Source organism: Cellulomonas sp. PhB150 (genome assembly GCF_003755175.1).
Taxonomy (GTDB): Bacteria; Actinomycetota; Actinomycetes; order Actinomycetales; family Cellulomonadaceae; genus Cellulomonas.
In genome coordinates, this window is the sequence record NZ_RKHX01000002.1 from 285,783 (window position 1) to 341,593 (window position 55,811).

The 55,811-nt window shown below is 73.5% G+C and carries 55 protein-coding genes and 4 tRNA genes (2 of these 59 cut by a window edge); 36 read left to right on the forward strand and 23 right to left on the reverse strand.

All coding sequences use genetic code 11. The features are described 5' to 3' along the window. A protein-coding gene (locus EDF34_RS08700; protein WP_370450040.1) for a DEAD/DEAH box helicase crosses the window boundary here: on the forward strand, nt 1-1,601 show its 3' portion. Its footprint begins 256 nt before the window's first position; the window shows 1,601 of its 1,857 coding nt (coding positions 257-1,857); its start codon lies off the left edge, out of view; its stop codon occupies nt 1,599-1,601. Between the two features lie 11 nt (nt 1,602-1,612). On the opposite strand, the gene EDF34_RS08705 is transcribed toward EDF34_RS08700, so the two are convergent. After that, nucleotides 1,613-2,407, reverse strand: a complete 795-nt coding sequence (locus EDF34_RS08705; protein ID WP_123371280.1) for an SDR family NAD(P)-dependent oxidoreductase — start codon at nt 2,405-2,407, stop codon at nt 1,613-1,615. A 268-nt stretch (nt 2,408-2,675) separates the two neighbouring features. Between EDF34_RS08705 and EDF34_RS17685 the strand changes: the two genes are divergently transcribed. Continuing rightward, nucleotides 2,676-2,831 carry a DUF4175 domain-containing protein gene (locus EDF34_RS17685; protein WP_138067478.1) on the forward strand — a complete coding sequence of 52 codons (156 nt, stop codon included), beginning with the start codon at nt 2,676-2,678 and terminating at the stop codon, nt 2,829-2,831. 17 nt (nt 2,832-2,848) lie between these two features. On the opposite strand, the gene EDF34_RS08710 is transcribed toward EDF34_RS17685, so the two are convergent. Further along, on the reverse strand, nt 2,849-4,225 hold the full coding sequence (locus EDF34_RS08710) for a nicotinate phosphoribosyltransferase (RefSeq protein WP_123370976.1): 1,377 nt from the start codon (nt 4,223-4,225) through the stop codon (nt 2,849-2,851). 34 nt (nt 4,226-4,259) lie between these two features. On the opposite strand from EDF34_RS08710, the gene clpS reads away from it, so the two are divergent. Genes clpS through EDF34_RS08745 form a run of 7 tightly spaced genes read left to right on the forward strand, consistent with a single transcriptional unit; the run spans nt 4,260 to nt 9,881 of the window. Further along, nucleotides 4,260-4,553, forward strand: a complete 294-nt coding sequence (gene clpS / locus EDF34_RS08715; RefSeq protein ID WP_123370977.1) for an ATP-dependent Clp protease adapter ClpS — start codon at nt 4,260-4,262, stop codon at nt 4,551-4,553. Continuing rightward, the gene (locus EDF34_RS08720; RefSeq protein WP_123370978.1) at nt 4,550-5,170 is read left to right on the forward strand and encodes a DUF2017 domain-containing protein; all 621 of its coding nucleotides are present in this window, start codon (nt 4,550-4,552) and stop codon (nt 5,168-5,170) included. The genes clpS and EDF34_RS08720 overlap by 4 nt, the downstream gene beginning before the upstream one ends. A gap of 10 nt (nt 5,171-5,180) precedes the next feature. After that, complete coding sequence (murI, locus tag EDF34_RS08725) at nt 5,181-5,996, forward strand: glutamate racemase (protein WP_123370979.1); 816 nt, start codon at nt 5,181-5,183, stop codon at nt 5,994-5,996. Beyond that, entirely contained in the window at nt 5,993-6,778 is a 786-nt protein-coding gene (locus EDF34_RS08730) for an MBL fold metallo-hydrolase (RefSeq protein WP_123370980.1), read from the forward strand. The genes murI and EDF34_RS08730 overlap by 4 nt, the downstream gene beginning before the upstream one ends. Nucleotides 6,779-6,809: 31 nt before the next feature. Next, on the forward strand, nt 6,810-7,595 hold the full coding sequence (gene rph, locus EDF34_RS08735; protein ID WP_123370981.1) for a ribonuclease PH: 786 nt from the start codon (nt 6,810-6,812) through the stop codon (nt 7,593-7,595). Then, nucleotides 7,592-8,206: an RdgB/HAM1 family non-canonical purine NTP pyrophosphatase gene (gene rdgB / locus EDF34_RS08740; protein WP_123370982.1), complete on the forward strand. Its 615-nt coding sequence runs from the start codon at nt 7,592-7,594 to the stop codon at nt 8,204-8,206. Before rph ends, rdgB begins: the two co-directional genes overlap by 4 nt. After that, entirely contained in the window at nt 8,199-9,881 is a 1,683-nt protein-coding gene (locus EDF34_RS08745) for an ABC-F family ATP-binding cassette domain-containing protein (RefSeq protein WP_123370983.1), read from the forward strand. The genes rdgB and EDF34_RS08745 overlap by 8 nt, the downstream gene beginning before the upstream one ends. Here the strand turns inward: EDF34_RS08745 and EDF34_RS08750 are convergent. Further along, nucleotides 9,876-10,424, reverse strand: coding sequence for an NUDIX hydrolase family protein (locus EDF34_RS08750; RefSeq protein WP_123370984.1), 549 nt, complete (start codon nt 10,422-10,424; stop codon nt 9,876-9,878). The two genes, EDF34_RS08745 and EDF34_RS08750, sit on opposite strands and share 6 nt — an antisense overlap. A 153-nt stretch (nt 10,425-10,577) precedes the next feature. Here EDF34_RS08750 and trxA point away from each other — a divergent pair, with 153 nt between their 5' ends. The 3 genes from trxA (at nt 10,578) to EDF34_RS08765 (ending at nt 11,809) form a co-directional block, all read left to right on the forward strand. Further along, nucleotides 10,578-10,943: a thioredoxin gene (trxA, locus tag EDF34_RS08755; RefSeq protein ID WP_123370985.1), complete on the forward strand. Its 366-nt coding sequence runs from the start codon at nt 10,578-10,580 to the stop codon at nt 10,941-10,943. Nucleotides 10,944-11,033: 90 nt separating this feature from the next. Further along, the gene (locus tag EDF34_RS08760) at nt 11,034-11,543 is read left to right on the forward strand and encodes a helix-turn-helix domain-containing protein (RefSeq protein ID WP_123370986.1); all 510 of its coding nucleotides are present in this window, start codon (nt 11,034-11,036) and stop codon (nt 11,541-11,543) included. Nucleotides 11,544-11,575: 32 nt separating this feature from the next. Beyond that, a complete protein-coding gene (locus EDF34_RS08765; RefSeq protein WP_158615069.1) occupies nt 11,576-11,809 on the forward strand; it encodes a DUF86 domain-containing protein in 234 nt (77 codons plus the stop codon). A gap of 5 nt (nt 11,810-11,814) precedes the next feature. Here the strand turns inward: EDF34_RS08765 and EDF34_RS08770 are convergent. Further along, nucleotides 11,815-11,900 (reverse strand) — tRNA-Leu (locus tag EDF34_RS08770). Between the two features lie 34 nt (nt 11,901-11,934). Then, nucleotides 11,935-12,402, reverse strand: a complete 468-nt coding sequence (gene bcp / locus EDF34_RS08775) for a thioredoxin-dependent thiol peroxidase (protein ID WP_123370988.1) — start codon at nt 12,400-12,402, stop codon at nt 11,935-11,937. 102 nt (nt 12,403-12,504) lie between these two features. Here bcp and EDF34_RS08780 point away from each other — a divergent pair, with 102 nt between their 5' ends. The 6 genes from EDF34_RS08780 to EDF34_RS08805 all read left to right on the forward strand — a co-directional run bounded on the left by EDF34_RS08780 (nt 12,505) and on the right by EDF34_RS08805 (nt 19,111). Further along, the gene (locus EDF34_RS08780) at nt 12,505-12,801 is read left to right on the forward strand and encodes a co-chaperone GroES (protein WP_123370989.1); all 297 of its coding nucleotides are present in this window, start codon (nt 12,505-12,507) and stop codon (nt 12,799-12,801) included. An 80-nt stretch (nt 12,802-12,881) separates the two neighbouring features. Beyond that, nucleotides 12,882-12,957, forward strand: a tRNA-Lys gene (locus EDF34_RS08785). A gap of 86 nt (nt 12,958-13,043) precedes the next feature. Further along, nucleotides 13,044-14,564: a PQQ-binding-like beta-propeller repeat protein gene (locus EDF34_RS08790; protein WP_123370990.1), complete on the forward strand. Its 1,521-nt coding sequence runs from the start codon at nt 13,044-13,046 to the stop codon at nt 14,562-14,564. A gap of 33 nt (nt 14,565-14,597) precedes the next feature. Continuing rightward, nucleotides 14,598-16,070 carry a PQQ-binding-like beta-propeller repeat protein gene (locus EDF34_RS08795; RefSeq protein ID WP_148076604.1) on the forward strand — a complete coding sequence of 491 codons (1,473 nt, stop codon included), beginning with the start codon at nt 14,598-14,600 and terminating at the stop codon, nt 16,068-16,070. A 40-nt stretch (nt 16,071-16,110) separates the two neighbouring features. Continuing rightward, nucleotides 16,111-17,562 (forward strand): PQQ-binding-like beta-propeller repeat protein, encoded by a 1,452-nt coding sequence (locus EDF34_RS08800; protein ID WP_123370992.1) that lies wholly within the window; start codon nt 16,111-16,113, stop codon nt 17,560-17,562. A gap of 115 nt (nt 17,563-17,677) precedes the next feature. Then, nucleotides 17,678-19,111: an NAD(P)/FAD-dependent oxidoreductase gene (locus EDF34_RS08805; protein WP_123370993.1), complete on the forward strand. Its 1,434-nt coding sequence runs from the start codon at nt 17,678-17,680 to the stop codon at nt 19,109-19,111. Between the two features lie 225 nt (nt 19,112-19,336). Here EDF34_RS08805 and EDF34_RS08810 read toward each other — a convergent pair whose 3' ends face one another. From EDF34_RS08810 to EDF34_RS08820, 3 genes are all read right to left on the reverse strand, one after another. Beyond that, complete coding sequence (locus tag EDF34_RS08810; protein WP_123370994.1) at nt 19,337-20,347, reverse strand: glycine betaine ABC transporter substrate-binding protein; 1,011 nt, start codon at nt 20,345-20,347, stop codon at nt 19,337-19,339. 61 nt (nt 20,348-20,408) lie between these two features. Next, nucleotides 20,409-21,167, reverse strand: a complete 759-nt coding sequence (locus tag EDF34_RS08815; protein WP_123370995.1) for an ABC transporter permease — start codon at nt 21,165-21,167, stop codon at nt 20,409-20,411. A 10-nt stretch (nt 21,168-21,177) separates the two neighbouring features. After that, nucleotides 21,178-21,867, reverse strand: coding sequence for an ABC transporter permease (locus EDF34_RS08820; protein WP_123370996.1), 690 nt, complete (start codon nt 21,865-21,867; stop codon nt 21,178-21,180). A gap of 97 nt (nt 21,868-21,964) precedes the next feature. Here EDF34_RS08820 and EDF34_RS08825 point away from each other — a divergent pair, with 97 nt between their 5' ends. Then, complete coding sequence (locus tag EDF34_RS08825) at nt 21,965-23,011, forward strand: ABC transporter ATP-binding protein (RefSeq protein ID WP_123370997.1); 1,047 nt, start codon at nt 21,965-21,967, stop codon at nt 23,009-23,011. 48 nt (nt 23,012-23,059) lie between these two features. Continuing rightward, the gene (locus EDF34_RS08830; protein ID WP_123370998.1) at nt 23,060-23,980 is read left to right on the forward strand and encodes a RimK family alpha-L-glutamate ligase; all 921 of its coding nucleotides are present in this window, start codon (nt 23,060-23,062) and stop codon (nt 23,978-23,980) included. A 51-nt stretch (nt 23,981-24,031) separates the two neighbouring features. On the opposite strand, the gene EDF34_RS08835 is transcribed toward EDF34_RS08830, so the two are convergent. Together EDF34_RS08835 and orn are read right to left on the reverse strand one after the other, a co-directional pair. Then, nucleotides 24,032-24,107, reverse strand: a tRNA-His gene (locus EDF34_RS08835). A 61-nt stretch (nt 24,108-24,168) separates the two neighbouring features. Continuing rightward, on the reverse strand, nt 24,169-24,834 hold the full coding sequence (orn, locus tag EDF34_RS08840) for an oligoribonuclease (RefSeq protein WP_123370999.1): 666 nt from the start codon (nt 24,832-24,834) through the stop codon (nt 24,169-24,171). A 74-nt stretch (nt 24,835-24,908) separates the two neighbouring features. Here orn and EDF34_RS08845 point away from each other — a divergent pair, with 74 nt between their 5' ends. Next, the gene (locus tag EDF34_RS08845) at nt 24,909-25,631 is read left to right on the forward strand and encodes a phosphatase PAP2 family protein (protein WP_123371000.1); all 723 of its coding nucleotides are present in this window, start codon (nt 24,909-24,911) and stop codon (nt 25,629-25,631) included. On the opposite strand, the gene EDF34_RS08850 is transcribed toward EDF34_RS08845, so the two are convergent. Further along, nucleotides 25,593-25,835: a hypothetical protein gene (locus EDF34_RS08850; RefSeq protein WP_123371001.1), complete on the reverse strand. Its 243-nt coding sequence runs from the start codon at nt 25,833-25,835 to the stop codon at nt 25,593-25,595. The genes EDF34_RS08845 and EDF34_RS08850 overlap by 39 nt on opposite strands. A 490-nt stretch (nt 25,836-26,325) precedes the next feature. Between EDF34_RS08850 and EDF34_RS08860 the strand changes: the two genes are divergently transcribed. After that, a complete protein-coding gene (locus EDF34_RS08860) occupies nt 26,326-26,739 on the forward strand; it encodes a hypothetical protein (protein ID WP_123371003.1) in 414 nt (137 codons plus the stop codon). A gap of 19 nt (nt 26,740-26,758) precedes the next feature. On the opposite strand, the gene EDF34_RS08865 is transcribed toward EDF34_RS08860, so the two are convergent. Continuing rightward, nucleotides 26,759-27,712, reverse strand: a complete 954-nt coding sequence (locus EDF34_RS08865; RefSeq protein WP_123371004.1) for a LysR family transcriptional regulator — start codon at nt 27,710-27,712, stop codon at nt 26,759-26,761. Nucleotides 27,713-27,858: 146 nt separating this feature from the next. Here EDF34_RS08865 and EDF34_RS08870 point away from each other — a divergent pair, with 146 nt between their 5' ends. Continuing rightward, the gene (locus EDF34_RS08870) at nt 27,859-28,656 is read left to right on the forward strand and encodes an alpha/beta hydrolase (protein ID WP_123371005.1); all 798 of its coding nucleotides are present in this window, start codon (nt 27,859-27,861) and stop codon (nt 28,654-28,656) included. Between the two features lie 10 nt (nt 28,657-28,666). Next, nucleotides 28,667-29,452, forward strand: a complete 786-nt coding sequence (locus EDF34_RS08875; protein WP_123371006.1) for an SDR family NAD(P)-dependent oxidoreductase — start codon at nt 28,667-28,669, stop codon at nt 29,450-29,452. A gap of 3 nt (nt 29,453-29,455) precedes the next feature. On the opposite strand, the gene hrpB is transcribed toward EDF34_RS08875, so the two are convergent. Then, a complete protein-coding gene (gene hrpB / locus EDF34_RS08880) occupies nt 29,456-31,915 on the reverse strand; it encodes an ATP-dependent helicase HrpB (RefSeq protein ID WP_199737751.1) in 2,460 nt (819 codons plus the stop codon). Nucleotides 31,916-31,951: 36 nt separating this feature from the next. On the opposite strand from hrpB, the gene EDF34_RS08885 reads away from it, so the two are divergent. Next, complete coding sequence (locus tag EDF34_RS08885; RefSeq protein ID WP_199737753.1) at nt 31,952-32,596, forward strand: nitroreductase family protein; 645 nt, start codon at nt 31,952-31,954, stop codon at nt 32,594-32,596. Nucleotides 32,597-32,612: 16 nt separating this feature from the next. Here EDF34_RS08885 and EDF34_RS08890 read toward each other — a convergent pair whose 3' ends face one another. Together EDF34_RS08890 and EDF34_RS08895 are read right to left on the reverse strand one after the other, a co-directional pair. Continuing rightward, nucleotides 32,613-33,047 carry a hypothetical protein gene (locus EDF34_RS08890; protein ID WP_148076605.1) on the reverse strand — a complete coding sequence of 145 codons (435 nt, stop codon included), beginning with the start codon at nt 33,045-33,047 and terminating at the stop codon, nt 32,613-32,615. 95 nt (nt 33,048-33,142) lie between these two features. Next, nucleotides 33,143-33,796, reverse strand: coding sequence for a hypothetical protein (locus EDF34_RS08895; protein WP_123371009.1), 654 nt, complete (start codon nt 33,794-33,796; stop codon nt 33,143-33,145). Between the two features lie 740 nt (nt 33,797-34,536). Between EDF34_RS08895 and EDF34_RS08905 the strand changes: the two genes are divergently transcribed. Beyond that, nucleotides 34,537-34,740, forward strand: a complete 204-nt coding sequence (locus EDF34_RS08905; RefSeq protein ID WP_123371011.1) for a hypothetical protein — start codon at nt 34,537-34,539, stop codon at nt 34,738-34,740. Nucleotides 34,741-34,893: 153 nt separating this feature from the next. Here EDF34_RS08905 and EDF34_RS08910 read toward each other — a convergent pair. Further along, nucleotides 34,894-34,966: transfer RNA gene (locus EDF34_RS08910), tRNA-Arg, on the reverse strand. Nucleotides 34,967-35,088: 122 nt separating this feature from the next. Here EDF34_RS08910 and EDF34_RS08915 point away from each other — a divergent pair. From EDF34_RS08915 to EDF34_RS08950, 8 genes are all read left to right on the forward strand, one after another. Beyond that, nucleotides 35,089-36,825: a GTPase domain-containing protein gene (locus EDF34_RS08915; RefSeq protein WP_123371012.1), complete on the forward strand. Its 1,737-nt coding sequence runs from the start codon at nt 35,089-35,091 to the stop codon at nt 36,823-36,825. Continuing rightward, nucleotides 36,822-38,273, forward strand: a complete 1,452-nt coding sequence (locus EDF34_RS08920; protein ID WP_123371013.1) for a GTPase — start codon at nt 36,822-36,824, stop codon at nt 38,271-38,273. Before EDF34_RS08915 ends, EDF34_RS08920 begins: the two co-directional genes overlap by 4 nt. 139 nt (nt 38,274-38,412) lie before the next feature. After that, the gene (locus EDF34_RS08925; RefSeq protein WP_123371014.1) at nt 38,413-39,009 is read left to right on the forward strand and encodes a single-stranded DNA-binding protein; all 597 of its coding nucleotides are present in this window, start codon (nt 38,413-38,415) and stop codon (nt 39,007-39,009) included. A 120-nt stretch (nt 39,010-39,129) separates the two neighbouring features. Then, nucleotides 39,130-40,812 carry an energy-dependent translational throttle protein EttA gene (gene ettA, locus EDF34_RS08930; RefSeq protein ID WP_123371015.1) on the forward strand — a complete coding sequence of 561 codons (1,683 nt, stop codon included), beginning with the start codon at nt 39,130-39,132 and terminating at the stop codon, nt 40,810-40,812. Nucleotides 40,813-40,957: 145 nt separating this feature from the next. Next, a complete protein-coding gene (locus tag EDF34_RS08935; RefSeq protein WP_123371016.1) occupies nt 40,958-42,841 on the forward strand; it encodes a GTPase domain-containing protein in 1,884 nt (627 codons plus the stop codon). Further along, nucleotides 42,838-44,406 carry a GTPase gene (locus tag EDF34_RS08940; protein ID WP_123371017.1) on the forward strand — a complete coding sequence of 523 codons (1,569 nt, stop codon included), beginning with the start codon at nt 42,838-42,840 and terminating at the stop codon, nt 44,404-44,406. The genes EDF34_RS08935 and EDF34_RS08940 overlap by 4 nt, the downstream gene beginning before the upstream one ends. A 25-nt stretch (nt 44,407-44,431) precedes the next feature. Continuing rightward, nucleotides 44,432-44,926, forward strand: a complete 495-nt coding sequence (locus tag EDF34_RS08945) for a thioesterase family protein (protein WP_123371018.1) — start codon at nt 44,432-44,434, stop codon at nt 44,924-44,926. A gap of 123 nt (nt 44,927-45,049) precedes the next feature. After that, nucleotides 45,050-46,408, forward strand: a complete 1,359-nt coding sequence (locus EDF34_RS08950) for a carboxypeptidase regulatory-like domain-containing protein (RefSeq protein ID WP_158615070.1) — start codon at nt 45,050-45,052, stop codon at nt 46,406-46,408. Between the two features lie 6 nt (nt 46,409-46,414). On the opposite strand, the gene EDF34_RS08955 is transcribed toward EDF34_RS08950, so the two are convergent. The 5 genes from EDF34_RS08955 to ptsP all read right to left on the reverse strand — a co-directional run bounded on the left by EDF34_RS08955 (nt 46,415) and on the right by ptsP (nt 52,286). After that, a complete protein-coding gene (locus EDF34_RS08955; protein WP_123371020.1) occupies nt 46,415-48,025 on the reverse strand; it encodes an SDR family oxidoreductase in 1,611 nt (536 codons plus the stop codon). Between the two features lie 52 nt (nt 48,026-48,077). Then, nucleotides 48,078-49,082 carry a DNA topoisomerase IB gene (locus EDF34_RS08960; RefSeq protein WP_123371021.1) on the reverse strand — a complete coding sequence of 335 codons (1,005 nt, stop codon included), beginning with the start codon at nt 49,080-49,082 and terminating at the stop codon, nt 48,078-48,080. A gap of 43 nt (nt 49,083-49,125) precedes the next feature. Continuing rightward, on the reverse strand, nt 49,126-50,004 hold the full coding sequence (locus tag EDF34_RS08965; RefSeq protein ID WP_123371284.1) for an acyl-CoA thioesterase II: 879 nt from the start codon (nt 50,002-50,004) through the stop codon (nt 49,126-49,128). Nucleotides 50,005-50,188: 184 nt separating this feature from the next. Further along, nucleotides 50,189-50,572, reverse strand: coding sequence for a globin (locus EDF34_RS08970; RefSeq protein WP_123371285.1), 384 nt, complete (start codon nt 50,570-50,572; stop codon nt 50,189-50,191). Between the two features lie 22 nt (nt 50,573-50,594). Continuing rightward, nucleotides 50,595-52,286: a phosphoenolpyruvate--protein phosphotransferase gene (gene ptsP, locus EDF34_RS08975; RefSeq protein ID WP_123371022.1), complete on the reverse strand. Its 1,692-nt coding sequence runs from the start codon at nt 52,284-52,286 to the stop codon at nt 50,595-50,597. 185 nt (nt 52,287-52,471) lie between these two features. Between ptsP and EDF34_RS08980 the strand changes: the two genes are divergently transcribed. Next, nucleotides 52,472-52,702, forward strand: a complete 231-nt coding sequence (locus EDF34_RS08980; protein WP_123371023.1) for a glucose PTS transporter subunit EIIB — start codon at nt 52,472-52,474, stop codon at nt 52,700-52,702. A gap of 7 nt (nt 52,703-52,709) precedes the next feature. Then, the gene (locus EDF34_RS08985; RefSeq protein WP_123371024.1) at nt 52,710-53,171 is read left to right on the forward strand and encodes a PTS glucose transporter subunit IIA; all 462 of its coding nucleotides are present in this window, start codon (nt 52,710-52,712) and stop codon (nt 53,169-53,171) included. Here the strand turns inward: EDF34_RS08985 and EDF34_RS08990 are convergent. Together EDF34_RS08990 and EDF34_RS08995 are read right to left on the reverse strand one after the other, a co-directional pair. Next, nucleotides 53,168-54,181, reverse strand: a complete 1,014-nt coding sequence (locus tag EDF34_RS08990; protein WP_233575283.1) for a mechanosensitive ion channel family protein — start codon at nt 54,179-54,181, stop codon at nt 53,168-53,170. The genes EDF34_RS08985 and EDF34_RS08990 overlap by 4 nt on opposite strands. Continuing rightward, nucleotides 54,178-55,811 carry the 3' portion of a prolyl oligopeptidase family protein gene (locus tag EDF34_RS08995; protein WP_123371025.1) on the reverse strand. The gene runs 484 nt beyond the window's last position, so 1,634 of the gene's 2,118 nt are visible here — the last part of the coding sequence; its start codon lies off the right edge, out of view; the stop codon is at nt 54,178-54,180. Before EDF34_RS08995 ends, EDF34_RS08990 begins: the two co-directional genes overlap by 4 nt.

Sequence of the window (55,811 nt, forward strand, 5' to 3'; positions counted from 1 at the left end):
GGATCGCCACCGAGCTGCTGCAGGCCCGGATCGTCCGGCGCGTGACGGTCGTCGCGCCCACCGAGCACCTCAAGCGGCAGTGGGCGGACGCCGCCGCGCGCGTCGGGATCAAGCTCGACCCCAACTTCAGCAACGCGCAGGGTCGCCACGGCCACGGGTTCGACGGCGTCGCGGTCACCTACGCGCAGGTGGCCAGCAAGCCCGCGCTGCACGCCGCGCGCACGTCGGCCGCGCCGACGCTGGTCATCCTCGACGAGGTCCACCACGGCGGTGACGCGCTGTCCTGGGGCGACGCCGTGCGGGAGTCGTTCGAGGGGGCCACGCGCCGGCTCGCGCTGACGGGGACGCCGTTCCGCTCCGACACCGCGGCGATCCCGTTCGTGCGCTACGACAAGGACGGCCACGGCATCCGGCGCAGCGTCGCCGACTTCACCTACGGCTACGGCGACGCGCTGCGCGACCACGTCGTGCGACCGGTGATCTTCCTGTCCTACAGCGGCTCGATGCGCTGGCGGACCAAGGCGGGCGACGAGATCAGCGCGCGGTTGGGGGAGCCGCTCACCAAGGACATGACCGCGCAGGCATGGCGCACCGCGCTGGACCCGAACGGCGAATGGATCCCGAGCGTGCTCGCGGCCGCGGACCGGCGGCTCACCGAGGTCCGCCGCGTGGTGCCGGATGCCGGCGCGATGATCATCGCCACCGACCAGACCGACGCGCGGGCCTACGCGGGCCACCTGGCGCGCCTGACGGGGGAGTCGCCGACGGTCGTGCTCTCCGACGACGACGGCGCGAGCGACCGCATCGACGCGTTCTCCGCCGGTGACTCGCGCTGGATGGTCGCGGTGCGGATGGTGTCCGAGGGCGTCGACGTGCCGCGCCTGGCGGTCGGCGTCTACGCGACGAGCACCGCGACGCCCCTGTTCTTCGCCCAGGCGGTCGGCCGCTTCGTGCGGGCCCGCCGCCGCGGTGAGACCGCGTCGGTGTTCCTGCCGTCCGTCCCGCAGCTGCTCGGCCTCGCGAACACCCTCGAGCTCGAGCGCGACCACGCGCTGGACCGGCCCAAGACGGCCGAGGAGCAGGGCGCCGACTACAACCCCGAGGACGCGCTGCTGGCGGCGGCCAACTCCGAGCGCAATGGTGGGGACGCCCTCGGGCCTGACGGCAAGATGGGCGCGTTCGAGGCGCTCGAGGCGCAGGCGTCGTTCGACCGCGTGCTGTTCGACGGCGGCGAGTTCGGCACGGGCGCCGAGGTGGGGTCCGACGAGGAGCTCGACTTCCTCGGACTGCCCGGGCTGCTCGACGCCGACCAGGTCTCCGAGCTGCTTCGGCAGCGGCAGGCCGACCAGGTCAGCGGCAAGCGGCGGGCCGCGGCAGCAGCCGCGCCCGTCGAGGAGATGGACCACCGCAAGCAGGCCGAGCTGCGCAAGGAGCTGGCCCAGCTCGTCGGCGCGTGGGCGCGACGCAGCGGGCAGCCGCACGGGTCGGTGCACTCCGAGCTGCGCCGCCGCTGCGGAGGTCCCGAGGTCGCGCTCGCCGATCCCGACCAGCTCACGGCGCGCGTCGCGATGGTGCGCCGGTGGTTCGTCGGGCAGAAGTAGGGGTCAGCCGCTCACGGCAGGATCGAGTCCACGTAGCCCCCGTCGACCCGCACAGCGGCCCCCGTGGTCGCCGACGCGAGCGGCGAGGCTAGGTACGCGACGAGGTGAGCGATCTCCTCGGGCTCGATGAGCCGACCCAGCAGCGACTGCGGCCGGTGCAGCCGCATGAACTCGCGCTGGGCGTCATCCCACGGCAGGTCGCGGTCGACGAGCTGGTAGACGAAGTCCTCCACGCCGCCCGTGTGCGTGGGCCCGGCGATGACCGAGTTCACCGTGACGCCCGTGCCCGCGGCCTCCTTGGCGAAGCCGCGCGACACCGCGAGCAGCGCGGTCTTCGAGGTGCCGTAGTGGATCATCTCGCGCGGGATCACGACCGCGGAGTCCGAGGCGATGTCGATGACCCGCCCCCATCCCCGTGCGGTCATCCCCGGCAGGAAGGTGCGGATGAGGCGCACGGCACTGAGCACGTTCACGTCGAAGTAGCGGCGCCACTCGTCGTCGCTGATGTCCAGCGCGGGGACGGCCTCGAAGATGCCGAGGTTGTTGACCAGCACGTCGACGTCGGGCAGAGCGGCCACGAGCGCCGCGACACCGTCCGCGGTCGTGACGTCCGCGGGGGCGTCGACGACGTCCGCCGCGGGCACCTCGGCGCGGACCGCGGCGACGGCGCGCGCGACCGACTCGGCGCTGCGGCCGTTGATCGCGACCCTGGCGCCGGCGCTCGCCAGCGTCGTGGCGATGGCCAGCCCGATGCCCTGCGTGGACCCCGTGACGAGGGCCGTGCGGCCGGCCAGATCGATCTGCAACGCGCTCATCCGTCCTCCTGAATCGATTCGCTTTACGCCTCGACGGCACCGGACGACAAGGGTCGTCTCAGGATGTGGAATGCAGCCGAAAATGCGTCTGTGCAGGTCAGCGTGCTGGACAGGTGCCCACATAGCAGCAGCGCACGGACGTGCAACTTTTTCACCCCGGGTGCGGGAGCGTTCCCAGGCTGCCAGCCTTGAGGTGTTGCAAGGGCCCCGGGTACCCCCGGGATGCCCGTTCGGTGACCACGAACGAAAGGGTCAACCCATGCCCCTCTGGCTCATTCTCATCATTGTCGGTGCCATCCTCGTCGTTCTCGGGATCGGCGGTGTCGGGTCGTTCCTCCTCTGGATCGGCGTGGCAGTCCTCGTCGTCAGCCTGATCCTCGCGCTCGTCGGCCGTGGCCGGAGCAGCAGGATCTAGCCAGGCTCGCCGGGCACCTACGCCCCGAGCCCCAGCTTGACCGTCGGCACCGCGGCCTCGTCGGCCGACAGCCGCCGCGCACCGCGCGGCAGCTCGTCCCGCGAGGCGCGGTGCCGACGTGCTGCGGCCTCCACGCCGCCGGCACCGACCCACGCAGGGTCCACCACGCCGTCCGTCACGAGCGGCACGTGCAGCGGCCGCAGCCGCCCACCGGAAGTTCCCCCCGACGCGTCGGGGAGGCCGCCAGCGTCGTCGACCTCCTCGGCGTCTGGCCACGCGCGCACGAGCGCGTCCGGCCCCTCGACCAGCACCTCCGCGACGGCCCGCCCGTCGGCGTCGAGCCGGCGTGCGGCGGCCTTGCGCCCGCCCACGCTGGTCTTGTCCCGTGACGCCTTCGCCACCGGCGCCAGCTCGCCGTCCGCGCCCTCGCGCGCGACGAGCTTGTAGACCATGCCGCAGGTCGGTGCGCCCGAGCCGGTGACGAGCGACGTCCCGACGCCGTAGACGTCGACCGGCGCGACGGCCAGCGCGGCGATCGCGTACTCGTCGAGGTCCGAGGTGACGACGATCTTCGTCTCCCGAGCGCCCGCCGCGTCGAGCTGCTGGCGGACCTCCGCGGCGAGGCCGCCGAGGTCGCCCGAGTCGAGCCGCACGGCCCCGAGGCCGGTGCCCGCCGCGGAGAGCGCGAGCTCGACCCCGCGCCGCACGTCGTAGGTGTCGACGAGCAGCGTCGTGCCGGCGCCGAGCGAGGCCACCTGTGCGGCGAAGGCCGACTCCTCGTCGTCGTGCAGCAGCGTGAAGGCGTGCGCGGCCGTGCCGATCGTCGCCAGCCCGTACCGCCGCCCGGCCTCGAGGTTGGACGTGCCCGCGAAGCCCCCGACGACGGCGGCGCGGGCCGCCGCGACCGCGGCCTGCTCGTGCGCCCGGCGCGAGCCCATCTCCAGGCACGGCCGGTCCACGGCGGCGCTGGTCATCCGCGAGGCGGCCGACGCGATCGCCGAGTCGTAGTTGAGGATCGACAGGACCAGCGTCTCGAGCAGCACGGCCTCGGCGAACGTGCCCTCGACGACGAGCACCGGGGAGGACGGGAAGAACGCCTCGCCCTCGGCGTACCCGACGACCGACCCGGTGAACCGGTAGTCGGCCAGGTAGGCGAGCGTGCGGTCGTCGACCACGCCCTCGTCGGCCAGCCAGTCGAGCTCGGCGGTGCCGAACCGGAACGTGTCGAGCGCCTCCAGGATCCGCCCCGTGCCCGCGACGACGCCGTAGCGCCGGCCGGGGGGCAGGCGCCGCGTGAAGACCTCGAACACGCAGCGACGGGCCGCGGTGCCGTCGGCGAGGGCGGCCTGCAGCATCGTGAGCTCGTACCGGTCGGTGAGCAGCGCGGTCGACATACGCCTCAACCTAGAGGCTGCCTAGAGTGGGCGCGTGCCCGTGATCACAGCGCCCGAGGAGACCGCCGAGGCGGCGACCGACGCGGCTGTCGCCGACCCCTGGGTCACCATCGTCTGGAACGACCCCGTCAACCTCATGACCTACGTGACGTACGTGTTCGAGACGTACTTCGGCCACCCGCGCGCCAAGGCCGAGAAGCTCATGAAGCAGGTGCACACCGAGGGGCGGGCGGTGGTCTCGACGGGCTCGCTGGAGACGATGGAGGTCGACGTGCAGGCCATGCACGGGTTCGGCCTGTGGGCCACGCTGCAGCGCAGCGGCCAGTGAAGGCGTTCCGTCGCGCCCGCGGGGCGTACGTCGCGCGGCTGACCGACGACGAGCGGTACGTGCTGGCCGCCGCGGCGTCGGACGTCGCGTCGATGCTCGACGACGAGGAGGCGCCCGAGACCGACGACCTGCTCACCGGGCTCGCGCACGACCTGGCCCGGCCGACGCCCCGGCCCGACGACCCCGCGGTGCGCCGGCTGCTGCCGGACGCGAGCCGCGACGACGAGGCGCTCGCCGCGGAGTTCCGCCGCCTCACGCAGGCAGACCTGCGCGCCAGCAAGTCCGCGGGCCTGCGCAGGCTCGCCGCGGTGCTGACCGAACGGCCGGGCAAGCGATCGTCCGAGGTGGTCGTCGAGCGCTCCGAGGCGCGTGCGGTGGCGTCGGCGATCACGGACATCCGCCTCGTCGTCGCCGAGCGGCTCGAGATCCGCACCGACGAGCAGGCCGAGGCGATCTACGACATGAACGCCGTCCCCGAGGGCGCCCGGCAGCTCGTCGCCATCTACGGTGCGCTGTCCTGGATGCAGGAGTCGTTGGTCACGCTCATGCTCGACGACGCCCGTGCGGCGTCCGACGTCACACCTCCTGACCCGTCGTCGGGCGAGCCGTCCCGCTAGGCTCGGCCGGGTGAACGACGCCCCCATCGGGATCTTCGACTCAGGCGTCGGGGGTCTGACGGTCGCGAGGTCCATCCTCGACCAGCTGCCCCACGAGTCCACCGTCTACATCGGGGACACCCTCAACACCCCGTACGGCAGCAAGCCGCTCGCGGCGGTCCGCGCGCACGCGCTCGAGGTCATGGACGACCTGGTCGACGCGGGCGTCAAGCTCCTGGTCATCGCGTGCAACACCGCCTCGTCGGCCATGCTGCGCGACGCGCGCGAGCGGTACACGCTGCGCCGCGGCATCCCCGTCGTCGAGGTCATCCTGCCGGCGGCCCGACGCGCCGTGGCGGCCACCCGGTCCGGGCGGATCGGCGTCATCGCCACGAAGTCGACCGTCGAGTCCCGCTCGTACGACGACGCCTTCGCCGTGGCGCCCGGCATCAGCCTGGTCACGCAGGCGTGCCCGCGGTTCGTCGAGCTCGTCGAGGCCGGCATCACCTCCGGGCCCGACGTGCTGGCGCTCGCGCACGAGTACCTGGACCCGGTGCGGGAGGCGGGGGTCGACACGCTCGTGCTCGGCTGCACGCACTACCCGCTGCTCACCGGCGCGATCTCCTACGTGATGGGCGAGGACGTCACGCTCGTCTCCAGCGCCGAGGAGACCGCCAAGGACGTCTACCGCACGCTCGTCGCGCACGACCTCGAGCGCGACCCCGCGGCCGGCCCCGCCGAGCACCGCTTCCTCGCGACCGGCGACCCCGCCGCGTTCCAGACGCTCGCGCGCCGCTTCCTGGGCCCGGAGGTCGGGCTCGTCGAGCCGCGGGAGGCCCTGCGATGAGGCTCGTCGTGCTCGGCTGCGCCGGCTCCTACCCGAGCCCCACGTCCGCTGCCTCGGGCTACCTCGTGCAGGCCGACGACGCCGCCGGTCGCACCTGGTCGGTGCTGCTCGACCTCGGCAACGGCGCGCTCGGCCCCCTGCAGAAGTACGGCGACCCGACCGCGCTCGACGCGATCGCGCTCAGCCACCTGCACTCCGACCACGTGGCCGACATGGTGGTCCTCAACGTCCTGCGCCGCTACCGGCCCGGTGGCCCGCTCGAGCCGGTCGACGTGTGGGGCCCGACCGGCACCGCGGAGCGGCTGACCCAGATCGCCGGCTCCGACCCCGCCACCGACGTCGGCGGCCAGTTCCGGTTCCACGAGTGGGACCCGGCCGCTCCCGTCGTCGTGGGCCCGCTGACCCTGACTCCCGTCGCCGTCGAGCACCCCGTTCCCGCGTTCGGGATCCGGGTGCAGGGGCCGTCCGACGAGGACCCGGACCGGACCGTGACCCTTGCCTACACGGGGGACACCGACGCCTGTGACGGGCTCGACGAGCTCGCGCGCGCCGACCTGCTGCTGTCCGAGGCCGCCTTCATCGAGGGGCGTGACGACGCGGTGCGGGGCGTGCACCTGACGGGCCGCCGCGCGGGGGAGGCCGCCACCGCCGGGGGCTCCGGGCGTCTGGTGCTCACCCACCTGCCCGCCTGGACGCCCGCCGAGATCGCGGTCGCCGAGGCGCGGGAGACGTACGCCGGGCCGATCGACGTCGCCGAGCCCGGTGCGACCTACGTGCTCTGAGGCTGTCGGCGCGCTTCGTTAGGCTCTGCGCATGACTTCCCCCTCCACCACCTCCGTTCGCGCCGACGGCCGCGCCGCCGACGAGCTCCGCCCGATCACCATCACCCGCCGCTTCCTCAGCGCGGGCGAGGGCAGCGTGCTCGTCGAGTTCGGCAACACGAAGGTGCTGTGCGTCGCCTCGTTCACCGAGGGCGTGCCGCGCTGGCGCAAGGGCTCGGGCGAGGGCTGGGTCACCGCCGAGTACTCGATGCTCCCGCGCGCCACGGACAGCCGCTCGGACCGCGAGTCGGTCCGCGGCAAGGTCGGCGGTCGCACGCACGAGATCTCCCGCCTCATCGGCCGTTCGCTGCGCGCCATCATCGACGTGTCCGCGCTCGGTGAGAACACGATCGTGCTCGACTGCGACGTGCTGCAGGCCGACGGAGGCACCCGCACCGCCGCGATCACCGGCGCGTACGTCGCGCTCGCCGACGCCGTCGAGTGGGCGCAGGGCAAGCGCCTCATCAAGCCAGGCCGCACGGTGCTGACCGACTCGGTCGCCGCCGTCAGCGTCGGCATCATCGACGGCGTCCCGATGCTCGACCTGCCCTACGTCGAGGACGTCCGCGCGGAGACCGACATGAACGTCGTCGTCACCGGCTCGGGCACGTTCGTCGAGGTCCAGGGCACGGCAGAGCACGCACCCTTCGACCGCGCCGAGCTCGACGCCCTGCTCGACCTGGCCGTGGGCGGCACCGCCACGCTGTCCGCGCTGCAGCAGGCCGCCCTCGCCGCGGCGCCTGGCGACGGGTCCGCCACCCGCGCGGTGACCGCGTGAGCCCTCGTCTGGTGCTCGCCACGCACAACGCGCACAAGGTCGGTGAGCTGCGCGCGATCCTCGCGCCGGTGCTTCCCGAGCTCGCGGGCGACGACGTGGTGGGCGCGCGGGACGTCGGCGCGCCCGAGCCCGTCGAGGACGGCGTGACGTTCGAGGCGAACGCGCTGATCAAGGCGCGCGCGCTGGCGGCGTTCACCGGGCTGCCCGCGGTCGCGGACGACTCCGGCCTCGCGGTCGACGTGCTGGGCGGGGCGCCGGGGATCTTCTCTGCGCGCTGGGCCGGCCGGCACGGCGACGACGCGGCGAACCTCGCGCTGCTGCTGGCGCAGGTCGCGGACATCGCCCCCGAGCACCGGGGCGCCCGGTTCGTGTGCGCGGCCGCCCTGGTGACGCCCGACGGCTTCGAGCACGTCGAGTCGGGTGCTCTCGTCGGCACGCTGACGTACGAGCCCCGGGGTGCGGGCGGCTTCGGCTACGACCCCGCGCTCGTCCCGCTGGGCGAGTCCCGCACGTGCGCGGAGCTCAGCCCCGACGAGAAGAACGCGATCAGTCACCGCGGGCAGGCCTTCCGGGCGCTCGCGCCCGTGATCGCCCGCGTGCTGCGTGGCTGAGCCGGTCTGCGTCGTCGCACGGGGGGTCACCTTCGGGTACCCCGGGCGGCCCGTGCTCGACGGCCTCGACCTCGTGGTGTCCGCGGGCGAGCGCCTGGGCCTGGTGGGCGAGAACGGCGCGGGCAAGACGACGCTGCTGCGCGTCCTGGCGGGCTCGCTGCAGCCGACGGCTGGGTCCGTGGCGCGGGTCGGCTCGCTGGCCGTCGTCGACCAGGAGCTCGACGTGCCGCCCGGGACCACGATCGGCACCCTGGTCGAGCAGACGTCCGCGGCGACCCGGGCCGTCGCCGACGAGCTCGAGGAAGCCATCGCCGGCTTCGACCACGAGACCGGCGACCTCGGTGCGTACGCCGACGCGATGACCCGCTACGAGCAGCTCGCCGCGTGGGACGTCGACCGGCGCATCGACGAGGCGCTGACCCGGTTCGGTGCACCGCGGGACGTGACCCGCGAGCTCGCGACCCTCAGCGTGGGGGAGCGGTACCGCGCGCGGCTGGCCTGCCGGATCGCCGAGCGCTCGGACGTGCTCCTGCTCGACGAGCCCACCAACCACCTCGACGCCGCGGGCATCGACTACCTGACGGGTCGGCTCCAGCAGTGGGCCGGCGCGGTCGTCATCGTCACGCACGACCGCCGGCTCCTCGACGACGTCATGACCGCGATCCTCGACCTCGACCCCGCGATGGACGGCCGGCCCGCGCTCTACGGGGCGACGCGGTACGCCGACTACCGGTTCGCCAAGGACCGCATGCTGCTGCGCTGGCGCGCCCGCTACCGCGCCGAGCGCAAGCGCGCCCTGGTCCTGGCCGCCCAGCTGGACCGGTCCTACGAGGGCCTGTCCGACGAGTGGCGACCGCCGAAGGGGTCGAACAAGAACCGCCGGGCGACGCACGCGCGCGGGCACGTGAAGGCCGCCGACCGGCTGGTCGAGAAGCTCAAGGCCGAGGCCGTCGAGGTCCCCGTGCCCCCGCTGAGCCTGGCGTTCCCGGACCTCCCGTCGCTGCCGAGGCGCGCGTCCACCGGCGCCGACCCCGATCGGCCGCTCGATCCGTCGGCGGACCGCGCCGCGGCCCACGCGGGCCCTCTGCTCGAGATCCGCGCCCCGCGCGTCGAGGGACGGCTGGACCTGCCCGGACGCCGGATCGACATCGGCGCGTGCGGCCGCCTGCTCGTCGTCGGGCCGAACGGGTCCGGCAAGTCGACCCTGCTCGCCGCGCTGGCCGGCAGCGTGGACCTGGACCGGGGGACCCGGGTGCTCGCGCCCGGCGTCCGGCTCGGGGTGCTGGCGCAGGAGGGGCCGGCCGAGCACGCCGCCGAGCCCACGACCACGGCGTTCGACGCCTACGCCCGGCACGCGCTGCGGCTGCTGGAGTCGGGCACCCTGGACCCGGACCAGCTGGTCCCCGTCGCGGCGCTCGGCCTGCTGACCGAGGACGACCTCGACCGCCCGCTGCGCGAGCTCTCGGTCGGCCAGCGCCGCCGGTTCGATCTCGCGTGCGCGCTGCTCGCCGCTCCGCACCTGCTGATCCTCGACGAGCCGACCAACCATCTGTCCGTCGGGCTGGTCGACGAGCTGACGGAGGCGCTGCGGCTCACGTCGGCCGCCGTGGTCGTGGCGACCCACGACCGCCGCATGCGCGCCGACCTCGCCGACTGGCCGGTGCTCGAGCTATAGCCGCCCGACGTGCGCCATCGCCTGGCGCAGCAGCACGCCCTGCCCTCCGTTCATCTCCACCTGGACCTGCTCGGCGCACGCCTCCTCCGGCGTGAGCCAGGCGAGGTCGATCGCGTCGTGCTGGGGCAGGCAGTCGCCCAGCACCGGGACGACGTAGGCGAGCGACACGGCGTGCTGGCGGGGGTCGTGATACGCCGTGACGCCGGGGGTCGGGAAGTACTCGGCGACCGTGAACGGCTGCGGCGAGGCGGGGATCTGCGGCAGGGCGACCGGGCCAAGGTCCTTCTCGATGTGCCGCACGAGGGCGTCCCGCACGCGCTCGTGGTACATCACGCGGCCCGAGATCAGCGCACGGGACATCACGCCCTCGCGGGTCACGCGCAGCAGCAGGCCGACGGCGATCACGTCGCCGGAGTCGTCGACGCGCACGGGGATGGCATCGACGTAGACGATGGGCATCGAGCGCCGCACCTGGGCGATGTCGTCGCTGCTCAGCCACCCGTCGGGTCGCTCGGGCACGGGGAACTCGGCGGAAGCGGTCACCGCTCGTTTCTACCCCGAGCGCGCGCGAGGCGCCTCCAGGCGCGCAGAGGGTGGGCGAAAGATCGCGTTCACCGTGCGAGACGGTGCCGGCCTGGGAATAGTCGAGGGTGTCCAGGCGCTGAGGTGGCCGGACAACCGACACCGGGAGGAACCATGCCCACCACCACGCTGACCGCCGAGACCATCGGCCAGACGCTGCAGGACAACGAGATCGTGCTGATCGACTTCTGGGCCGAGTGGTGTGGCCCGTGCAAGCGCTTCGGTCCCGTCTTCGAGGCCTCGGCCGACGAGAACTCCGACATCGTGCACGCGAAGGTCGACACCGAGGCCGAGCAGGCGCTCGCCCAGGAGCTGCAGATCTTCTCGATCCCCACGCTGATGGCCTTCCGCGACGGGATCCTGGTCTTCAACCAGGCCGGCGCGCTGCCCGCCCCCGCGCTCGCGCAGGTGGTGGAGGCCGTCAAGGGTCTCGACATGGACGACGTGCGCGCGCAGATCGCCGCCGGCGCCAAGGAGTAGTTGCTCGCGAAGGCGGCGTCCCCCCGAGTGGGGACGCCGCCTTCGTCGTACCAGCGCCCGTGCGCATACCGGTACAGGTATCATCGGGCCATGACCACCTCGACGTTGATCCGGGCCACCAGGGAGCGTGCCGGGCTGAGTCAGGCGCGGCTCGCGGCACTCGCCGGGACGTCGCAGCCCGCCGTCTCACGGTACGAGGCCGGCACCGCTTCGCCGTCGATGGCGACGCTGGAGCGACTCATGGCTGCCATGGGTGCACGGCTCGAGGTCCAGGTGGTCGATGCTGCGCGCACGCTGGATGCCCGGACGGAGCGCATGGTCAAGCTTCGGACCAGCCGCGCACAGATCTTGGCCGCGGCCCGCGCTCACGGCGCGAGCAACGTCCGCGTGTTCGGGTCCGTCGCACGAGGCGAGGACACGGCTGAGTCAGACGTCGACCTGCTCGTCGACATGGATGTGCGGTCTCGAGGGCTCTTCCCTCTGGATGACCTACGCCTCGAGCTCGAGGGGATCCTTGGCGAGCCGGTCGATCTCGTCGCCGAGCAGATCCTCGCCCCGCACGTCGCGGCGAATGCACTGCGTGAGGCAGTCGCGCTATGACGAGGAGCGACGCCGACCGGGCGCGCGACGTCGTGGAAGCGATCGACGCCATCACCTACCGGATCATCACGATCGGAGAGGCAGCCAAGGCGCTGTCCAGCGAGGCTCGGGCCGGTAGCGACGTGTCGTGGAGTGACATCGCTCGGATGCGCGACCTGCTCACCCACCACTACCACCGTCGCGACGTCGCCGTCGTGCGTGCGACCGTCGATGGGCACCTCGACGCTCTGCGTCGAGCGTGCGTCGTGATCGAGGCCGATCGCTGAAACCATGGTGCGGGAGACGGGATTTGAACCCGCACGCCCTCTCGGGCACCAGGACCTAAACCTGGCGTGGCTGCCGTTTCACCACTCCCGCGTGCGGCCGAGTCTCCCAGAGACCAGGCCGACCGTCAGGCGACGCCCAGGTCTCGCCGCAGCTTGGCGACGTGGCCGGTGGCGCGCACGTTGTACTGGGCGACCTCGACGTGCCCGTCGGCGCCGACGACGACCGTCGAGCGGATCACGCCGGTGACGGTCTTGCCGTAGAGCTTCTTCTCGCCCCACGCGCCCCAGGCCTCGAGCACCTCACGCGTCGGGTCGGACGCCAGGGGGAACGTGAGCTGCTCGGCCTCGACGAACTTCGCCAGCTTGGCGACCTCGTCGGGCGAGATCCCCACGACCGCGAAGCCGGCTGCGGCGAGCGCGGAGAGGGAGTCACGGAAGTCGCATGCCTCCTTGGTGCACCCCGGGGTCATCGCGGCCGGGTAGAAGTAGACGATGACGCGCTGCCCGCGCAGGTCCGCGAGGTGCACCTGGCTGCCGTCGGCGGTGGCCAGCGTGAAGTCGGGGGCGAGGTCGCCGGGGGCAAGACGAGGCACGGATCCTCCTGAGATCGAGTGCGCCCAGCCTACGGTCAGCGCGCGGGTACGGTCGGATCTGTGAGTACCTCCACGCCCGAGCCCGGCGCCCTGCCCATCCGGATGCTCAACGACCGTCTCCTCGTCTCGCTCGACGCTGCGGCGGGGGAGCGGCGCTCGTCGGCCGGGATCGTCATCCCCGCGACGGCGGCCGTCGGCAAGCGGCTCGCGTGGGCCGACGTCGTCGCCACCGGGCAGCACGTGCGGCAGGTCGAGGTGGGTGACCGGGTGCTGTTCGACCCCGAGGAGCGCGCCGAGGTGGAGCTCGAGGGCGCGACGTACCTGCTCCTGCGGGAGAAGGACGTGCACGCTGTGGCCGCTCCGGGCAGTGCCGGCGCGGGCACCGGGCTGTACCTGTGAGGCCGCGTTCGTGACGCTCGTCACGAGGCGGGATCTCGATTGGCAACCTGGGCCAGAAGGCTGCTAACGTTCTGCACCGCGCGCCATTAGCTCAATTGGCAGAGCAGCTGACTCTTAATCAGCGGGTTCGGGGTTCGAGTCCCTGATGGCGCACCATCGAAGGCCCTTCACCAGCGGAAACGCGGGTGGGGGCCTTCGTCGTTTGCCCGCGCTCGGCAGCGCTCGCGCGCTAGGGTCCCCGCATGGCGCGCGGGGGCGAGATGCAGACGGTCGAGCTCGACGACGTCCCCGAGGTCGCCATCGCGGAGGTCGACGACCGGCCGAGGCGCGTCCGGTGGCGTCGCCCGCTGGTCGTCGTGGGCGTCCTCGCGCTCGTCGGCGGTGCGCTCGCCGGGGGGCAGTGGGTCGTCGATGCGCGCGAGCGGTCGGCGATCGCCGCCCTGGAGGGCATCCCCGGGGTGATCGCGCCGATCGGCGGAGACGTCGAGGTGATCGGGACCGTCTCTCGGGCCGAGCTCGGTGACCAGTTCGGCGGCAGCGGTGAGGTGACTAACGGCGAGGACGGGTCGCAGGTCTATCACTGGTACGACGGCGAGACCGGGGCGACCCTGTGGTCCGCACCTCTCCTGGGTCCGACCCCGACGCTCGGGTACGACGAGGGGAGCGAGCAGGAGATCCACATCGCCACCTACTGCCAGCTGGGCGATCACGAGGACGAGTCGGACGACACGAGTCCCGCGGGCCGGGTCGTCTGCCTCGTCAGCGACGGCGGCGACAAGATCGGTGAGGACTTCATGGGGACGTCGCTCCCGGTGACGACGACGCGGCTCGTCGTCCTCGACACCGCCGACGGCTCGGTCGTGGCCGACCGGTCGATCGACGCGGCCCGGACCCTCACCCTGGTTCCCGGGCTCGCGGTCGTAGCGGGCCTGCGGGACGGCGCCCCGGTCGTGACCGCGTACGACCTGGAGACCGGTGCCGAGGCGTGGCGCGACGAGCTCCCCGCCAGCACGGTGGCGAGCGAGGACGTGGCGATGGGATGGAGCGACGCCTTCGTCTCGTCGGCCGGCCGGCGGATCGTCCTCCAGTCACCGGTCAACCGCCTCACCGTGCTCTCGAGCGTCGGGAAGGTCCTGCGAGACGTCGACCTCCCGACCGACCGGAGCATCGACGGCTGGTGGGTCGTCGGGGGCACCGATCGCCTGATCTACTCGATCGCCGACGGTGGTGGCGGGAGCACGCCGATGCTCGTGATCGACGACGACGACCCGACCAAGGATCGCGCGCTCGTCGGGACGCAGGTGTACGTCCCGATCGACGACGGCAGCCTGCCCGGGCTCGTCCTGACGGGCGGGGGCAGGCTCCGAGCGTGGGACGCGGCCACGGGTACGGCGTCGTGGTCGTCGGACGACGGCCTGGCCAGCAGCATCGACCAGGCGATGATCCTGCGCGGCGACGTGATCGTGACGTCGTCCAACATCCTCGCCGCCTTCGACGGCACGACCGGCGAGAAGTTGTGGACCCGCACGCTCGCCGCGGGAGCGGTCGTGACGAACATGTTCACCGACGGCCGGAACCTCTTCCTCGAGATGGACAAGGGCGACGGCGAAGACGTGCCGCTCGTCACCGCCTACGACCGCACGAGCGGCGAGGAGGCGTTCTCGATGGCCTACCCGGCAGGGATCGACCAGGTCTTCCCCGGTGCCCACGGCCGGCTCATCGGGCACGAGTCCGCGGGGGACCGGTACGTCGAGCTCGGCTGAACCGGCTCAGCAGCGGGCGACTAGAGTCCGAGAATGGGGCACGGCGGTCGCATGCAGGAGGTCGAGATCCTCGACCTCCCGGGCGAGCCCGCCCCCGCGGACGAACTGCCTCCGCCCCGGCGCGGCCGGTGGGTGGCGCTGGGCGTGGTCGCCGCGGTCGCGGCCGTGCTGCTCGTCGGGCAGAGCGTCCTGGATGCCCGGGAGCGTGCCGCGATCGCGGCCCTCGCCGACGTGGACGGCGTCGTCGCGCCGGTCGACGAGAACCTGCAGGTCCTGCGGACCATCCCGAGCACAGCCGGGGCGGCGGTGTGGGGGACGGGTGGCTCGGTCATGCCTGGCGAGGACGGCAGCCTGTCGTACGACTGGCTCGACCCGGACACCGGCGCGACGTTGTGGACGACGCCGCTCCTGGGCCCGACGCCCGCGCTCGTCGACGTCGAGCACGTGTCGGGCCTGACGACCTGCGAGCCCGAGCTGGCCAGCCGCCAGACCGACGTGCGCGACGCGTCGCGCATCGTGTGCCTGGTCACCGACGGTGGCGTCGAGTACGGCGACGAGGGCGCGCCCAAGCTGCTGGTGGCGAAGGCGACTCACCTCGTCGTCCTGGCCGCCGCGGACGGCTCGGTCCTGGGCGACTGGCCGATCGATCCTGCGGTGAGCATGGCGGTGCTGCCCGGCCTCGCCGTGGTCACGAGCACGACCGACGACGCGACGGACGTGACCGCCTACGACGTCGAGTCGGGCGAGCAGCGGTGGAGCACGACGCTCGACGACTCGCGACCCTCGACGCAGTGGGTGGGGGCGTGGATCGCACGCCTGGACGACCTGCTCGTCGTGCAGGTGCGCGAGTCGCGGCAGACGATCATGATGGCGGCCGACGGCAGCGTGCTGCGGGACCTGACGAGCGAGCAGGGATCCAGCTTCCAGGGCTGGGACATCGACGACACCACGGGCCGCCTGATGTTCTCGTCGCAGGCGTCCGACGGCACGTCGACGATGACCGTCGTGGCGGCGGACGGCGACCCGAGCAAGGACCGCGTGCTGCAGGGGCAGCAGGTCACGTTCGGTGTCGACGACGGCAGCGTGCCCGGCCTCGTCGTGACGACCGACGGGGCGGTGCGCGCGTGGGACGCGCGCTCGGGCAAGGCGCTGTGGTCCAGCGGCGTCGCGATGTTCGCCGACCAGGCGATGGTGCTGCGCGGCCGCGTGTTCATCGGCACGGGCGACAGCGTCTCCGCGCTCGACGCCCGCACCGGCGAGACGCTGTGGACCCAGAAGGGTGAGGCGGGGCGGTACCTGGTCGGCCTCTTCACCGACGGGACGCACGTCCTGGCGTCGCTCGCCGCGGGCGGCGAGCAGCCGTCCGTGCTCGTGGCGTACGTGCCCTCGACCGGGGAGCGGGCCTTCCAAGCGAGCCTCCCGCCGGGGATCGAGCAGGCGATGCCGTTCGACAAGCAGCTCGTCGGCTTCGACAGCGAGACCGGGGACTACGTGATCCTGGGCTGATCGGCCTTCTGTGCGAGTCCGCGCGCGTTACGGTCCCGCCATGGGGCGCGGGGTCATGCAGGAGGTCGTGGTCGACGACGGCACCGACGACGCTGCGCAGGTCGGCCCGCCGACGGGGTCCCGCCGCCGGCGCGGGTGGCTCGCGGTGCCCGTCGGGCTCGTCGTCGTCGGCGTGCTCGTCGCGGCGCAGCACACCATCGACGACCGCGAACGGTCGGAGATCGCCAGGCTCGCGGACGTGCCTGGCGTCCTGGAACCTGTCGATCAGCACCTCGACGTGGTCACGCGGGCCACTGGCGCCGATGCGGCGTGGATGTTCACTCCCGAGGGATCCGTGGTCCAGGCCGCTGACGGCTCGCAGGCGTACGTCTGGCGGGACCGGCGCACCGGCACGGTGACGGGATCGGTGGCGTTGCTGGGTCCGACCCCGGCCCTTGCCGGGAGCCAGTTCTACGACGGCACCGCGTGCCAGTCCGACGGCGGTCGCGTCGTCTGCCTCGTATCCGACGGGGGCACACCCGATTCTCGGGGTCCGAAGCCAAAGGCGATCGAGGCCACGTCGACCCGCGTCATCGCGTTCCGTGCCGATGACGGCTCGTCGATGGCCGAGTGGCCGATCGATGGTGGCGACAGCTTCGCGGTGCTGCCGGGTGCCGTCGTCGTCGCGACCCTGCGGGACCAGACCGCCGCCGTAACCTCCTACGACCTGCTCACCGGGGAGGTCCGATGGCAGCTCCAGCTCGGGAGTCGCACCGAGCTGGACGACGGCGGTGAGGCCGCGCAGCACGTCGGCATCCGGCTCGCCGACGACCGTCTCGTCGTCCGGTCGGACGACGGCAGGACCGCGGTGGTCTCGACCGAGGGTCACCTCCTGCGGGATGTCCGCGTCGAGGCAGGCCCCGGGTTCCTCGGCTGGTCGACGATCGGTCCCGACCACATCAGCTGTGCCTCGCTCGGCTCCGACGGGGTGCCGACCACGACGGTCCTGTCCGCGGACGGAACACCCCAGGACGACCTCGTCCTGACCGGGCAGGAGGTCGCGATGACTGTCGACGACGGCAGCCTGCCGGGCCTGATGCTCACGAGCGCGGGCACTGTGGAGGCGTGGGACGCCACCTCGGGAAGATCGCTGTGGGTGACGGACGACCCGGTGTCCGCCGAGCAGGCCATCGTCCTGCGCGGTCGGGTGTACGTGGCCGGGGCAGGAAGGATCGTCGCGTTCGACGGACGCAGCGGCGCCGCGCTGTGGACCGCCGGTGACCCCGATCGCATCGTCGTCTCCACGTCGCTCTTGACGGATGGCCGGAACATCCTGCTTCCCCAGGACTCGAGCGGAGGGGCGGGCCGCGGTGAGCTCGTGGCGTGCGACGCCGTCACCGGCGACGAGGCCTTCCGGGCGCGGTACCCCGACGGGGTCACCGATCTGGTCAGCAACGGGCGGCAGCTGGTCGGCTACGACGCGAGCAGCGAGGCCCACGCGCTCCTCCGCTGATTCGCGGGGTGCGTGGGGCGGTTCGGGCGACTCGTCCTGCGGTCGGTGCCCGGACGGGCGACGATGGCTGAGGTCCCGGCGGTCGGCGTCGGGCAGGCACGGACAGGAGACCGCGATGGCGGACAACGAGACCTTCGACGTGATCGTCGTCGGGGGTGGGGCCGTCGGCGAGAACGCCGCCGACCGCGCCAGTCGGAGCGGGCTGAGCGTGGCTCTCGTCGAGCACGCGCTGGTCGGCGGCGAGTGCTCCTACTGGGCCTGCATGCCGTCCAAGGCGCTGCTCCGCCCGGGTGCTGCGCTCGCGGCCGCTCGCGCCGTTCCCGGGGCGGAGGCAGCCGCCGACGTCGACGTGTCGGCGACACTGGCGCGCCGCGACGAGGTCGCGGCCCACTGGGACGATTCGGGCCAGGTCTCCTGGGTGGAGAGCGTCGGCCTCACGCTGCTGCGCGGCCACGCCCGGTTCACCGGCCCGCGCGAGCTGGTGCTGACCTCCGAGGACGGCGAGCAGCGGGTGTCCGCACGGCACGCCGTGATCGTGGCGACGGGCTCGGCAGCGATCGTGCCCGACGTCGACGGGCTCGCAGCCGCCAAGCCGTGGACCAGCCGCGAGGCGACCTCCGTCCGGCAGGTGCCCGCGCGCCTCGTCGTGCTCGGCGGTGGCGTCGTCGGCGTCGAGATGGCGACCGTGTTCGCGGACTTCGGCAGCGAGGTGACGCTCGTCGTGCGCGGCGACCGCCTGCTCGCCGGCGCTGAGCCCTTCGCGGGTGAGGCCGTCGCGACGTCGCTCGAGTCGCTCGGTGTCACCGTGCTGTTCGGTGCGGAGGCCACCGCGGTGGCGCGCGACGACGACGGCGTCCACGTGACGCTCGGTGACCGCACCGTCGACGCCGACGAGATCCTCGTGGCGACCGGCCGCCGGCCGCGTACCGACGACCTGGGCCTGGAGAGCGTGGGCCTGACGCCCGGGCGGCCGATCGAGGTCGACGACACGCTCGCCGCGACCGGCGCGGACGGCGGCTGGCTCTTCGCGGTCGGCGACGTCACCGGCCGGACGGCGACGACCCACCAGGGCAAGTACGACGCACGCGTCGTCGGCGACGTCGTGGCCGCGCGGTTCGGGTCCGACGAGACGCTGCGTGCCGCCGAGACCGACGCCGGCCCCTGGTCGCGCTACCGCGCGACCGCCGACGAGGCGTCGGTGCCCCAGGTCGTCTTCTCCCGCCCGGAGGTCGCCTGGGTCGGCCACACCGAGGCGAGCGCGAGGAAGGCGGGCATCGACGTCCGCGTCGTGCCGTACGACCTGGCCAACCTCGCGGGCGCGAGCGTGCTCTCGCCCGACTACGGCGGCACCGCGCAGCTGGTGCTCGACGACGCCCGGGGGACCATCGTCGGCGCGACCTTCGTCGGGCCCGACGTGGCGGAGATGCTGCACGCCGCGACGATCGCGGTCGTCGGGCAGGTGCCGCTCGCCCGGCTCTGGCACGCGGTGCCGGCGTACCCGACGCTGAGCGAGGTGTGGCTCCGCTTCGGCGAGGCTGCCGGCCTCTGACCGGGCGGCCACGAGTCGCCGATCGCGGGGCCGGGTAGTCGGTTCGGCGACGGGTCGTCGGTTGCAACCGACGACCTGACGCCAAACCGACGACCCGACGCGGAATCGACGACCCGGCGGGGGCAAGCGACGCCCTGCGCGCAGTCGACGACCCGGCGGGCGTGGGGTGATACGACGAGGGCGGCTCCCCGGGTGGGGAGCCGCCCTCGTCGTGCGTGCGTCAGCTCAGCTGGCGGCCAGCGAGCCGTCGCTCGACAGGACCAGGCCGATCGCGGCCTCGCCCTTGCGAACCGCGGCACCGATCAGGCCGAAGTCGTAGGACTTGAAGTCCGAGAACACCAGGCTGTACGTGTCCTCGAGACCCGGCTGGCAGAACGGGCGGTCCGGGCACTCCGCCGGACCGGCGAGGGTCAGACCGCCGCAGGCGGCGGCCAGCTCGCTCAGGCTGGTGACCTTGTGCGCGTCGGCGAACTCCTGGGTGACTGCGAACGCGTTCTGGTCCTGCGCGGCGGAGGCCTCGCCCATGACGAGCTTGCTCTGCTCGGCCAGCGGCGTCAGAGCCGCAACCGTCGTCGCGATCTCGTCGGATGCGACCGACTTGGCGTCAGCACCGTTGATCTTGGCGTTGAGGAAGTCCGCCAGCGTCGCGGCGTACTCGGGGACGGCGACCAGGTCGCCCTTCTCGAGCGCCGGCAGGTAGGTCTCGCGGTTGCCGATCGTGCGCACCTCGACGTCGAAGCCGGCGGACTTCAGCACCGCGCCGTAGATCTCGGCGAGCGTGACGTTCTCCGAGAAGTTCGCGGCGCCGACGACGAGCTTGCCGCTGCCGCTCTTGTCCGTGGCCTCGAGCTTGTTGGTCGTGACGAACTCCGCGGCGACCTCGGTCGAGGTCTTGCGGTCGATGTCGACGGCCTTGTTGAGCTGGATCAGCTTGTCGGTGTCGAGCGCCGCCGAGACCGAGTTGAGAAGGTCGAGGATCTCGGGGTTCTTGTCCGCGGCGGCCTTGTTCACGGCCGGGATGATGTTGTCCGAGTTCTGCAGGCCCTTGTCGTCGGTGAGGACGACGAGCTTGTCGCCCGCGACGGGCGCGCAGTCGGCTGCCCCGGACGTGCCGGAGGAGGTGGGCTCGGCCTCGCCGCCGCCGGACCCGGCCTCGCCACAACCGGCGAGGAGAAGGCTCGAGGCGAGCAATGAGGTGGCCAGCAGGGTCTTGGCCGTCAGGTGGCGGACGCGCATCGTGAGCTCCTGGGTCGGGTGGTGTGTGGGGTGCGCAGTGCTGCGCGTCGGTCGCCGACGGTCACGTCGACGCTGGACCATTCGAACTGCTCGAAGCCGTGGCGGCAACCGGTACGCCGGGTGATCGCTGTCGGCGCCAACCACGGCGGGCCCGTGAGGATTCCCGCAGGCCACGTGGGGTGAGAAGTCGTTGCACGATCGCCAGCAAGCCTTCCGCAACCAGGCACAGCGCGGCAACGAGGATGCCTCCGGCAAGCACCTGTCCGTAGCGCTGGGTGCCGAACCCGGTCACCACGATCGTGCCGAGGCTGGTGCCGCCGACCAGGGCGGCGAGCGGGACCGTCGCCAGCACCTGCACGACGGCGGTGCGCACGCCGGCCGCGATGAGAGGGACGGCGAGCGGGAGCTCGACCTCGACGAGACGTCGTCGGCCGGACATCCCGAGGCCGCGTGCGGCGTCCACGATGTCGCGGTCGACGTCGCCGAGGCCGGTCACGGTGTTGGTGAGGAGCGGGGGGATCGCGAAGATCGCGCAGGCCAGGACGGTCGCCGTGTTGCCGAAGAGCCCGGCCGAGGCGAACAGCGTCAGCAGGGCGAGCGTGGGCAGCGCGCGCGTGGTGTTGGCGATGACGACACCGAACGTGCCGCCTCGTCGGGCGTGCCCCAGCCAGACCCCGGCGGGCAGGGCGACCACGGCCGCGAGCACCACGGCCAGGACGGTGACCTGCAGGTGTGCCGCCGTCAGGGCGATCACGCCGTTGCGGCCGGTCCAGTTCAGGGGGTCGTTGAGCCAGGCGAAGGCTTCGCTCAGGATGTCCATGGCCGTCCCCTCACGCCGACACGTCCGACAGGACCCGGGCTGATCGTGACCACGGCATCATCCAGCGCGCGAGCAGGACGATCGCGACGTCGGCGATCAGCGCCAGGACCAGGCACAGGATCGTGGCCGTCATGATCTCCGCGTGGTAGTTGCTGCGGAAGCCGCGGAACATCAGCTGGCCGAGGCCGCCGAACCCGACGACGACGCCCACGGTCACCAGGGCCACGGTCGTCACGGTCGCCACGCGCACGCCCGCGACGATGCTCGGCAGCGCCTGGGGGAACTCGACCTGGACGAGCATCCGCGTGCGCCCGTAGCCCATCCCGCGCGCGGCGTCCGTGACGGCCGGGTCGACGCCCTGCAGCCCGACGAGGATGTTGCGGATGAGCACGAGCAGCGCGTACGCGACCAGCCCGATGAGCACCGTCGTCCGGCCGATGCCCGTGTACGGCGCCAGGAGCGCGAACAGCGCGAGCGACGGGATCGTGTAGAGCACGCCGGCCGTGCCGACCACGGGCGCGGCGAGGCGCGGCCTCGTGTGGGCCAGCGCAGCCAGCGGCAGGGCGAGGACGAGCGCGATCGCCACGGCCTGGAGCGTCAGGGAGACGTGCTGACCGAGCGCCTCGGTGATGTCGGCGTGGTTGCGCTGGACGTAGTCCCACGAGAACCACGGGTTCGGTGGTGTGTCCGCCAGACGCATGGTGCGACCGTAACGGGCGCGTCTGACACGCGCAGTCCGGGAGTGGCGCGACCCGGGTGGGTCGCGGGTGTCGGACCTGGGCGCTAGCGTCCCTCGGGTGGCAGACGAGTGGGCGATCCGGTTCGACGGCGTGAGCAAGACGTACGCGCCCGGCGGCAGCGGCACGGGGCCGGCGGCGGTGCACGACCTGAGCCTGGACGTGCGCCCGCACGAGGTCCTGGTGCTCGTCGGACCGTCGGGCTGCGGCAAGTCGACGACGATGCGGATGGCGAACCGGCTGGTCGAGCCCAGCGCGGGCCGCATCCTGCTCGAGGGCGACGACGTCACCAAGGTCGACCCCGTCCAGCTGCGGCGCCGGATGGGCTACGTCATCCAGAACGTCGGCCTCTTCCCGCACCGCACGGTCGCCCAGAACGTCGCGACGGTCCCCAAGCTGCTCGGCTGGGACCGTCAGCGGACGCGCAACCGCGTCACCGAGCTGTTGGAGCTCGTGGGGCTGAGCCCCGACCGCTATGCCAAGCGCTACCCGCACGAGCTGTCCGGCGGCGAGCGCCAGCGCGTCGGCGTGGCTCGTGCCCTGGCCACCGACCCGCCCGTGCTGCTCATGGACGAGCCGTTCGGCGCGGTCGACCCGGTCGGCCGGCGGCGCCTGCAGCGCGAGTTCTCCAAGATCCAGCGCGAGCTGGGGACCACGGTGATGCTCGTCACGCACGACATCGACGAGGCCGTGCGGATGGCCGACCGCGTGGCCGTGCTCAGCGAGGGCGCGCACATCGAGCAGCTCGCGCCCCCGCTCGAGATCGTCGCGCGGCCTGCGTCGGCGCCCGTCGCGGACCTCGTCGGGAGCGGACGGACCGCACGCCTGCTCACGCTCGGGCGGCTCGAGCGCTCGGACCTGGTCGACGACGCGCCGGACGGGACCGACCGCCCGCACGTCGAGCTCGGCGACGAGCTCAGCGAGGTCCTCGACCACCTCGTCGACGAGGACGCCGGGGGAGTGGGCGTGCCCGTCTGGGAGCACGGTCGGCCGATCGGGCACGTCAACGGCCAGAGCGTGCTGCGTGCACTGCGCCGGCTGGCCGACGAGCGAACCGAGGCTGGCCCGCCCAGCGTTCCCGACGCGGTCGTCGAGAAGCGCGCCTGACGCAGGTCGAGGACCGAGCCCGACACATGCGGTCGGTAGGCTGCGCACGTGACCTCGACGACCGCGCGCCTTGCCCTCGCCACCTGCGCCGAGCTGCCGGACCTCGATCCGGACGACCTGCCGCTGCGTGACGCCCTCCTCGAGCGCGGGATCGCGACGGACATCGTCGTCTGGGACGACCCGACGGTCGACTGGGGGACCTACCAGCACGTCGTGATCCGCTCGACCTGGGACTACACCAGCCGCCCCGCGCAGTTCGTCGACTGGACCCACCGCGTCGAGCGCACGAGCACGCTGCTCAACCCCGCGCCGGTCGTCGGCTGGAACATCGACAAGACCTACCTGCGCGACCTCGAGAAGGCCGGCCTGCCGATCGTCCCGACGATCTGGCTCGACCCCGAGCGCAACTTCGACTCGCGTGCGATCCACACGCGCTTCCCGGCGTTCGGCGACTTCGTCATCAAGCCGACCGTCAGTGCGGGCTCGCGTGACACCGGCCGGTACCAGGCCGACGTCACGCCGTCGCGGTCGCTCGCGATCATGCACGCCAAGAACCTGCTCGGTGTCGGCCGCCGCGTGATGATCCAGCGCTACCTGCGCCAGGTCGACACCGCGGGCGAGACCGCTCTGGTGTTCTTCGACGGCGAGTTCAGCCACGCCGTGCGCAAGGGCCCGATCCTCGACGGCCCGTTCCGCGCCGACGACAACGAGCTCTACGCGCGCGAGGAGATGAGCCCCCGCGAGGCCAGCGACGCCGAGCGCGAGGTCGCGGAGCGCGTCGTCGCGGCCCTCCCGCAGCTCGCGCCGGGCGTCGACAAGCCGCTGCTGTACGCCCGGGTCGACCTGATCCCCGACGACGAGGGCAACCCCGTGGTCCTCGAGCTCGAGCTCGCGGAGCCGTCGCTGTTCTTCGCGCACGCGCCCGGCTCGCTCGAGAAGTTCGCCGACGCGGTGGCCGCCCGCATCTGACCCGGCAACGACGAAGGGCCCCGATCCGAGGATCGGGGCCCTTCGTGCGCATGGGGTGAGTAACGGGACTTGAACCCGCGACCCCCTGGACCACAACCAGGTGCTCTACCAGCTGAGCTATACCCACCACGTCCCCATCCGTGAACGGGGCAGGAAGAACTGTACCGGAGCGGAGCCCGATGCCTAAATCAACCCTCGAGCGCTGTCCGCACCGAGGTGGCGGCGACCTGTGCGGCGATCTTCTTGGCGGTCTTCGAGTCGGGCCCGGGCTGCTCGGGGAGCAGGGCGGCGCGGTAGTAGCGCAGCTCGTCGATGCTCTCGAGGATGTCGGCCAGCGCGCGGTGGCCGCCGTTCTTCGCGGGGGCGGAGAAGTACACGCGCGGGTACCAGCGGCGCGCCAGCTCCTTGATGGAGGAGACGTCGATGATCCGGTAGTGCAGGTGACCGACGAGCTCGGGCATGTCCCGGTCGAGGAACGTCTTGTCCGTGCCGACCGAGTTCCCGGCGAGCGGTGCCTTGCCCGGATCCGGCACCCACGCGCGGATGTAGTCGAGCACCTGCTGCTGCGCGTCGGCCAGGGTCGTGCCCGTCTCGAGCTCGGTGAGCAGGCCGGACGTCGTGTGCATGGTCCGGACGAAGTCGCCCATCTGATCGAGAGCCTCGGGCGGCGGGGCGATGATGACGTCGACGCCCTCACCCAGCACCCGCAGCTCGGAGTCGGTCACGACGGCGGCGACCTCGACGAGGGCGTCAGCGCCCAGGTCGAGCCCGGTCATCTCGCAGTCGATCCACACGATGCGGTCGGCGCTCTCGTGGCCGTTCGCGGGGGACGTGGTGGTGGTCTGGCTGGTCACACGCCTCACCCTAGGCCGTTTCCGGCATCCGGCCTGCTCGCGCGGGCGCCGGGCGTGTGGTGGGCTGGGGCGCCATGACGTCCGAACGCACCCGTGTCCTGCTGTGGACCTACCTGCCGGGACTCGTGCTGATGGCGGGCGGGCTGCTCGTGTTCGGCAAGATGCTGGACGACGTCCGCGAGGGCGACGACTTCGCCGCTGCCGACCAGGCGGTGCTCGACTGGCTCGTCGCGAACCGGTCCCCGTGGATGACGAACGTGCTCGCCGCGATCACCTTCGTCACCGGGCCGACCGTGCTGCCGATCCTCGTGTTCCTCGCGTGCGCCGGCTGGTGGTGGTGGCGCCGCGAGTGGTGGCGGCCCGTGCTGCTGGCGGGCGCGATGATCGGCTCCACGCTGCTGGGCGTCGTCGTCAAGGACCTTGTCGGCCGGCCGCGTCCACCCGAGGACACGATGCACATCCCCGGCGCCGAGCACAGCGCGTCGTTCCCGTCGGGCCACACGCTCGGCACTGCGACCCTCCTGCTGGTCGCCGGGTACCTGGTGTGCAGCCGCCGACGATCCACCGCGCGGCTCGTCGGCTGGGGCGTCCTGACCGTCGTCGGGACGGTGCTCGTGGCGGTCAGTCGCCTGTACCTGGGCTACCACTTCCTGACCGACGTCATCGCAGCGATCGGGCTCGCCGTCGCGGTCCTCGGTGCGGTGTCGATCGTCGACCGGATCCACACGGGGCCGCCCACCGCGTCGTCGGACGGGCGGTCAGCGGACCCCGCCGTCGTCGTGCCCGGGAACGGTTGACGCCACCCACGCCGCGACAGGCACCAGCACGGTGACGCCCACGGCGATCGCGGCGGCGGCCGACCACGACAGGTTGGCCCAGCGCAGGACGAGCAGCATGACGACGCCCGCCGCGAGGCCCATCGCGACCCGCTCGGCCCACACGACGAGGGTCCGGTGACCGCGTGCCTCCGGCGCCGGCTCGGCGCTGGCGTGCCGGCCCATCAGGGCACCGCGCGGATGACGACCATGCGCACATCGTGGCACGTCAGGGCGGCCGCGCCGGTGCCCGGACATGCGAACGGGCCGGTTCCCACGAGGGGGAACCGGCCCGAGGCGAAGGTCAGACGAGCCGCTGGGTCGCGATCCGAAGTACCGGCGCCACGGGGCGCTGCGTACTCGGAGGTCGCCTCGAGGCGTCTGACGGATGGGTGGTCCTGGCGCGCTCGCGGGCCAGCTGCGACCGCTGCGCGGCGTGCTGCTGCTCGAGACGGACCAGGTCGTAGGTGAGGGTCGGGTGCATGACGAAGTTCTCCGAACGGGTGGGTGGGAGGCCCGCGCGGAGGTGCTCCGGGCGGGGTGGCCGCCCTGATGGGCGGCGGACGGTGACTCAGGAACACCAGACCACGGGGGAGATACGCGGGTCACGTGCTTTTCCGCCTCGCCCGCCAGTGCTCTCTGCCAAGGTGAGCTCATCACACGTCGAGGGGGTGCGATGGGCAGCGACATCGGGGGCAAGGCTCTGTTCGCGGTACTGCTGCTGACGGCGCTCGGTGTGGGCTTCGTCGTGCTGCAGGACCTCTCGGCCAAGCCGTGCCCGTGGCGGCGGCGGGTGGCAGCGCTGGGCGCACTGTTCCTGGTCACGGCCGGCTTGACCCTGACGCTCTCGCCGTACACGGCCTCGACCGGCGCCGAGTGCGACCTCTCGCCGACGACGTCCGTCCTCGGACCTGAGGGCTCGCAGGCGCGCATCGACGAGGCGCCCGACGAGACCGACCGGGCCAGCACCGAGTCGTGCACCAACCAGGCCCGGGCAAGGACGGCGGCGGCCGCGGCCCTCGTCCTGCTCGGCTCGGTGGGCTACGCGATCGTGCGCCGGCCGCTCGTGCGCGAGCCGTCGGTGGTGTGATGCGTCGCGTCGTGAAGCGTCACCCGGTCGCCTCGTCGGGCGGGACCCAGACCGGCGCGCCCCCGGCCGGCGGGACGTCCCAGCCGTTCCGGCGCGCGACCGCCTGCGCGGTCCGGATGAAGTCGGCCGTGGGCTGAGAAGGCTGCTCGTGCCGCCACGCGATCGACCAGGGGTAGACCGGTGAGAGCTCGGCCGGCGCGTACACGGGCAGGCCGAGGTCGGCGTAGCGCCGCGCGTAGCTGTCGAACTCGAACAGGTACGTCGGTCCGGGCGCGCGTGTCCAGATGCTCAGGCAGTTGTTGAAGGTGCCGGGGTTGCCCAGCCACCGCAGTGACAGACCCGCGGCGCGCTCGAACGCGCTGAGGTACTCGCCGTGCGCGTTGTACAGGCCCGATCCCGACGAGTCGGCGAACACGTCGAGAGCACGGTCGCCCAGGGAGACCGTGGACCGCGGCGGGTCGTCTGGCCGGCCGACGAGACTCATCGGCTCGAGCCGCAGCGGGCGGTGGTGCCAGCCGGTGGGGTGGTCGGCCAGCATCCGCGGTGTCACGCGCAGGATCGCCACGTCGAGGCGGTCGCCCAGCAACGCGTCGAGCTGGCGGGCGCTGTCCATCGACCGCTCGACCAGCTGGACGGTCGGATGTGCCGCCGCGAAGGCGTCGGCGACGACGCGGCTGGTGCTGAGCTCGAAGATGTGGGCGATCCGCACGGTGTTGGCGGCGGGCTCCTGACGCATCCGCTCCGCGATCGCGAGTAGCTGGCGGCCGTCGTCGAGGAACCGCTCGCCCCGGGGCGTGAGCGTGACGTGGCGGCTGTCGCGCAGGAGCAGCTTCGTGCCGACGGAGTCCTCGAGCTTGCGGATCTGCTGAGACAGCGCGGGCTGGCTGATGTGCAGCCGCGCGGCCGCCCGCCCGAAGTGGAGCTCGTCGGCGAGCACGACGAAGTACCTGACCAGACGCAGGTCGAGATCCATCGCGCTCCTTCCCGGCCACACCGTAGCGGTCCGGTATGCACCCGCCCGGTTATCGATCCATCGGAATCAGGACTTGGACAGCGTGCTCGGGCCCGCGGTTCGCTGGTGGGGCCCGATCGCCCGTCCGACCTGCACTGGAGAACCTCATGGCCGAGCCCCGTCCCGTCGTCTTCATCCATGGCCTGTGGTTGCACGCGAGCAGCTGGCAACCGTGGGTCGAGAAGTTCCGTGAGGCGGGCTACGACCCGGTCGCGCCCGGCTGGCCGCACGAGGCCGACACCGTGGCGGAGGCGCGCGAGCGGGCCGACGACGTCGCGAACGTCGGGATCGACGACGCGGTCGACCACTACGCGGCCCTCATCGCCACGCTCCCGGCACCCCCGATCCTCATCGGGCACTCGTTCGGCGGCCTCATCACCGAGAAGCTGCTCGGTCAGGGGCGCGGCGCCGCGGGCATCGCGATCGACCCGGCCCAGATCAAGGGCGTGCTGCCGCTGCCGCTCGCGCAGCTGCGCGCCGGGTTCCCGGCCCTGGGCAACCCCGCCAACCTGCACAAGGCGGTGTCGTTGACCAAGGAGCAGTTCCGCTTCGGTTTCGGCAACGCGGTCTCGCAGGAGGAGTCGGACGCGCTCTACGAGCAGTGGACGATCCCGTCGCCGGCCCGGCCGCTGTTCCAGGCGGCGGCCGCAAACTTCGTCATGCACTCCCAGGCCGCCGTCGACACGAAGAACACCGACCGTGGCCCGCTGCTGCTGATCTCCGGCACGGCGGACCACACCGTGCCCGACGTCGTGACGCGCTCGACGTTCAAGCAGTACCGCGACTCGACCGCCGTCACCGAGCTGCGCCAGTTCGAGGGCCGCGGTCACTCGCTGACGATCGACAGCGGGTGGGAGGACGTCGCGCAGGCGTCGCTGACCTGGCTCCTCGGTCACGGGCTGTAGGGCGCGCGCCGTGGAGCTGGGACTGACCGGGCGGATCGCCGTCGTCACCGGGGCGAGCAAGGGCATCGGGCTGGCGGTGACCCGGACCCTCGCGCGTGAGGGCGTCCGGGTCGTCGCGGGAGCGCGGTCGAGCAGCCCGGAGCTGGACGCGCTCGCGGCCGACGGGGGCGTCGTCCCGGTCGCCGTCGACCTGTCGACACCGGACGGGCCGGCCACCCTGGTCGCCGCCGCCCTAGAGCTTGGGCCGGTCGACATCCTCGTCAACAACGTCGGTGCGGTCTCACCGCGGATCGACGGCTTCCTGGCCGTGACCGACGAGCAGTGGCTCGCGACCCTCAACCTCGGTCTGCTGGCCACCGTCCGGGCCACGCGGGCCGTGCTGGGGCCGATGGTCGAGGCCGGCGGGGGATCGATCGTGACGATCAGCTCGGTCAACGCGTTCCTGCCCGACCCGACGGTCATCGACTACAGCGCGACGAAGGCGGCGTTGACGAACCTGTCGAAGTCGCTGTCCAAGGAGTTCGGACCGCGCGGCATCCGCCTCAACACCATCAGCCCTGGGCCGGTTGCGACGGACCTGTGGCTGGGGACCGACGGCGTCGCGGCGCGGCTCGGCGCCGCCTCGGGCAGTGACCCCGCGGCGATCCAGGCTGCCGCCGCCGGGCAGTCCGTCACCGGGCGGTTCACGCGACCGCAGGAGATCGCCGAGCTGGTCGCGCTGCTGGCCAGCGACGTCGTGGGCAACGTGACCGGCGCGGACTTCGTGATCGACGGAGGGTTGACCACGCAGACGTGACGGTCAGCGGGGCCGGCGCACCCCACGCACGGGCGGGGCCTCCCACGGGTCCTCCGGCCAGGCGTGCTTCGGGTACCGGCCCCGCAGCTCCGCTCGCACCTGCGGGTAGCCCGTGCGCCAGAACGACTCGAGGTCCGCGGTGACCGCGGCCGGGCGCCCGGCGGGGGAGAGCAGGTGCAGCAGGACGGGCACGCGGCCGTCGGCCAGTCGCGGCGTGGCCCGCCAGCCGAACGTCTCCTGAAGGCGCACGGCGAGCACGGGCTGGTCCTCGGAGTAGTCGACGCGCACGCTCGACCCGCTCGGGACGGGCAGCCGTTCGGGCGCGAGATCGTCGAGTCGCGCGGCGGCGGGCCACGGCAGCAGTCCGCGCAACGCCTGCAGGACGTCGAAGCGGGCGAAGCTGCGCACGCCGGAGAGGTCGAGCGCCGCCAGGAGCGCCTCGTCGGACACGTCGGGCCACGGCTCGCCGAGCGACCGGTGCAGGAAGTCCATGCGCTGCCGCAGGCTCGTCGCGGCGTCCGACCAGCGCAGCAGCCCGAGCCCCTCGCGTCGCAGGCCGGTGCGCATCGCGTCCGCGACCAGGGCGCGCGGAGGGTCGGGCAGCGGCGCCGACGACAGCTCGATCGCCCCGAACCGGCGCACGCGACGCGCGACGACAGAGCCGTTCGCCCACTCGACGACGTCGTGCGTGCCCAGCAGCGCGGGTGCGGCCTCGCTCGCCAGGTCGAGGTCGATGGGCGCGGCCGAGCGGATCGTCGCGTCCCGACGGCCGGCGCCGCGGTCGGCGTCCGCCACGGCGAGCCACGCGAGTCCCGCGAGGCCCGACCCGGGCGGGAGCGCGGCGCCCGTCCCGGAGGTCATGAGGTAGGCGGAGCCGCCGGGGCGCTGGCGCGCGATGCGGTCCGGATGGGCGAGCGCGACGACGAGGCCCACGGCCAGGTCGTCGGTGAGCTGCGCGTCGCCGCGCGCGGCCGGGACCAACGCGCGCAGACGAGCGGTCTGGGATCGCCAGGTCCCACCGCCGCCTCGTCGGGCGGCCCGCAGTGCGGCCACCAGGTCCCCGCCCGGGGCGCGGACGTCGTCGGAGAGCAGGGCGACGACCTCGGCCGCCCGCTGCGCGCCGACGAGCGTGGCGCCGTCGAGCAGTGCGCGGGCCAGCCGTGGGTCCGCGGGGACCGCCGCCACCGCCCGGCCGCGAGCGGTCGCGCTCCCGTCGGCAGCCACGGCTCCGAGGCCGACGAGGATCTCGTGGGCCACGGCCATCGCAGCCTCGGGCGGCTCGTCCAGGAGCGCGAGGCCGGCCCCGCGCGGGTTGCCCCAGCACGCGAGCTCGAGCGCGAACGACGTGAGGTCGGCGGTGAGGACCTCGGGCGCGGCGTGCGGGACGAGCCGGGCGTCGTCGGTCGCTGACCAGCAGCGGTACACCGCACCCGGACCCTCGCGCCCGGCGCGGCCGGCCCGCTGCTCGGCCGACGAGCGGCTGACGCCCACGGTGACGAGCCCGGCCAGCCCGCGTCGGTGGTCCGTCCGCGGCTCGCGCGAGAACCCCGCGTCGACGACCACGCGGACGCCCGGCACGGTCAGCGAGGACTCGGCGACGGCCGTCGAGACGACGACCCGTCGCCTCGGCCCGGCCCGCAGTGCCAGGTCCTGCTCCCGCGGGGGCAGCCGGCCGTGCAACGGCCGCACGTCCACGTCGAGCCGCGCGATCCGACGAGCGACACCGTCGACCTCCCCGGCGCCGGGCACGAAGACCAGGACGTCGCCGGCACGGTCCTCGAGGGCTCGGGCGACGGTCGCCGCCACGTGATCGAGGAAGGCGGGCGTCACACCCCGCTCGTCGGTCCTCGCGACCCGGGGCGGGGGCGGAGCCAGCACGACGTCGACCGGGAAGAGAGCACCGGGTACCGCGACGATCGCCGCGTCGCCGAGCAGCGCGGCCGTCCGCTCGGCCTGCACCGTCGCGGACATCGCGACCACGGCCAGGTCGTCGCGCAGGTTGGCGCGCACGTCGGCGAGCAGGGCGAGCGCGAGATCGTCGTCGAGGTGCCGCTCGTGGACCTCGTCGAGGACCACGGCGCCGACGCCCGGCAGCTCGGGGTCGCGCTGCAGTCGCCGGACCAGGACGCCCGTGGTCACCACCTCGATGCGCGTCGCCGCGCTCGTGACGTGCTCGCCACGGACCGAGAACCCGACCGTCGCTCCCACGGGCTCGCCCAGCAGGTGCGCCAGGCGACGAGCGGCGGCACGAGCCGCGATCCGCCGCGGCTGAGTGACGACGACGCGCCCCGGCACGGCCGCCGCGACCGCCGGCGGTACCAGGGTCGTCTTGCCCGTCCCGGGCGGCGCCTGCACGACGACGACCCCGCGGGACCGCACGGCGTCGACGACCTCGGCGAGCCCGTGCCGCACGGGCAGGTCGGGCGGGTCGGCGAGCAGCCGGCCGATGGGGTCGTCGTCCACGGGTGGAGTCTGCCCCCAAGGCGGAGGATGGCGTGCATGAGCACGCTTCCCCTGACGCCCGACGAGCTCCTGACCACGACCCGGTCCGTGCGCAAGCGGCTCGACCTGAGCCGGTCGGTGCCGATCGGACTCGTCCGCGAGTGCGTCGAGATCGCGCTGCAGGCGCCGTCCGGGTCGAACCGGCAGGGCTGGCACTGGGTCGTCGTGACCGACCCCGACCTGCGCGCCGCCGTCGGCGACGTGTACCGGCGGGCAGTCGAGGGCTACCAGGCGGGATCCGGCTTCGCCGGTCGGCTGTTCCAGGACGACCCCGGCCGCGCGGACGTGCAGCAGCGGGTGGGGGACAGCGTCGCCTACCTCGGCGAGCACATGGGCGAGGCGCCCGTCCTGGTCATCCCCTGCCTGACGTCGCCGAACCTGTCGGCCGGCAACCAGGCGGGGCTGTGGGGCTCACTCCTGCCCGCGGCCTGGAGCTACATGCTCGCGGCCCGCGCCCGCGGCCTGGGCACGGCCTGGACGACGCTGCACCTCGCGTACGAGGCCGAGGTCGCCGAGCTGCTCGGCATCCCGTCGGACGTGCATCAGGGCGCGCTGATCCCCACGGCGTACTACACGGGGGAGACCTTCCGCCCGGCGCCGCGGCAGCCGCTCGACCAGGTGTGGCACCACGACGGCTGGTGACGGGCGCCGACCCGCGTCAGGAGTTGTAGACGACCTTGCTGACCGACTGCTTGACGCTGCCGTTGTCGCGCTCCTGGAGCAGGAAGCCCACCTTGGCGATCCGGTTGTTGAAGTCGGTGTCGTAGTGGAAGTCGGTGCCGCTCCCGGCGGCACCGCAGCCGTTCGTGTCCTTGGGGAAGTAGGACCGGAAGCCGCCGTCGACGAAGGTGACCGTGATCGTCGCGTACGCGCCGTTGCCGTCGGCCGGGCACCTGTCCGCGACCGATCCGCTGAGCTTGATCCCGCGGCCCTGGTCGGTGAACGTGAGGTTCGCAGCGAGGTTCGCGTAGCCGTTCGAGGCCGACGTCCTCGTGGTGAGCTGGATCGTGGTCGCGGCCTGTGCCGGTGTGGCGACGGCGAAACCTAGCCCGAGGCCCAGCGCTGTGACCAGGGCGAGTGACTTCTTGCGCATGGTGCGTCCCTCCACGGGTGTCCGGTCTGGGCGGTTCGACCTCGGGTCACCATATTCAGCGAGGGCCGGATCGGCATCCCGTCGAGAGGGGTGCGTCAGGTGAGCACGTTCACCGCACGGGCGAGGACGACGGCGAACGTGGCCAGAGACACGGTGGACTGCCAGGCCATGAGCATCTTCGCCGTGCGGGTCAGGGGCATCGTGTCCGTCGGGGAGAAGGCGACGCCGTTGGTGATCGCGACGTACAGGTAGTCGAGGAAGCGCGGCTGCCAGCTGTCGAACTGGTCCGAGTACTCGCGGATCGCGTCCTGCGTGAACCAGAACGAGGTCAGCTCCACGTCCGGCAGCGCGCGGCCGTCCGGACCGCCCCGGTCCACCTGCCAGAACAGCAGTGCGAAGCCGACGGTCAGGACGACGAGGATCTGCAGCCCTTCCGCGAGCAGCTGCTGGACGCTCACGGGCCGGACGGTGATCACGTCGGTGATGAGCAGCGCCGCCGACGTCGTCCCGGACACCACGATGACGAGCGCGAGGGCGTAGCGCAGCAGCCCCGCACGCCGCCTGGAGATCCCCAGCAGGCCGTCGCCGACGAGCAGCGCCGCCGCGAGCAGCACCTCGAGCACGGGGACCAGCAGCAACGGGCCGAGGACGATCCGGTCCCGCATGAGCACCTGAGCGGCCACGGCGACGGCGACTGCTGCGAGCGGCGCGAGGCGTGCGCTGGCCGATGCGTACCGTTCCGGCGCCATGCGACCCCCGTCCCGTTCGGCACCGCCAGGCGTCGACGAAGCGGCCACCGGTGCTGTGCCGACCGAGCGTCGCACCGGCCGTGCGGGCGCTGCATCACCCCATCGGGGTGAAACCCCGCGGGTCCCGGCACGTGGTCGAGCGTCGGCCACGGCAGACGTCACGCTGGCGCTGCACCCCCGGCAGAGCATGACGCACACACCGTCATCGCTCAGCCGCTCGCTCGTGTGGCTCGCGCGCGAGTGGCGCCGGTCGACCTGGGACGGCTTCGTGGTCGTCGTCGGCGGGTCGGTTGCTCTTGGCTGGCTCGTTGCGGGGCGGCCAGGAGTTGTGATCGGCGGTGCTCTGGCGCTGCTGGCGGCGGTCGTAGGAGCGAGCATCCGGGCGGCGCGGCTCGTGGCGCTTCAGCTGCGGAGCGGTCGAGCAGCTGCTCGTTCGTGCATGGGGCTGGGCGCGGTGGGACGATCGACCGGTGGCCGAAGACCAGGGGGGACGCAGGTTCAGACCGAATCTGTTGCGGTGGGTGCATGCCGTCATTGCCCTCGTGTTTGCCGGGCTCGCCGTGGCCGAGGGGCGCTGGCTCTGGTGGGCTCTCGCGGTGGCGTACGCGGCCCTCGCGGTGTGGGCGCACGTGCAGTACCGACGACTCAGGCGGGCGTCGCCCGAGTGACACGAGTGTCGAGGCGTAGGACGGCCGACGTGCAGAGGCGTGTGCGATAGGGCGCGGTGGGACGATCGATGCGTGGCCGAAGACACCTGGTTGAAGCGCGTGGCGCGCCCCAAGGTGACGCGGTGGGTGTATGCCGCGCTCGCGCTCGTGGTCGTGTTGGTCGCCGCGGTGGATGGCGGGGTGGTGTTGTGGGTCGGCGCGGTCGTGTTCGCGGTATCGGCGTTGACGAGGCACGTGCTGTATCGCCGGTTCATGCGGGCAGCGCCCGACGAGTGACCGCGCCAACACAGCGCCGGGGGCCGCGACGACGGCTACGGCAGTCATCACGTAGCGGTGGCTCATGGGTTCCGCGGCAAGAGGCCGTGGTCGCTTGCCGACCTCGAGCGGATCGCCGAGCAGTTCGGGCATGGACGTCGAGAAGTGGCGAGGCGCCCCCGGCAGGACTCGAACCTGCAACCTACGGATTAGAAGGCCGTTGCTCTATCCATTGAGCTACGGGGGCGTGGGCCGAGGCCCCGGATCAGCGTAGTGGGCGAGTGGCGTGAGGTCCGGACTGCCCGACTCGTGCCCGTTCGACCGCGTGGCGCGTTTGGCCTGGTCAGGTCCGACCCTGAGAATGACCCTGTGAGCGTTCAGCCGGGGACAGCGTCGGCGCCGCCGGCCCGTGGACCGGTGCCGGGGCGTCACTCTGCCGACGACCCGCGCTCGGTGCTCGCGCGGCCGCTCGCGGCGACCTCCCTGCTCGACGCCGTCAAGGACCTGCGGCGAGACGTCGCGGTCACCCAGTTCCCGCTCACGATCGACGGGACCGAGGCGGCCACCGCCTCGCGTGACCGGCTGCTCGACCAGCTCGACGAGCACCTCGTCCCCCGCCTGACCGAGCTGTCCGCGCCCGCCGTCGTGGTGGTCGCGGGGTCGACCGGCGCCGGCAAGTCGACTCTGGTGAACTCGCTGGTGGGGGCCGAGGTCAGCAGCGCGGGCGTGCTGCGGCCGACGACCCGTCGGCCGGTCCTGGTGCACCACCCGCTGGACGCCGAGCTGCTCTCGCACCACCCCGTGCTCGAGTCGGTCGAGGTCGTCGCCGACGAGCACGTGCCGCGCGGCATCGCACTGCTCGACGCGCCGGACCTGGACTCCGTGCTCGAGTCCAACCGCGAGTCCGCCCACCGCCTGCTCGAGGCCGCCGACCTGTGGCTCTTCGTCACGACGGCCGCCCGGTACGGCGACGCGCTGCCGTGGCGGGTGCTCGAGGGGGCTGTCGAGCGCGGCGCGTCGATCGCGATGGTGCTCAACCGGGTGCCGAGCGACTCGCTGCCGACCGTGCGCGGTGACCTGCTGAGCCGTCTGCGCGCCCACAGGCTCGAGGGGTCGCCGCTGTTCGTGGTGCCGGACATGGGGCCGCACGAGGGTCTGCTGGCCCCGGCCGCCGTCGCCCCGATCCACCGGTGGCTGACGATGCTCGCGGGGCCCGACCGGGCGCGCACCGTCATCGGCCGCACGCTGCGCGGCTCGCTCAGCTCGCTGCGCGAGTGGGTCGAGGAGCTCGCCGAGGCCGTCCAGGGCCAGGCCGACGCGGCCTCGACGCTCGCCCGAGCCATCGACGACGCCCTCGAGACGCCCGCGCAGGCTGCCGCCGAGGCGATCCGCGCAGGCGGAGTCGCCGACGGGCCCGTCCGTGCGCGCTGGGCGGAGCTCAGTGCCGACGGTGGGCCGCTGCACGGGGTCGTCAGCTCGTCGGGCAAGGTGCGCGGGTCCGGGCGGACCGGTCGTGCCCGGGCACTGGCCGTCGCGCCCCTGAGCGCCGACCTGACCCGGTCGACGGCGGCCGCGCTCGCGGACGCCGGTGCGCGCACCGAGGTGTCGTTGCGCTCGGTGCTGACCAGCAAGGACGCGCCTGCGGGCGGCGCCTCCCTCGCAGCGGCGTGGCCGCGCGACGGTGCCGCGTCGCGCCGGACCGCCGCCGCCGAGCTCGCCGCGCGCGGCTGGACCGCGCAGGGCCCACGCGTCGTGCGTGCGGGCCTGGCGGCGAAGCCGGACGACGAGGTCGCGGGCCGCGCCCTGGCACGCGTGGAGAAGGGCCGCGCCAAGGCGGTCAAGGCGCTCGGCGAGGACGGTCTGGCCGCCGTCGCGCTGACCGGTGCCTCCGGGGTCACGGAGGCCGCGACCCTGCTCGTCGCGCTGCTCGGACCCACCGGGCAGCGGATGATCGACGACCTCGTGCTGGACCTGGCCGACCGCGCGACCGCCCAGGCGCGCCTCGAGCGCACCGCCGTCGGCGAGATCCTGGCCGACCCCGACCTGGCCGACGACGCGGCCGCCCGCCTGCGGCTGCGCCTGGCCGTCCTCAAGGGGCTGACATGAGCGACTCCGAGATCCTGGAGGCGCGCGTCGACGCGCTCGTGCGCGCGACCGAGCTGGGCGGCGACCGGCTCGACCCGTTGGTCGTCGAGAAGGCCTCGACCGAGGTCGCGGGCGTGCGCGAGCGGCTCGCCCTCGGCGTCGACCACACCGTCGTCGCGCTCGTGGGCGGGACGGGGTCGGGCAAGTCGAGCCTGTTCAACGCCGTCTCGGGCCTGAAGTTCGCCGACGTCGGCGTCCGCCGGCCGACGACGTCGCAGATCACCGCGTGCGTGTGGGGGAGCGACGCCTCGGCTCTGCTGGGCTGGCTCGGCGTCGACCCCGAGCGGCGCATCGAGCGCGAGAGCGCGCTGGACGGCGAGTCGCAGGTCGCGCTGCGCGGGCTGGTCCTGCTCGACCTGCCCGACCACGACTCGATCGAGCCCGAGCACCGCGAGGTCGTCGACCGGCTCCTGCCGCAGGCCGACCTGCTGGTGTGGGTCGTCGACCCGCAGAAGTACGCCGACGACGCCCTGCACACGGGCTACCTGCAGCGGCTCGTCGGGCACGAGGCCTCGATGCTGGTCGTGATGAACCAGGTCGACACCGTGCCACCCGACGTGCGCGACGAGCTGCTGACCGACGTCGGGCGCCTGCTGGTCGCCGACGGGCTGACCGGCGTTCCCGTGCGGGCCGTCTCCGCGCACACCGGGGCAGGGATCACCGAGCTGCGCGAGTCGCTCGCCGCGTCCGTCGCGGGGCGCTCGCTCGCAGCGACGCGCGCGTCGGCCGAGGTCGCCGACGCCGCCGCCGCCGTGTCGTCGCAGGTGGGCGAGCGCGAGCCCGTGGCACTGTCCGTGACCGGGGTCGTCGACACGTTGGCCTCGGCCGCCGGGCTGCCGGCCGTGGCCGCCGCCGTGGGCGCCGCGAGCAGCGGCCGCGAGGCGACCATGCCGTCGCCCGGGCCCGTGCAGGTGCACTCCGTGGGCCTCGCGCGCTCGGCCTGGCTCGAGCCGCTCGTCTCCGGCCTGCCGACGCGGTGGGCCGCGGACCTCGACGCGCGCGTCGCGCCCGCGGCGGAGATCGGCGTCGCGGTCGCGACCACGCTCTCGCAGATCACCATCGCCGCGCGGCGGTCCGTGGCCGCAGTGGTGCTCACGGTCGCGGCCGTGGTGCTCGGGGTGCTCGCGCTCATGGTCGCGGCGCTCGCGGTCGGCACGCTCGTCGGCGACGGGGACAGCTACGGGTGGGCCCCGGTGGTCGCGATCGTGCTGGCCCTGGGTGCGGTGGCGTGCGTGCTGGCCGCGTCCGCGGCGCGGCGGGCCGCCGGACGACGACGCGGCGAGGCGACCCTGCGCGACGGCCGCGCCGCCATCGAAGGGGTCGCGCGCTCGCTCCTCCTCGAGCCCGCGCAGGACGTGCTCGGCGAGCACCGCCAGGTGCGCGAGCTCGTCGCCACGGCCCGCGGCTGACGCCGAGCCGACCACAGCCCCCGGTCCCGCCGGCCTCGTCCCCAGATCGGGCGCCGCGGCCCACGCAGGTGGCGGCGGACGAGACACGCTCCTTGCCACGAGCCCCGCACCCGCCGGGGCGCCGGCGAAGGAGAGTCAGATGAGCACGCAGAGCCTCGACGTCACCGTGGTGGGCTGGATCGGCAGCGACGTCACCCTGTTCCCGGCCCGCGAGGGCCGCCAGGCCTACACGTCGTTCCGGGTCGCCAGCACGCGACGGTTCTTCGACCGCAGCACCGGGGCGTGGCGCGACGGCCGCACCGAGTGGTTCCGCGTCAAGGTGTGGCGCACCCTCGCGGTCAACGTCGCCGCGTCCCTGCGCAAGGGAGACCCGATCGTCGCCCACGGGCGGTTGTCCACCGAGGAGTGGGTCAGCGCGGACGGCACGCCGCGCAGCGGGCTCGTGCTCGAGGCGGTCACGGTGGGTCACGACCTCGCGTTCGGGTCCAGCAACTTCCGCCGCACGATCAACGCGCGGGCGGAGGACGGGCCGACGAACGTCACCGGGCTGGTCGAGGCGCCCGACGAGGACACGGCCGAGATCAGCGACGGCCCGAGCGAGCGCTTCGTGCCCGCGAACGCCGTCGCAGACGGGTCGGACGACGCCGAGCAGGACGACCCCGAGCTCGACGCGCTGCGCGAGGGGGACGAGGACGACGCGGACTGGGACGCGCGCGAGCTCGCCACCAGCAGGTGATCGCCTAGGCTGGGGAACCGGCATCCCGCGAGGAAGCCGGCCGGGCGCCCTGGGCGGTCGGGCCGGCGCCTCGTCGGGCGACATCCCCAGCACCCGAGCACCGAGGCGGACGAAGAGCCAGTGGCTGAGTTCATCTACTCCATGTACAAGACGCGCAAGGCGCACGGCGAGAAGGTCATCCTCGACGACGTCACCTTGAACTTCCTGCCCGGCGCCAAGATCGGCGTCGTCGGGCCCAACGGCGCGGGCAAGTCCACGATCCTCAAGATCATGGCCGGCCTCGACCAGCCCTCGAACGGTGAGGCGCGGCTGAGCCCCGGCTACACCGTCGGCATCCTCCAGCAGGAGCCGCCGCTGAACGAGTCCAAGACGGTGCTCGGCAACGTCGAGGAGGGCGTCGCCGAGATCAAGGGCAAGCTCGACCGCTACAACGAGATCTCCGAGCTCATGGCGGACCCCGACGCGGACTTCGACGCGCTGCTCGCCGAGATGGGCCAGCTGCAGGAGGCCATCGACGCCGCCGACGCCTGGGACCTCGACGCGCAGCTCGACCAGGCGATGGACGCGCTGCGCTGCCCGCCCCCGGACGCCGACGTCTCCGTCCTGTCCGGTGGTGAGCGCCGCCGTGTCGCGCTGTGCAAGCTCCTCCTGGAGAAGCCCGACTTGCTGCTGCTCGACGAGCCGACCAACCACCTGGACGCCGAGAGCGTGCTGTGGCTGGAGGCGCACCTGAAGGACTACCCGGGCGCCATCCTGGCCGTCACCCACGACCGGTACTTCCTCGACCACGTCGCCGAGTGGATCTGCGAGGTCGACCGAGGCCGCCTCTACCCGTACGAGGGCAACTACTCGACCTACCTCGAGAAGAAGCAGGAGCGCCTGGCGATCCAGGGCAAGAAGGACCTCAAGCTCGCCAAGCGCCTCAAGGAGGAGCTGGAGTGGGTGCGGTCCAACGCCAAGGGCCGTCAGACGAAGTCCAAGTCGCGCCTGGCCCGCTACGAGGAGATGGCTGCCGAGGCGGACCGCACCAGGAAGCTCGACTTCGAGGAGATCCAGATCCCGCCCGGTCCGCGCCTGGGATCGATCGTCCTCGAGGCGTCCAACCTGCAGAAGGGCTTCGACGGGCGCGTCCTCATCGACGGGCTGAGCTTCACGCTGCCGCGCAACGGCATCGTCGGCGTCATCGGCCCCAACGGTGTCGGCAAGACCACGCTGTTCAAGACGATCGTCGGGCTCGAGCCGCTCGACGGCGGCGACCTCAAGGTCGGCGAGACGGTCAACATCTCCTACGTCGACCAGTCGCGCGGCGGCATCGACCCCAAGAAGACGCTGTTCGAGGTCGTCTCGGACGGGCTGGACTTCCTCAAGGTCGGCAACGTCGAGATGCCGTCGCGTGCCTACGTGGCCGCGTTCGGCTTCAAGGGCCCGGACCAGCAGAAGCCGGCCGGCGTCCTGTCCGGTGGTGAGCGCAACCGCCTCAACCTCGCGCTCACGCTCAAGCAGGGCGGCAACCTGCTGCTGCTCGACGAGCCCACCAACGACCTCGACGTCGAGACGCTCGGCTCGCTCGAGAACGCCCTGCTCGAGTTCCCGGGCTGCGCGGTCGTGGTCTCCCACGACCGGTGGTTCCTCGACCGGGTCGCGACGCACATCCTGGCGTACGAGGGCACCGAGGAGAACCCGTCGAACTGGTACTGGTTCGAGGGGAACTTCGCCTCGTACGAGGAGAACAAGGTCGAGCGCCTCGGCGCCGACGCGGCGCGCCCGCACCGGGTGACGTACCGCAAGCTGCGTCGCGACTGACGCACGCACCCAGCACGACGACGGGGAGCGCACCGCTGCGAGCGGGCGCTCCCCGCTGTCGTCCCGGCGCGTCGCCACGCCGCTGGCCAGCGCGGACACGCCGTCCCAACCGGCCCCGGGTCGCCGCACCCAGCACACTGGGCACATGGACGCACACGATCCCCCGCGGCCGGCGTCGGCGCTGACCGGCTCGCTCGAGGACCTGCGCACCCGGCTGACCAGCACCCGGCTGCCGCTCGACGTCCCGGGAGCGACCGCCGCGAGGCGCGAGCTGACCCTCGCCGTCGAGCAGCTCGACGACTACGTCCTGCCCCGTCTGCGCGCTCAGGGAGCGCCGCTGCTCGTCGTCGTGGGCGGGTCCACGGGCGCCGGCAAGTCGACGCTCGTCAACTCGCTGCTCGGCGAGCACGTCAGCGTCCCGGGCGTGCTGCGGCCCACGACGCGCTCGCCGGTGCTGGCTCACCACCCGCTCGACGCCCGCTGGTTCAGCACCGACCGCGTGCTGCCCGGGCTGGCGCGCGTCACGTCGGACGGCGCGCAGAGCGGGGGAGCGCGCGCGCTGCGGCTCGTCGGCACCGACGCGCTGCCGCAGGGCATGGCCCTGCTGGACGCGCCCGACATCGACTCGGTCGAGGTCGCGAACCGGGAGCTCGCCGCGCAGCTCCTCGCCGCCGCGGACCTGTGGCTCTTCGTCACCACCGCCGCCCGCTACGCGGACGCCGTGCCGTGGGAGCTGCTCATCGCCGCGGCCGAGCGGCGCGCGCAGGTCGCGCTCGTCGTCGACCGGGTGGACCCGGGGGCGGAGGCCGTCGTCGGCGACCTGCGCCGCCTCATGGACGAGCACGGCCTCGGCGGCTCTCCGCTGCTCGCGATCCCCGAGGCGGCACTCGTCGAGGGGCTGCTCCCGCTCGAGGCGGTCGGCGAGGTCGCGGCGTACCTGTCCGACCTGGGCGCCGACCCGGACGCGCGCGACGCGGTCGTCGGTGCCACCCTCGACGGCGTCGTCGACGACCTCGTGCGCCGCACGCTGCAGATCGCGGCGGCCAGCGACGCGCAGGTCGAGGCGGACGCGCGCCTGCGCGACGTGAGCCGCCGCTACGCCGACGACGCGGTGGCGCGCGTCGCCGCCGCGACGTCCGACGGCTCGCTGCTGCGCGGCGAGGTGCTGGCTCGCTGGCAGGACTTCGTCGGGACCGGCGAGTTCTTCCGCTCGATCGAGCAGCGCGTCGGGCGAGCCCGCGACGCGGTCGTCGGGTTCTTCCGGGGCAGGCCCGCCCAGGCGCCCGACGTCGAGCAGGCGATCGCGCACGGGCTCGAGGCGGTGCTGCTCGACGCCATCGACGAGGCCGCCGAGCGCACGTTCGAGTCGTGGCGCGCGGACCCCGCCGGCGCGGGCCTGCTCGTCGGGCTCGACCTGTCGCGCGGGTCCGGCGCGACGCGCACGGCCGTCGCCGAGCAGATCCGGCTGTGGCAGGGCGACGTGCTGGAGCTCGTGCGGGAGCAGGGCGCCGACAAGCGCGGGACCGCGCGGGCGCTGTCGTTCGGGCTCAACGGGCTGGGCGTCAGCCTGATGGTGCTCGTCTTCGCCTCCACCGGTGGCCTGACGGGCATCGAGGTGGGCATCGCGGGTGGCACGGCGGTGGTGGCGCAGAAGCTGCTCGAGGCCGTGTTCGGCGACGAGGCGGTGCGGCGGCTCACGACCTCGGCGCGCGAGCGGCTCGAGGAGCGGGTCCGCGGGCTGCTCGACGTCGAGGCGGCCCGGTACGTCGGGCAGCTGGACGCGCTCGGCACCGCGACCGGCGAGGGCAGCGCGCTGCGGGGTGCCGCGGACTCCGTCGAGCGCGCCGCGACGGGCGACCGGGTGGCTCCCGTGCCCGAGCGGGTCCGGACCGTGACCGCCGCGGTGCAGCTGCGCGGCGCGACCCACTGGCGCGAGCACGGCTCCCAGCCCACGGCCGCCCTGCCCGAGCCGCAGGAGGAGAAGCCGAGCCTGTGGCGCAGGATCTTCGGACGCCGGGACGAGGCATGACGATCGACCTCGCCGCACGCACGCAGGCCCTCGAGGACGCGCTCGACGCCGCCGGGGACCGCCTCCCGTCAGCCCAGGTCGACGACGCCCGAGCGGTCGTGGCCCACGCCCGTGAGCGCGGCGGGCTGTCCGCCGAGCACACCGTCGCGGCCCTTGCCGGGGCGACGGGCTCGGGCAAGTCCTCGGTCTTCAACGCCCTCGCGGGCCAGCAGCTGGCCACGGCCGGGGTGCAGCGCCCGACGACCTCGCACGCCCTGGCCGCCGTCTGGGGCGAGGGCGCCGAGCCGCTGCTGGACTGGCTCGAGGTGGGGCGGCGGCACGAGATGACGGACGCTCGCCGGGGCCTGGTCCTGCTCGACCTGCCCGACCACGACTCGATCGTCGTCGAGCACCGCATCCGGGCCGAGCGGCTCGTCGAGCGCGCGGACCTGCTGGTCTGGGTCGTCGACCCGCAGAAGTACGCCGACGCCGCGCTCCACGAGCGGTACCTGCGACCGCTCGCCGGGCACGGCGACGTCACGGTCGTCGTGCTCAACCAGGTGGACCGCCTGTCCGCGCAGGAGGCCGCGACGTGCCTGGCCGACCTCGAGCGGCTGGTCGCCGAGGACGGCCTGGTCGGCGCCCGGGTCGTCGCGGCGTCCGCGCGGACCGGCCAGGGGCTCGACGCGCTGCGCGCCATGCTCGACCAGGCCGCGGCGAAGCGGGAGGCGTCCACGCGCCGCTGGGCGGCCGACCTCCGCACGACGGCCACCGCGGTGAGCGCGGAGCTCGGTGCCGCACCCCGGCGCGAGCCGGCGCGGCCGACGGCGAGGCTGGTCACCGGCCTGGAGCGCGCCGCGGGTGTGCCGACCGTCGTCTCCGCCGTCCGCGGGTCGTTCCGCCGCGACGCGCACGCGGCCACCGGCTGGCCTGTCACCCGCTGGCTGGGCAGGTTCCGCCCCGACCCGCTGCGTCGCATCGGCCTGCGCACGCCTGCGGCGCGACCCGAGCTTGCGCGCACGTCGCTGCCCACCGCGACGCCGACGGTCCTGGCCGCCGCCCGCACCGCCGTGCGTGACTATGCGGCCGAGGCGACCGCCGCCCTGCCGGACGCGTGGGCGCTCGACGCCCGCCGCCGCGCGTCGGCGTCCACCGAGGGCCTCGCCGACGCGCTCGACCAGGCGGTCGCGGGCACGCAGCTCGACGCCGCGAAGAGACCGGCGTGGTGGCGCGCGGTGGGCGTGCTGCAGTGGGTGGTGCTCGGCGTGCTCGTCGTCGGGCTGCTCTGGCTCGCCGTGCTGGCCGTGCTCGACTACTTCCGGCTGCCGCCGCCGCCCGTCGCGGAGTGGCACGACTTCCCCGTCCCGACGCTCATGGTGGTCGGTGGGGTCGTCGTCGGCCTGCTGGTCGCCCTGCTGTCCCGGCTGGCTGCGGCGGTCGGTGCCCGACGACGAGCGGGCCGTGCGGCCCGGCGCCTGCGCCGGTCGGTCGAGGCGGTCGCGCGCGACCTCGTGGTCGCACCGGTCGACGCCGTCGTCGCCGACCTGGCACGTGCCCGCGAGTGCGCCCGCCGCGCGGCATCCTGAGAGCACGAACGAGGAGAGGAACCGCATGACCCGCCTGCACGTCCCGGTCGCCCTGCGCTGGTCGGACCTGGACGCCTACCAGCACGTCAACAACGTCGAGATGTTCCGGCTGCTCGAGGACGCACGCATCACGGCGTTCTGGCGGCACCCGGACGCGTCGGAGGCCTGGCCGACCGCGGTGCTCGACACCGGCCCGACGGCCAGCTCGCACACGCTCGTCGCCCGGCAGGAGATCCAGTACCTGCGGCCGCTCGGCTTCACGCGCAACCCCGTCCGGGTCGAGATGTGGATCGGCCACCTCGGCGGTGCGAGCCTCGAGGTCTGCTACGAGGTGCACGACGGGAAGGCGGGCTTCGCGCGGACCGGTCCCTCGTCGGGCGGGGCGCCCTACGCGAAGGCCGCCACGACGATCGTCGTCGTCGACGCCGCGACGGAGAAGCCCCGACGCATCACGGACGACGAGCGCGCCGCGTGGCTGCCCTACGTCGAGGAGCCGCTCAGCTTCCGCCGTCGGGCCTAGGTGCCACCACCCTGGCGGTGCGGGGACGCCCGTGGTCATGGTGGGTGATTCGCACGCACCCGCGTGCGTCCGCCGGTAGGACAGAGCATCGCCGTGAGAAGCAGGATCTCACTCGCAGTCGCCGTGACAGCGGCGCTCGTCGTCGGCCTGGTCGGCTCGGCTCCGGCCGTGGCCGGGGCGCCACGCGTCGCGGAGGACGTCGGCGTCGTGTCCGGGACGGTGACCTTCGCCGGTGCTCCCGCGGCGGACGCGTACGTGCAGCTCTTCTCCCCGGGGAAGTGGGCCTCGGCGCGGACCGCGGCCGACGGCACGTACTCCACGACGGCCGAGCCCGGGACGTACGAGGTCACGGTCCTCGGCCCCCTGGGCAGCCGGTACCTGACCACATACCTCGGCGGGACCGTGCGAGCGGCCGACAGCACACCGCTGAAGGTCACGGCGGGGGCGACCGCGACGGCCGACGTCAGGCTCGTCGCCGGCGCCGGCGTGACGGGGAAGGTCGTCGACGCGACCGGTGCCCCCCTCGCGGGCGCGACGGTGTGGCTCTCGAACGTCGACAGGTTCGGGACGACCCCGGCGACCACGGACGCGGCCGGCGTCTACACGACCTACGAGCTCGCGACCGGGAAGGTCTCCCTGTACGGGTTCAAGGGCACGCACAAATCGGTGACCAAGAGCGTGGCCGTGAGGCAGGGCACGCTCGTCAGGGCTCCACCGCTCCGGGTGCAGAAGGTCGTCGGCGCGAGGATCGCCGGTCACGTCCGCGCGACCAACGCGTCGGACCAGCCCGTGCAGCTGCTGAACGCGAAGAAGGTCACCGTCGGGTGGGAGCGGCCGAACGCGCACGGCAACGTGGCGTTCGTCGGGCTCAAGGCCGGCACCTACCGCGTGGTCCTGTCCGGCACGAACATCAGCAAGAAGGTCACGGTCAAGGCCACGACGAGGGCGTCGTTCGGCACGCTCGTGCGCGGGAGGCCGACCGCCGTCTCGGGCGTCGTGACGTCCCCGACCGGCAAGCCCGCCCTCGAGGCCGAGGTGCGCGTCGTCGACTCGTTCGGCACGATCGCCGGGACCGCGACGACGAACGCCAAGGGGCGGTACAGGGTCGTCGGCGTCATCTCCGGCAGGTACACCGTCGTCGCGGAGCCCGACACGACGAGCTACGCGCGCGGCTCGCTGAGCCTGAGCGTGACCAAGGGCAGGAACAAGGTCGCCCCCGTCCTGCGGCTGCCGACCGGTGGCAAGGTGTACGGCTACGTCACGAGCGCGAAGGGCAAGTCCGTCGAGGGCATCACCGTGTTCACGACCGACCGCAGCGCCGTGACGGACGCCAGGGGGCGGTGGGTGCTCACCGGGGTCGCGAAGGGCAAGCGCCACCTGACGGTCTCGGACGACGTCGTCGGCGGCTACCACACCGTGCAGACGAGCGTGGTCGCCAAGAACGGCAGGACCGTGCGGGTCGCGACCATCGTCGTGCGCTGAGGTCGCTCAGGCGTCGGGCGTGCCCCGGTCCGTCCGCGCACGCTCCGCGCGCTCGGCCGCCCGGGCGATGTTGCGCTGCATGCCGCCGAACACCACGCCGTGGAACGGGTAGACGGCCCACCAGTACAGCTGCCCCGTGAGCCCCTTGGGGTGGAACAGGGCGCGGTGCGAGAACGCCGTGGGCGGGTTCGACCAGCCCTCGCCGTCGTCCACAGGGTCGACGCGCAGCTCGAGCCATGCCAGGCCGGGCACCTTCATCTCGGCACGAAGCCGCAGCAGGCGACCCGGTTCGATGGCCTCGACGCGCCAGAAGTCGACGGCGTCGTCGACGACGAGATGGCGCGGGTCGCGTCGGCCGCGGCGCAGCCCCGGGCCGCCGACGAGCTTGTCCATGATGCCGCGCACGCGCCACGCGAGCCCCCAGGAGTACCAGCCCTGCTCGCCCCCGACGGCCTCGATGACCCGCCAGAGCGCGGCGGGGGAGGCGTCGACCTCGATGCGACGCTCGTCGACGTAGAGCGAGCCGCCGGCCCAGTCCGGGTCGGTGGGCAGCGGGTCGCTCGGGGCGCCGGTCACGGCGGCCGACGACCAGCGCGTGCTGACGTTCAGCTCCTGGATGCGCTGCAGCGCGAGGCGCACGGCCAGGTCGAAGCCGACGAGGCCCGTCGGCGGGTCCGGCACGAACGCGGCGATGTCGTGCTCGTCGCAGACGACCTCGTGCACGAGCGACTCGACGAGCGGACGCGCCAGGCCCGACGGCACGGGCGTCACGAGCGAGACCCACAGGCTCGAGAGCCGCGGGGTCAGGACGCCCACGCCGACGATGATGCGCCGCGGCAGCCCCTCCGCCTCGGCGTAGCGCTGCATCATGTCGCGGTAGGTCAGGACGTCGGGGCCGCCGATGTCGAACCCGCGGCTGACCTCGCGCGGCATGGCCGCGGAGCCGACGAGGTAGCGCAGCACGTCGCGGACGGCGATCGGCTGGATCCGGTTCTCCACCCAGCGCGGCACCGTCATCGCGGGCAGCCGCTCGGTGAGGTAGCGCATCATCTCGAACGACGCCGAACCCGAGCCGAGGATGACGGCCGCGCGCAGGACGGTCGTCGGGACGCCGCTCGCCAGCAGGATCTCGCCGACCTCGGTGCGCGAGGCCAGGTGCGGAGAGAGGTCCTCACCCTCCGGGTAGAGGCCGCCGAGGTAGACGATCCGACCGACGCCGGCGTCACGTGCCGCCTGCCCGAAGACCAGGGCGGTGTGGCGGTCCGTGGCCTCGAACTTGCGCCCGGAGCCCAGCGAGTGGATGAGGTAGTAGGCGACGTCGGTCCCGTCGAGCGCCTTCGCGATCTGCTCGGGCTCGGCGGCGTCGGCCTGGACGGCCTCGACGTCGTCGTACCAGGCCTGGCCGCGCAGCCGGTCGGGGTTGCGGGCGATCGCGCGCACGCGGTAGCCGGCTGCGAGGAGCTCGGGGACCAGCCGGCCGCCGACGTAGCCGGTCACGCCGGTCACGGCGACCAGCGGCGCGTCCGGGCGGGGCCGACCGTCGTCGCCGACCCCGGGCACGAGGCCGACGAGCGTGTCGGCGGCGCGCAGCGGGGCGAGGTCCTGGTCGGAGGTCATCTGCGCAGTGTGTGCGGCGTTCAGCCCTGCCGCACGCCGAGCCGGACGGTCCTCAGCGTCCTCTCAGCAGCGCGAGGGTCTCGCGCTCGGCCACGGCCTGCGAGCGGGTGGGTCGGATCGTCTCGCCGCGCTCCCACAGGTCGAACAGGCGCGCGTCGATGTAGGACGCCCGGCACACGGCCGGGGTGTTGCCCAGCTCCTCGGCGACGTCCTTGACGACCTGGGTGGCCACGCGCCGGCGGCCCCGGTCGGTCCGGGGAACGTCGCCGGCCTCCGCGAGCCCGCGGGCGGCGAGGACGGTCGCGTGCCACGTGCGGAAGTCCTTCGCGCTCGAGTCGTCGCCCAGTCGTTCCTTGACGTACGACGAGACGTCGGAGCTGGTCACGTCGTGCCACGTGCCGGCGTCGTCGCGCCAGGCGAGCAGCTCGGGGCCGTCGTCGGAGCGGCGGACCAGGCTGCGCACCAGGCGGGCCACGTCGTCGTCCTCGACGACCGTGTCGCGGATCTGGCCGGACTTGGCGGGGAAGCGCAGGTGCACGCGGCCCTCGTCGCCGTCGGCCGCGGGGGCGAGCACCGTGACGTGCTCGCGCAGCAGCGTCGCCAGGCCGTACGACCCGTGCTTGGCCGCGTACCCCTCGCCGCCCACCCGCAGGTAGGCCAGGTCGAGCAGCCGGAACGCGAGTGCGAGCGCCTTGTCGCGCGGCCAGCCGTCGAGATGCATGTCGAGCCGCACACGCCGACGAGCCGCGGGAAGCCGCTCGGCCACGTCGAGGACGTGCTCGTGCTTGAGCCGGTCGCGCCGCAGACGCCACTGCTGGTGGTAGACGTACTGGCGCCGAGCCGCGTCGTCCAGCCCCGCCGCCTGGATGTGCCCGTTCGGCCACGGGCTGATCCACACGTCGCTCCACGCCGGCGGGATCGCCAGCGCGACGATGCGCTCGAGGTGCTCCTCGTCGGCGATCCGCGCGGCGTCGAGGTCCAGGTAGACGAACGTGCGCCCGTGCTTGCGCCGGGTCCAGCCGGGGGAGTCGATGCGCACGCGGCGGAGACGAACCATGCGGCGAGTCTCACCCGAGCGCGGCGAGCGCGCTCGTCGGGCGTCAGGCGGGGAGGCGGACCATGCCCTCCTGGGCGACCGAGGCGACCAGGACGCCCTGGCGCGTGAAGACTCGCGCCGCGCCGAGGCCGCGACCGCCCTGCGCGCTGGGCGACGACTGGACGTACAGGAGCCAGTCGTCGACTCGTACGTCGCGGTGCCACCACATCGCGTGATCCAGGCTCGCGATCGACAGGCCGGGCGTCACCCACGACTGGCCCGAGCGGCGCAGGATCGGCTCGAGCATCACCTGGTCGCACGCGTACGCGAGCAGGGCGCGGTGCAGGAGCTGGTCGTCGGGCAGCGGTCCGCGCGAGCGGAACCAGACCATCTGCTGGCCCTGGTGCGAGGGGGCCGCGCCGAGGTAGATCGACCCGCCGACGTGCCGGACGTCGAAGGCGGCCTCCTGCGTCCAGAACTTCGCGACCGGGTGGTCGATGCCCGAGAGCAGGTCGAGCGCGGAGGTCACGTGCTCCGGCTCGGGGACGTCGGCCGGCATCTCGTCGGCGTAGTCGATCCCCGGCTGGTCCTCCTGGAAGGAGGTGATCATCGAGAGGATCGGCGCGCCGCCCTGCAGGGCGTGCGTGCGCCGGGCCGAGAACGAGCGGCCGTCGCGCAGGCGCTCGACCGCGAACGTGATGGGCTCGCGCACGTCGCCCGCGCGCAGGAAGTACCCGTGCAGCGAGTGCGGCAGGCGCCCGTCCTCGACGGTCCGGCCCGCGGCGAGCAGCGACTGCGCGAGCACCTGGCCGCCGAACACGCGCCCGTTGGGCTGCGGCAGGCTGCGCCCCGCGAACACGTCCGGCGAGGCCGGGTCCTGCTCGATCTCGAGGACGCCGAGCACGGAGTCGATGGCCGAGTGGGGCGTGGGCTGCTCGCTCATGCCCGCCAGCATTCCACGCTGCGCCCGACGACGGCCGTCGCCAGGTCGTCGGTCTCGCCACAGGTCGTCGGTTGCAACCGACGACCCGTCGCCGAACCGACGACCCGGCGCCGAACCGACGACCCGGCGCCGAACCCTCAGTCCTCGTGCCTGTGGTCGGACTGAGGCCGCGCTGCGCTCCGCCTCAGTCCTCGAACGTGTTGAGCATCGAGTGGGCCGCCCGCTCCAGGTAGTCCCACAGCTCGGCGCGGTGCAGGGGGGCGAGGTCCAGGGAGTCGACCGCGGTGCGCATGTGCAGCAGCCACCGGTCGCGCGCGTCAGGGTTGACCTTGAACGGCGCGTGGCGCATCCGCAGGCGGGGGTGGCCGCGCTCCTCCGAGTAGGTCGTCGGACCGCCCCAGTACTGCTCGAGGAACTTCGTCAGTCGCTCGGCGGCGGGCCCGAGGTCGTCCTCCGGGTACATGGGCTTGAGCACGGGGTCGGCGGCCACGCCGCGGTAGAACTCGTCGACCAGCGCCACGAACGTCTCGTGCCCGCCGATCGCCTCGTAGAAGGAGTCGGGTCTCACGCCGACCATCCTCACACGGGGCCTACAGCCCCAGCTCCGCCAGGACGGGCAGCTGAGCGCGCACCGTCGCGCGGGCGTCGGCCGCCGACGACGAGGCGAGGGCCAGCCCGGCAAGGCGGCGACACTCGTCGTACGTGGTGGCCCCGAGCACGGCAGACACGTCAGCCAGCGCACGGGGCGTCATCGACAGCGACGAGACGCCCAGCCCGACGAGCACCGCGGCGAGCGCGGGCGAGGCCGCCGACTCACCGCAGACGCCGACGGGCCTGCCCTGCGCCGCGGCGCCCGCGCACGTCGCGGCGACGAGCTGCAGGACGGCGGGCTGCCACGCGACGGACAGGTGCGCGACCGCGCCGAGCAGCCGGTCCGCGGCCATCGTGTACTGGACGAGGTCGTTCGTGCCGACGGACGCGAACGTCGCGTGGGCCAGGATCGGGCCGGACATGAGCGCGGCGCTGGGCACCTCGATCATCACGCCGGCGTGGTCGAGCCCGTGCCGCGCGCACGCCGCCACGAAGTCGGCGGCCTCGTCGACCGTCGAGACCATCGGGGCCATCACCCACACGTCGGCGGTCTCGGCGTCGCGGGCCGTCCGGATCGCGGTGAGCTGGTCGTCGAGGATGTCGGGGTGGCGGTCGACGGTGCGCAGCCCGCGCACGCCGAGCGCGGGGTTCACCTCGGCGTCGCCCGCGAGGAACGGCATCGGCTTGTCGGCACCGGCGTCGAGCGTGCGGATGACGACCTTGTGGCCGGCGAACGCGGCGAACACGCGGCGGTAGGCCGCGACCTGCTCGTCGATCGAGGGCGCCTCCTCGCGGTCGAGGAACGCGAACTCGGTGCGGAACAGCCCGACGCCCTCGGCCCCCGCCTCGGCCGCGGCGCCCGCGGCGGCGGGGTCGCCGACGTTGGCGAGGAGCTCGACCCGGTGGCCGTCCGACGTCTGGCCCGGGCCGGTGAAGACGCGCACCTGCGCGGCGAGCGCCCGTGCGGCCGCCACCTGGTCGTCGTCCGGCCCGATGGTCACGGTGCCGGCGGCGCCGTCGACGAGGACCAGGTCCCCGTCGCCCAGCGCGGACAGGATCCCGCGGGCTGCGACGACCCCGGCGATCCCGCGGGCCCGGGCGAGGATCGCGGTGTGCGCGGTCGGGCCGCCCTCGGCGGTGACGATCGCGAGCACGCGGTCGGTGTCGAGCGTCGCGACGAGCGCGGGCGCGAGGTCGAGGCCGACGAGCACGAACGGCTCGTCGCGCTCGGGCACGCCGGGCGCCGCACGGCCGGTCAGCTCCGCGACCAGGCGGTCGCGCACGTCGGCGATGTCCCGCGTGCGCTCGGCGAAGACGCCGCCGATCGCCAGGAACTGCTCGGCCACCGCGTCGGCCGCCTCCCAGACGGCGCGCTCGGGCACGAGGTGCTCGGTCATGACGCGCTCGACCGCGTCGGCGACCAGCGTCGGGTCGGCGGCGATCGCGGCGGTCGTGTGCAAGAGGTCGGCGGCGTCCCCGGTCGCCCGGTCGGCCGCGGCGTCGAGGGCGGCCCGGACGCGCTCGGAGGCGGTCGCGATGCTCTGCGCGGCGGCGTCGTGGTCGGCGCCTGGGGGCAGGCGACGCCCGGCGGGGGGCTCGGTGATCGGGTCGGGCATGAGGACGGCGGGCGCGGCGACGCGGCCGGGGCTCACGCCGATGCCGGTGACGACAGTGGGGGGCTGCGGGCTCACCTGGTGATGACCTCCTCGTCGAGTGCGAGCAGTCTTGCCCTTCCGGGGTCGCCGACGCCAACCGACACGCGCCCGCTGGGCCGGACGGGTCGAGCGGGCTCCAGCGACCCGTGCGAGGGTTAGGCTGCTGGGTGCGCGTGTCGACGGATCGCGCCGGTTGAGCCGGTTGAGACTGGGGAGTTCCTTTGAGCAAGGCAGAGCAGATCCTCGCAGCGCTGGGCGGCGACGCGAACGTCGTCGACCTGGAGCCGTGCATCACCCGCCTGCGGGTCGAGGTCGGCGACTCGCAGCTGGTCGACGAGGCGGCGCTCAAGGCGTCCGGCGCATTCGGCGTCGTGCGGTCCGGTCGGATCGTCCAGGTCATCGTCGGCCCGGAGGCCGACAACCTCGCGGCCGAGCTCGACTCGCTGCGCTGACCCACCCGTGGCGACGCTGCGGCTCCTGAGCCCGCTCGCCGGCACCGTCCGGCCCGTGTCCGCGGTGCCCGACGTGGTGTTCGCCGAGCAGATCATCGGCCCGGGTATCGCCATCGAGCCCGAGCGCACGCAGACCCAGCACGTGGTCTCACCTGCCGACGGCGTCGTCGGCGCGCTGCACCCGCACGCGTTCGCGCTCGAGCTGGACGACGAGCGCTCCGTGCTGGTCCACCTCGGCATCGACACCGTGAGCCTCAAGGGGCTCGGCTTCACGCTGCACGTGCGCGCCGGGGACTCGGTGACGGCCGGGCAGCGCCTCGTGAGCTGGTCGCCCGTCGACGTGGCGGCCGCCGGGCTCGCCACGATCTGCCCCGTCGTGGCCCTGCAGGCGCCCGAGGGGGTCGTCACGGTCCTGCCCGCCGAGGGTGCCGCCGTCGTCGCCGGCGACCCGCTGCTCGACTGGGCCTAGGGCTCGACCGTCTCGTGCAGCCCGTCGTCGGGCTCGCCGGGCTCGGCCGTCCGGGCTGCGACGTACGCCGACATCCGGTCGTGCTGGCCCGCGAGCGGCACGCCCGCCTGCTCGAGGACGCCGCGCGTCGCGACGCGCAGCGCGCGGGCGACCTCCCACTGCTTCGCGGGCGACGTGCGGACCTTGAGCCGCATCGTCACGGCGTCGGCGCTGAGCTTCTCGATGCCCGTGATCGTCGGCTCGCCCTGCAGCTCGGGGCCGAGGTCCGGGTCGGCGGCGACCGACGCGGCGGCCTCCTCCAGCAGCGAGCGGACCTCGTCGATGTTCGCGAAGTAGTCGACGTCGACCTCCACGACGGCCGTCGCCCAGCCCTGCGTCTTGTTGCCGACCCGCAGCATCGACCCGTTCGGGATGTACCAGAGGGTGCCGTCGGCGTCGCGGATTTTGGTGACCCGCAGCGTGACCGCCTCGACCGTGCCGTTGGCCGGCCCGGCGTCGATCACGTCGCCCACGCCGTACTGGTCCTCGAGCAGCATGAACGTCCCGGTGAGGAAGTCCTTGACCAGGCTCTGCGCGCCGAAGCCGAGGGCCACGCCGACGATGCCGGCCGAGGCGATGAACGGCGCGATGTTCACCCCGAGCGCGTCGAGCACGAGGAACAGCGCGATGCCGCCGACGAGGATCGTCGCGCAGGACCGCAGGACCGAGTCGAGGGTGCGAGCGCGCTGCGACCGCCGCGCCGAGGCGAGCGGGTCGGCCCGCAGCAGCGCGCTGCCCACGCCCGTGTCCTGCAGCCCGGTGCGGGCGAGCAGCGGCTTGCCGTCCGCGACGTGGCCGGTGATCGTGCGGATCGTGCGGCGCAGCGCGACGAGGATGAGGCTGCTGATCACGACGATGAGCACGATGTTCAGCGGCACGCCGATGAACCACTGCCACAGGCCGTGGGGCGTGGCGTCCGTCGGGACGACCCCGGGCGACGGGCTCGGGCTCGAGGTCGCGAAGCGCATCATGCGCTCAGCCCCGTCGCGTCGGCGACGAACTGCAGCTGCTCGACCGTCAGCGCGATGGACCGGGACAGCGACCGCCCGCCGTGCCCGACGCCGGTCTCGCGGCGCACGAGGATCGGCGCTGCGCCCGACGTCGCCGCCTGCACCGCCGCGGCGAGCTTGCGCGCGTGCAGCGGGTCGACCCGCGTGTCGCCCTCGAACACGGTGAACAGGGTGGACGGGTAGGCCGTGCCGTCGACGACCCGGTGGTACGGCGAGTACCCGAGCAGCCAGCCGAGCTCGGTCGGGTCGTCGGCGTCGCCGTACTCCTCGGTCCAGGTGACGCCGAGGCCGAACCGCTGGTAGCGGACCATGTCGAGCAGGGGAGCGGAGCACACGACGGCCGCGAACAGGTCGGGCCGCTGCGTGAGGGCCGCGCCGACGAGCAGTCCGCCGTTGGACCCGCCCCAGCAGGCGAGCTGGCCGGGCGTCGTCCAGCCGTGCGCCACGAGCCAGTCGCCCACGGCGTGGAAGTCGTCGAACACGTTCTGCTTGTGCGCCCGCATCCCGTCGCGGTGCCACTCCTCGCCCTCCTCGCCGCCGCCGCGCAGGTTGGCGACGACGTACACGCCGCCGGCCTCGACCCAGGCGAGGGTCGTGGCCGAGTAGCCGGGGTCGAGCGAGATCTGGAAGCCGCCGTAGCCGTACAGGATCGTCGGGGCCGGTGCCTTCGGGTTCCCGGCGGCGTCGAGCAGGTCCGCGCGCGCGACGACGAAGGCGCGCACCGTCGTTCCGTCGGGGCTCGTGACCTCGACCTGCCGCGCGACGACCGGCGGCAGGTCGGCCAGCGCCCCAGGCGGTGAGGCCCACAGCGTGACCGCGCCCGTGGTGGCGTCGAAGCGGTGCACGGCCGGCACGCTCGTGTGGTCGGTGTAGGAGAACCAGACGTCGCTGCCGCCGTCGGGGCGCGTGACCAGGCCGGAGATCGAGCCCAGGCCGGGCAGAGAGACCGCGCCGAGCGCCGCGCCCGAGCACGGGTCGTGCGTCGTCACCTCGGAGACGGTGTGCCGGCGCCACGACGCGAGCAGCAGGGTCGGCGTCGGGTCGTCGGGACCGCCGTCGGTGAAGGCGACGTCCTCGAGCACCGCCTCGGGGTGCTCGGCCAGCACCGTGCGCCAGTGCTCGACGCCCGGCTCGACCGGGTCCGCGACCGCGAGGCGACCCCGCGGGGCATCGAGGTTGGTGTGCACCCACAGGCGCCCGTCGCGGCCGATCCACGCACCGGTCTCGGCGTCGATGCCGACCGCGACCTCGACGAACGGTCCGCCGGTCGACAGGTCGGCGATCCACACGTCCGTACGCGGCGCGGTCCCGGCGGAGGCGGACACGATCAGCCAGCGGCCGTCGCGGGAGACCGAGGCGCCGTAGTAGTTCGTGTGGTCCAGCCCGTCGCCGAAGACCTCGACGTCGGTCTCGGGTGCCGTGCCGACGCGGTGCAGCCAGACGCGACGGTGGTACTGGTGCTCGTCGTCCGGCAGCTGCTCGGGAGGCAGGCGGCGCACGTAGTAGAACGCCTCCCCGCCCGGCAGCCACGCCACGGGGGAGTAGCGCGCGCGGTCGATCGGGCCGTCGACGAGCTCGCCGGTGGCCACGT

Bases quoted from the DNA above. Each gene is read 5' to 3' on its own strand.
- EDF34_RS17685 (WP_138067478.1), top strand. From the start codon at position 2,676: ATGCCCCTCTGGCTCATTCTCATCATTGTCGGTGCCATCCTCGTCGTT.
- EDF34_RS08710 (WP_123370976.1), bottom strand. From the start codon at position 4,225: ATGTCGACCGCGCTGCTCACCGACCGGTACGAGCTCACGATGCTGCAG.
- EDF34_RS08730 (WP_123370980.1), top strand. From the start codon at position 5,993: ATGAGGCTCGTCGTGCTCGGCTGCGCCGGCTCCTACCCGAGCCCCACG.
- rph (WP_123370981.1), top strand. From the start codon at position 6,810: ATGACTTCCCCCTCCACCACCTCCGTTCGCGCCGACGGCCGCGCCGCC.
- trxA (WP_123370985.1), top strand. From the start codon at position 10,578: ATGCCCACCACCACGCTGACCGCCGAGACCATCGGCCAGACGCTGCAG.
- EDF34_RS08760 (WP_123370986.1), top strand. From the start codon at position 11,034: ATGACCACCTCGACGTTGATCCGGGCCACCAGGGAGCGTGCCGGGCTG.
- EDF34_RS08780 (WP_123370989.1), top strand. From the start codon at position 12,505: ATGCTCAACGACCGTCTCCTCGTCTCGCTCGACGCTGCGGCGGGGGAG.
- EDF34_RS08790 (WP_123370990.1), top strand. From the start codon at position 13,044: ATGGCGCGCGGGGGCGAGATGCAGACGGTCGAGCTCGACGACGTCCCC.
- EDF34_RS08795 (WP_148076604.1), top strand. From the start codon at position 14,598: ATGGGGCACGGCGGTCGCATGCAGGAGGTCGAGATCCTCGACCTCCCG.
- EDF34_RS08800 (WP_123370992.1), top strand. From the start codon at position 16,111: ATGGGGCGCGGGGTCATGCAGGAGGTCGTGGTCGACGACGGCACCGAC.
- EDF34_RS08805 (WP_123370993.1), top strand. From the start codon at position 17,678: ATGGCGGACAACGAGACCTTCGACGTGATCGTCGTCGGGGGTGGGGCC.
- EDF34_RS08810 (WP_123370994.1), bottom strand. From the start codon at position 20,347: ATGCGCGTCCGCCACCTGACGGCCAAGACCCTGCTGGCCACCTCATTG.
- EDF34_RS08815 (WP_123370995.1), bottom strand. From the start codon at position 21,167: ATGGACATCCTGAGCGAAGCCTTCGCCTGGCTCAACGACCCCCTGAAC.
- EDF34_RS08820 (WP_123370996.1), bottom strand. From the start codon at position 21,867: ATGCGTCTGGCGGACACACCACCGAACCCGTGGTTCTCGTGGGACTAC.
- EDF34_RS08845 (WP_123371000.1), top strand. From the start codon at position 24,909: ATGACGTCCGAACGCACCCGTGTCCTGCTGTGGACCTACCTGCCGGGA.
- EDF34_RS08850 (WP_123371001.1), bottom strand. From the start codon at position 25,835: ATGGGCCGGCACGCCAGCGCCGAGCCGGCGCCGGAGGCACGCGGTCAC.
- EDF34_RS08860 (WP_123371003.1), top strand. From the start codon at position 26,326: ATGGGCAGCGACATCGGGGGCAAGGCTCTGTTCGCGGTACTGCTGCTG.
- EDF34_RS08865 (WP_123371004.1), bottom strand. From the start codon at position 27,712: ATGGATCTCGACCTGCGTCTGGTCAGGTACTTCGTCGTGCTCGCCGAC.
- EDF34_RS08870 (WP_123371005.1), top strand. From the start codon at position 27,859: ATGGCCGAGCCCCGTCCCGTCGTCTTCATCCATGGCCTGTGGTTGCAC.
- EDF34_RS08885 (WP_199737753.1), top strand. From the start codon at position 31,952: ATGAGCACGCTTCCCCTGACGCCCGACGAGCTCCTGACCACGACCCGG.
- EDF34_RS08890 (WP_148076605.1), bottom strand. From the start codon at position 33,047: ATGCGCAAGAAGTCACTCGCCCTGGTCACAGCGCTGGGCCTCGGGCTA.
- EDF34_RS08895 (WP_123371009.1), bottom strand. From the start codon at position 33,796: ATGGCGCCGGAACGGTACGCATCGGCCAGCGCACGCCTCGCGCCGCTC.
- EDF34_RS08920 (WP_123371013.1), top strand. From the start codon at position 36,822: ATGAGCGACTCCGAGATCCTGGAGGCGCGCGTCGACGCGCTCGTGCGC.
- EDF34_RS08925 (WP_123371014.1), top strand. From the start codon at position 38,413: ATGAGCACGCAGAGCCTCGACGTCACCGTGGTGGGCTGGATCGGCAGC.
- EDF34_RS08935 (WP_123371016.1), top strand. From the start codon at position 40,958: ATGGACGCACACGATCCCCCGCGGCCGGCGTCGGCGCTGACCGGCTCG.
- EDF34_RS08940 (WP_123371017.1), top strand. From the start codon at position 42,838: ATGACGATCGACCTCGCCGCACGCACGCAGGCCCTCGAGGACGCGCTC.
- EDF34_RS08945 (WP_123371018.1), top strand. From the start codon at position 44,432: ATGACCCGCCTGCACGTCCCGGTCGCCCTGCGCTGGTCGGACCTGGAC.
- EDF34_RS08955 (WP_123371020.1), bottom strand. From the start codon at position 48,025: ATGACCTCCGACCAGGACCTCGCCCCGCTGCGCGCCGCCGACACGCTC.
- EDF34_RS08960 (WP_123371021.1), bottom strand. From the start codon at position 49,082: ATGGTTCGTCTCCGCCGCGTGCGCATCGACTCCCCCGGCTGGACCCGG.
- EDF34_RS08965 (WP_123371284.1), bottom strand. From the start codon at position 50,004: ATGAGCGAGCAGCCCACGCCCCACTCGGCCATCGACTCCGTGCTCGGC.
- EDF34_RS08990 (WP_233575283.1), bottom strand. From the start codon at position 54,181: ATGATGCGCTTCGCGACCTCGAGCCCGAGCCCGTCGCCCGGGGTCGTC.